Source organism: Aeromonas sp. S9(2024), assembly GCF_041403185.1.
GTDB classification, from domain to species: Bacteria; Pseudomonadota; Gammaproteobacteria; order Enterobacterales; family Aeromonadaceae; genus Aeromonas; species Aeromonas enteropelogenes.
In genome coordinates, this window is sequence record NZ_JBGLRE010000006.1 from 1 (window position 1) to 57,671 (window position 57,671).

Sequence of the window (57,671 nt, forward strand, 5' to 3'; positions counted from 1 at the left end):
CGAGTTTGAATTCAGCAGTAAATGAGCGACGTAGTCTTGTCATTGAACACCTCTGGTCATGGTGGCGACTGTACCACCTAAAACGGTGTCCGGGATGATTAGACCACTACACTGTTTCCTCAGCTGACCCTGCGCCAACGCCGTGTTGCCCGGCAGGAGCTCATGTCTCCACACCCCATTACCTCGCTCAATACCCAGTTACCAGCATGCAACGGTTGCCCTCATTGTCAGACCGAAGCCGCTCAGCTGGCGCCCTGGGGTTGGAGTCGGGGACTGCGCCGCTACCGTTGCAAACTGTGCCTGCGCACCAGCTCCGTGCTCACCAAGACCCCCCCTGGCCAGGTTGCGCAAAGCCCAGTGCTGGGAAGACTACGCGCAAGCCCTCATCGAAGGACTGACCGTTCGCCAGGCAGCAATACGTTGCGGGGTCAGCAAAAATACAGCCTTCCTCTGGCGCTACCGCTTCTTACGGGCGATGGCTGACCATCAAGCCACATGGGAAGAGGGCATCGTTGAGGTCGATGAGACCTTCTTCCTCGAGTCGTTCAAGGGGCAACGGGGGCTGCCGCGTCCGCCACGGCATCGTGGTGGTAAAGGACGAACCCGTGGCACCGGGTCGGATTACATCCCGGTGATGGTGGTGCAAGACCGGGCAGGCCATCATGCGGATTTTCAGATGGAGCAGATGAATGCCGAGACGGTGATAGCGCTCCTGAAGCCGCTGGTGTCACCGGAGGCCGTGCTGTGTAGCGATGGTGCGGGAGTGTATGCCAGTTTCAGCCAGGCACAGGGAGTGACACATCAAGTGGTGCACAATCGTCAGGGAGAGCGAGTGGTCGGTGCGTATCACATCCAGCACGTGAACGGATATCACCATCGGTTGAAAGCGTGGATGGATCGATTTCATGGTGTGGCGACCCACTACCTGAAGAACTATCTGGGTTGGTGCAGGATGCTGGAGCGTTACGGAAGGGGTGTGAATATCAAAGCGTGTTTGCATGAGGCGCTGGAGCGCCCCATGCAACACGTAATTGGGACATAGCCTTTTGTTAGTGTATAATCCTACGCTTGAAATTATAACCATAGATATATAAATAATGTGGTTGTCAGCTCCGTTATTATAAATATCCATTATTGGCCAAGGTGAAGAAATGCCTTTTATACTTAAAAATAGACATATTACATTATTGCTTGTTGTTTTTGCTGTTTTATTTTACCTTGTATTACCAGTTCAGATGTATACGCCATTGCATTCAGATGATTACTCCTATTTCTTTAATGGTGGGGATATAGCAAAAATATACAACCATTATATGTCATGGAGTGGACGCCTTTCGGCAGACATTACCAGCAGCACAATGCTTTATTATTTAAGCAAACCAGTATATTCAGCCCTTAATTCATTAGCACTTATAGCGCTGGTGTTTCTCATATCATATCTCCCTGCTAACCTAACCAATAGAAAAATAAATTTCAATGACATTGCAATTTGTGTTGTTGTATTTTTATCTTATTGGGTAGCGAATACAAATCTGGGGCAAACATCATTTTGGATTGTAGGATCCGCCAATTATCTCTGGACAAATCTCTACATTCTTATATATATAAACTTGCTCGTGTCATTAACAAAGAAAACCTCAGGATTTTATCTACACACCCTGTGCCTTTTTGTTACTGGTATTATTGCTGGGTGTACCAATGAAAATACTGGTATCTTTGCATGTTTATTTAGCATTTTTTTGTGGATCTTCTTTTTAGCTGAGAGACAAAAAAACCAGAATATAAAGTTTGCAGTCGGCTCTGCAGGGACATTACTTGGGTGGTTAGTGCTTATTCTTGCTCCTGGTAACTCAATACGCGCTCAACATATATCATTCATAAACTGGTATAGCCAAAGTATTTCATGGCGAGTTGACGAGCATGTTTTGACCAGGTTTTCTGCTATGATGGGGAGCTATTGGCAGATTTTTCTAATCACAATTTTTGTGTCAGTAGCTTTCAACTTAATAAAAAATCATGAGCAGAATAAAAATAATAACCTTGTAGCCAAGGCTGCTATTTTCTTCTTTTTCACATCAGTTCTGTCAGCGCTAATGTTAATAGGAGCGCCTGTAATTCCTGAAAGAAGTGGCAATGGTACTTTAGTGTTTTTACTTATAATGTTTGCTTTTGTGGCCAACATTTTCAATGTAAATAGCCTCAAAACATCTATATATATAAATTTATTGCCTCTGTTCTTCCTTCTTTCATACTTCATACCATCCTATCATCTTATTTATAGAGCTTACAGTGCAACTCATTATCAGGAGATTGTTAGAGGGGAAATTATAAAGTCATCTAAAATGGATGGTAATAAGAACATTTTAATTCCTGACTTTAATTTCTCAAGATTGATTAAGCTCAGCGATAGGTTCGACTCTTACCATAATGCGGATGCTATGGGTAGATATTGGGGTGTAGAACCTATAAACATATACCAAGTTCCATTTAATTATGGGGTTATCGTTGAAAATGATAACTCCATACGAACTATAGTATTAGACAAAGAATTATCTAAAGGGGTAACAGTTTCTAAAATATTCATATATGAAGCGCCTAAAAAACCTTTCTATAAAACAGAGACCCACCTACTTACCGAACTAAGTTTCAATCCGGAAACCCTACCTAAAAACCAAATGATATATATGCATTTGAGCGGTTCAAAAATCCTTGAGAAAGGAAATGACTTTGTAAAAACATATGGATTTATTAATGCAGATATTGGACGCGGCATTGGGTACCGAATTGGTGAAAAATATTATGTAGACCAAGTCCTGCTAGATGGAATTACCGCTAATGATATTGAAAATATTGACATTGGAATTGTGCAATGATATAATTAAAATCATTTAAATGAATTTAACCAATAAAGGAGCCTATTTTTAAAAATAGGCTCCTTTATTATTTATTGGCGGAATATAAAAACAGAACCCACGTTGGTCACAGAAGCTTTACTCTAATAATGTGTGTTATTGGATGTGTGAATCGCCCCGGCTTCTCTAGACACTTTTGAGCCTTTCGAAATATTGCTTTTTACACTCTATTGGCGATAGCCCATTGTTGAAACTGTGCCGACGCTTGGGGTTGTAAAACATTTCAATGTAATCGAACACATCCTGCCGGGCCTCCTCGCGATCCGCATAGGTTTTACGTCGGATCCGCTCGCGTTTTAGGAGCTGGAAGAAGCTCTCCGCCACCGCGTTATCGTGACAGTTGCCGCGTCTGCTCATGCTGGCCTTGAGCCGGTGCTCCCGCAAAAAATCCTGCCAGTCATAGCTGCTAAACTGGCTACCTTGGTCGGAATGAACCAACACTTCCTGCTCGGGTCGTCGTCGCTACACCGCCATCAGTAACGCGCTGATGGCCAACTCTCGGTCGATCCGTGGCCTCATTGACCAACCAATGACTTGTCGTGAGAACAAATCCTATACCGCGGCCAGATAGAGCCAGCCTTCATGGGTTCGGATATAAGTGATGTCCGTTACCCAGACCTTATTTGGCTCAGTCACATCGAACTGGCGCTCAAGATGATTCGGTGCAACTACTGCTGGCCAGCCACCATAATGACCGGGACGGCGACGATAACCGGTTTGTGAACGTAAACCCTCATGACGCATTAATCGCGCTGCTCGGTGTTTCCCGTAGGTCTCGCCCATCTCTCGCAGGTCATCCCGGATCTTGCGATAACCATAGACGCCCCCGCTTTCTAGCCAACATTGCTTGATCTGGCCCAGGAGGCGTTGGTCTTCCAGGGCTCGGGCAGATAAAGGCTGGTACTGCCAGGCGTAATAACCGCCCGGGTGGACATTCATCATTCGACACAGTCTGCGGATGGGATGTGTGGACGCATGCTCCCGGATGAAGGCGAACCTTACCCTGACAGCTTGGCAAAGTACGCGGCGGCCTAATGGGATGGTCTGCTCCATCCACCCCGCTATGCTGGAGCCAGCATCAAGGAGGCTGATCATGACCCAATCGCAGATTTACATTTACGGCATCGATTTAGGTAAAAACTGGTTTCACCTGGTGGCGATGGATCGCATGGAGCATGTATTGACCAGGCAAAAGCTCACTCGTGCACAACTGAAACAGTTCATCAGCACGACCCCACCTTGTCAGGTCGCCTTCGAAGCATGTCCTGGTTCGCAATAGTGTGTGTGGTCAACTAAATCCGGACACTTGGTTAGGCCGAACCTCGGCTTTTGCTGGCGGTATCCCGTCATTGTGTTGATGTGGACGCCGCCAGTTGTAGTAATCCATCAGGTAATAACTGATATCTCGTTTTGCCTCTCGCAAGCTCATATATCCCATAGCCGGAAGCCACTCTGACTTCAGGCTTCTGAACAACCGTTCCATCGGGGCGTTATCCCAGCAGTTTCCACGTCGACTCATACTCTGGGTCATGCGATAGCGCCACAGTCGTTGCCGAAATGCCCGGCTGCCATATTGGCTGCCCTGGTCGGAGTGAAACAGCACACCGCATGGGCAACCCCGCTGCTGATAGGCCATCTCCAGTGCTTTGATGGCCAGCTCTGCATCAGGCTTATCAGACATCGCCCAGCCCACGACCCGCCGGGTGTACAGGTCAAGAACCGCTGCCAGGTAATGCCAACGACCACCTGCCCAGACGTAGGTGATATCGCCACACCACACCTGATTGGGTTGCTGGACATCAAATTCGCGGGCCAGCAGATTGGGAATGTCCGGTCGTTCAGACTGTGCCACCTTATAGCGGTGTGCGCCCCGCTGTTTGGATGCCAGCCCGGCTTCCTTCATCAAGGTTCCGTATTCTGAATCGGCCAATCTGATACCCCAACTCTCGCATCATCGACATCAAGGCGCGGCTGCCCGCTGAGTTCCGGCTCGCTTTGAACAAACGGCGCAACTCACAGCGCTGCTGCATACGCTCACAGTTAATCGCCCGCCTGCGGGCCAGATAATCGTAAAAAACAGGAAGTGGGAACATCGAAAGCGCAACAGACCAAGGTGATGGGGGCTTGCTCCCTTAATCGGTCTATCAGCGCGTACGTGTGAACTCGTCCGCCATCAAGAGAGCAGTAGCCTTTTTTAGAATGTCCTTTTCACGTTCGAGCCGGTTGATGCGGGCTTCCAGCTCCTGAATTTTTTGCTGCTCCGGAGTCAGTGCTTTGCCGATTGGGGTTGTGCCACTGCGTTCGGATTGCAGTTGCTGAACCCAGCGGCGCAGTACGGTTTCACCGACATCCAGTGAACGGCTGGCTTCAGGGACAGAATATCCCTGGTCGAGCACCAGGGATGCGGCGTCGAGTTTGAATTCAGCAGTATATGAGCGACGTAGTCTTGTCATTGAACACCTCAGGTTATGGTGGCGACTGTACCACCTAAAATGGTGTCTGGGATGATTAGACCACTACACTGATCCAGGCGTAAAGACTGTGGCTGGAAACACCAAGCCGCTCAGCAACCTCTGCCACTGGATAATTGCGCTCAGTCACTTGCTTGACGACGGCCAGTTTGAATTCTTCCGTGTAACGTTGCTATTTGCTCATAACACCTCCTGAATGACCTCAGTTTGAGGCTCTTGGGGTGTCGAGGAAAGTAGGGGCGATTCACTCACCGGCGGCCCCGTGTCTCTGGACCTCTTGCGCCAGATGGGCGACAGCAGTGAAGCCTTCCCCCTCATCCAGGGTGACGGCGTGATGCGTGGCGCCTTCGTGATTGAGGGCATCAGCACCACCCGCACCGCGTTTTTCAGCGACGGCACCGCCCGCCAGATTGACTTCACCATCAAGATGAAACGGGTAGATGACAACGACAGCACGCTGGGCAACACCCTGCTCGGCCGCACCGCTGGCAACCTGTTCGGCCGCCTCGGTGCGGGCAAGCTCATCAACAGCGCCGGCAAGCTGCTCGGGGGGATCCTCTGATGGACTTCGCCTCGTTCGCCAGCCAGCTGGCCCAGAATATCGGCCTCACCAACCCCCTCGATGCCAGGGGCATCCCGTGCCGGCCTATCAGGTCACGGTCGATGGCAGCGACATCTCCGCCGCCATCCGCCCGCGCCTGATGAGCATGACCATCACCGATAACCGCGGCTTCACCGCCGACACCATCGAGATCACTCTCGATGACAGTGACGGTCAACTCGCCATGCCGCGCCGGGGCGCCAGCCTGCGGGCCTTCATTGGCTGGCAGGGTAGCGCCCTGGTCGATAAGGGCACCTATCACATCGATGAGGTGGAGCACAGCGACGCGCCGGATGTGCTCACCATCAGGGGCAAGTCGGCCTATCTGCGCGGTGGCATGAACAAGCTGCACGAGCGCAGTTGGCACCAGAGCATCGTGGAGCAGGTGTCGACCCCCTACTCGCTCACCCCTTGCGTGGGAGAGACTTTCAAGGGCCAGCAGATCGACCACATCGACCAGACCAACGAAAGCGATCTCGCCTTCCTCACCCGACTGGCGGACCAGTGCAATGCCATCGCCACCGTCAAGTCAGTCCGCCTGCAGTTCATCAAGGCGGGTCAGGGCTCCACCGCCAGCGGGTTACCGCTGCCCGCCATCACCATCACCCGCCAGGACGGCGACCAGCACCGCTTCTCGGTAGCCGACCGCGACGCCTACACTGGCGTCACCACCTACTGGCAAGACCACAATAAAGCCGAAAAGAAGAAAGTGGAGGTTAGGCGCAAGACGACCAAGCCGAAAGAGGAACCGGCCCTGCCGCCCGGGGTAGTCGTCAACAAGAAGGAGAACGAGCTGCTGGTCGGGAGCAACGAGAACGTGAAGGAGCTGCGCCACATCTACGCAACCCAAGCCAACGCCATGCAGGCCGCTCGGGCAGAATGGGAGAAACTACAGCGCGGTGTGGACGAGTTCGATATCACCCTCGCCAAGGGCCACCCCGAACTCTACCCGGAACAACCCACCACGGTCAGAGGGTTCAAGCCGCAGATCGATGAGGCCTACTGGCTGCTCACCCAGGTGGTGCACGGCCTGACCAACCAGGGCTACACCAACCGCCTGCAACTCGAAGCGAAGCTGGAAGAACTGCCGGAGTGACAGTCATCGCCGCTCAATAGCCGTGGACAACTTTGGGGCAGTGAAAATACTAAAACCAATAAAAACATACTGTTAAGATCGTAATGATGGCAGCCTAGGCTGCCATTTTTTATTTCCCTTGTAGAGGTTTCCGGCTCAGAGGGTGTTGCGCCTGGGGCCGAACGGCAGGCGCCAGCGCAGCAGGCTGTTGATAGTGGCCCGCCACTGGTTGGGGCGCCCCAGGATCTGCTTTTGCAAGCGGGTCTCCTCCTTGAGCATCGCCTCGTCGCTGCGCGCCCACGCCTGGCTGTAGAGCTGCTTGATCCCCGCGAGCGCATCGGGGGACTTGGTGATGAGCGTTCTGGCAAACTCCCGCGCCTCCCCCAGCGGATCCGGGCAGACCCGGCTGACCAGACCGAGGCCTTTCGCCTCCGGGGCTAGCAGCTCGCGGCCCGTCATGGCCAGCTCCATGGCGCTGTCCACTCCCATCAGGTTACGCATGGTGACGCTGCCGCTCATGTCGGGGATGATGCCCCACTTGATCTCCATCACCGAGAAGCGGCAATCCGGCGTGCTGAAGCGAAAATCGGCACCGAGCGCGATCTGCAGGCCGCCACCGAAACAGACCCCCTTAGTCACCGCGATGACAGGCACAGGTAACTGATGCCAGCCATAGGCCACCCGCTGGGCCAGGTTGGTGGCTTCGTCCGCCTCGCGCCTGAGGATCTCGAGGGCCGCCACCGGCTGCTTGAGCATGGACTTCACATCAAGCCCGGCACAAAATGCCCGCCCCTCACCATGGAGGATCACCGCCCGCAAGCCCTTGTGCCGCTGTAACTGGCCGAGCGTCTCGTCGATGGCACTGAACATGGCCCTGTCCAGCGCATTGAGTTTGTCTCCTCGCGTCAACATCACCTCGGCGATGCCGTCCCGGATCTCGCACTTGACCCTTGGTTTCTCCATTTCCCTCTGCCTCTCCTGAGTATCAACTGGTCATACCACAACGTTATCAGAGTGTTACCATCAGGTACAGGGAGCCCGCCATTTTCCTGCCCGGGAGTGCATGCGAGCGCCCAGTGCGACTAAAGTCGGCTGGCTGCCCCCCGGTCACTTTGTCAGACTGAGTCCATATCACTGGCCAGGGATCGCCATGACAACACTCTTCAACTTCGCCCGCCCACCGTTTGACAATCTGGCCGCCGACGCCCGCCAGCGGCTCGAGCAGAGCCTATCAATCTGTTACTTTCGCGCCGGCGAGACGGTACTCAGCGCAGGCGACACGCCCCCCGGTCTCTATCTCATCATCAAGGGTGCGGTGGAGGAGTCCGCCCCCCATCATCAATTTGGTGACTATGGTTGCGATGATCTGTTCGATGTGCGGGCCCAGTTTGATGGCCACTGCCGCCACACCTTCACCGCTCTGGAAGATACCCTCTGCCAGCTGATCCCTAGGCAGACCTTTCTGGCCCTGTGCGAGCAGGATCCCGCCTTTGCCAGCTACTTCACCGCCAACCTGGCAGAGCGTCAGCGCCAGCAGGAGCAGCGTGAGCAACTGGGCCAGAAGAACCTGGCGGAGTTTATCCTGACCCGGATCGCCCCCGAACACCTGCAGCCGCCTCTTGTCGTCGACAATCGCCTGTCGCTGCTGGCAGCTACCGAAGCCATGGTGGCCAAGAGCAGCGACTGCCTCATCTATCCCGCCCGGGACGGCAGCCTGAGCCTTGCCACCCGCAAGACCCTGTTGCATGCCCTGACCCTCAAAGGGCTGCCCCTGACGGCGCCGCTCTCCCTGCTGACGCCAGCCCCCCTGATCGGCCTGCCGCAGGAGAGCTATCTGTTCGATGCCCTGCTGCTGATGACCCGTCATCGCATCAAGCGGCTGGTGATCTGGCATCAGGGAGAGGTCGCCGGGATCCTGCAACTCACCCAGGTGCTGGGGCTCTTCTCCACCCACTCACACGTATTGACCCTGCGCATCGCCCGCGCCGATACACTCCCTGCGCTGGAGGCGGTAGCCCGTGAGCAGCTGCAACTGACCCGTTCCCTGTTTGCTCAGGGCATTCACACCGCCTTTTTGATGAGGCTCATCGCCACCGTCAACGAGCAGCTGATCGCCAAGGCGTTCGCCCTGGTGATCCCGCCCGAAGTGCAGGAGAAGGTGTGCCTGCTGATGCTGGGCTCGGAGGGGCGCGGCGAACAGATCCTCAAGACCGATCAGGACAATGCCCTGATCCTGCCTGCCGATCTGCACTGGCCCGGCCAGGAAGCAGATCTGGCCGCCTTCAGCGCCCTGCTGGAGCACCTCGGCTATCCTCTCTGCCCCGGCCAGGTGATGGTCAACAACCCGGAGTGGGTCAAAACGGGGGAGCAGTGGCAAAGCGCCATCACCCGCGCCTGCACCATGGCCAGTGAGGCAGAGCTGCTCTGGCTTGCCACCCTGGCCGATGCCCATCCCATTGCCGGGGATCGCACTCTGCTCTCCCCCATTGCCCGCACCTTGCGGGAGCAACTGAGAGACAGGCGGGATCTGCTGGCGGAGATGGTGAGGCCGGCGGTAGCCTTTCATGCTCCCCTCACCCTGTTTGGCCGGCTGGAGCGTTCGGCCGAGGGGTTGGATCTCAAGCGGGGCGGACTCTTCCCGCTGGTGCACGGGATCCGCATGCTGGCGCTGGAGGCCGGCATACTGGAAACCGCTACCCTGGCACGCATCGATGCCCTGGTGGCGGCCGAGCGCATCAGCGCCGAGTATGGCAGCAACCTGGCGGAGGCATTCCGGCTGTTTATCCGCCTGCGCTTGCGCAGCCAGCTCAAAAATGGCGACAGCCGGGTGCAGGCCAATGAGCTCAGCCACAGCGAGCGGGATCTGCTGCGCCATGCCCTGCATCAGGTGAAAAAATTCCAGCAGTGGCTCACCTTGCACTTTCGTCTGAGACAATGAGCATGCTGGACTGCCTGCGACGCTACTGGTATGGCCGCGCTTTTCGGGATGGGGAGTTTGCCCCGCTCTTTGCCGCGCCGCCGCAAGATGAGCTGGTTGCCCTCGATTTCGAGACCACCAGCCTGGATCCCGCCCGCGCCGAGATCGTTGCCATCGGCGCAGTACGGCTCCAGAGTAACCGGCTGCTGACCGGCGAGGCGCTTGCCATCAAGGTGCTTCCCCCCGCCAGCCTGACCGCCCAGTCCGTGACCATCCACGGCTTGCGCCACCAGGATCTGCAGCAGGGCATGCCGCTGGAAGCCGCGCTGCGCCAGCTGCTGGCCTTTATCGGGCCACGCGAACTGGTGGGTTATCACATCGCCTATGATCTGCGCATCCTCAACCTGGCCTGCCAGAAACAATGGGGCTTGACCCTGCCCCAACGGGGCATAGAGGTGAGCCGTCTCTATCACGACAGCCTCTATCGGCGTTACCCGGATGCAGTCATCGATCTGCACCTGGCCGCCATCTGCCATCATCTGGCCCTGCCTGCCCTGCCCGTCCACGATGCCCTTGCCGACGCCATCACCGCGGCTCTCATCTATCTACGCCTCACCCGGGGCGGGCCACTGGCTTATCCCAAAGTCTAATTGTCCACAAATAACATTTAATTCACATTTTGATTACATGGGCAGCCAAGCTGCTCGTCAGGGCAACCCCCTTTATCCACCGCTGACACTCATGTCATGGAGAACTGCAATGGAACAGCAAAGCTATCTGAGGATCCAGCAAGATCCCAACTTCCAGGAGCTGGTCGCCAAACGCCAGCGTTTTGCCTGGACCCTCTCGGCCTTGATGCTGGGGCTCTACCTGGCGTTTATCCTGCTTATCGCCTTTGACCCTGCCTGGCTCGGCACCCCGCTGAGCGAAGGCTCCAATATTACCCGCGGCATCCCGGTCGGGGTGGGGCTGATCCTCGCCTCCTTCCTGCTGACCGGCATCTATGTGTTCCGTGCCAACGGCGAGTTTGACGAGCTGAACCAGAAGATCCTCAAGGGAGTGCAATCATGAAAGGCAAGTCTTTGCTGCTGTTGGCCTCTCTGGCCTCTTCCCCCCTGCTGGCAGCCGATGCGCTGACCGGCGACGTCCAGCGCCAGCCCCTCAACATCCCGGCCATCGTGATGTTTGTGGCGTTCGTGGCGGCGACCCTGTTCATTACCTACTGGGCCTCCAAGCGCAACCGCTCGGCCTCCGACTACTATGCGGCAGGCGGGCGTATCACCGGCTTCCAGAACGGTCTGGCCATCGCCGGTGACTATATGTCCGCCGCCTCCTTCCTCGGCATCTCCGCCCTGGTTTATACCTCGGGCTATGACGGCCTCATTTACTCCATCGGCTTCCTGGTGGGCTGGCCCATCATCCTGTTCCTGATCGCGGAGCGGCTGCGCAACCTTGGCAAGTACACCTTTGCCGATGTGGCCTCCTACCGCCTCAAGCAGACCGAGGTGCGTACCCTCTCCGCCTGCGGCTCTCTGGTGGTGGTCTCCCTCTACCTGATCGCCCAGATGGTGGGTGCCGGCAAGCTCATCGAACTGTTGTTCGGCCTGCAATACCACATCGCCGTGGTGCTGGTCGGCATCCTGATGGTACTCTACGTGCTGTTTGGCGGCATGCTGGCCACCACCTGGGTACAGATCATCAAGGCAGTGATGCTGCTCTCCGGTGCCAGCTTCATGGCGCTGATGGTGATGAAGTCGGTCAACTTCGATTTCGGCACCCTGTTCTCCGAGGCGGTCAAGGTGCACGCCAATGGCGCCGCCATCATGAGCCCGGGTGGTCTGGTCTCCGACCCCGTCTCCGCCATCTCGCTCGGATTGGCATTGATGTTCGGTACCGCCGGTTTGCCCCATATCCTGATGCGTTTCTTCACCGTGAGCGACGCCAAGGAAGCGCGTAAATCCGTGTTCTACGCCACCGGCTTCATCGGCTACTTCTACATCCTGACCTTCATCATCGGCTTTGGTGCCATCCTGCTGGTCAGCACCAACCCGGCCTTCAAGGACGCCACCGGCGCCCTGCTCGGCGGCACCAACATGGCCGCAGTCCACCTGGCCGACGCCGTGGGTGGCAGCCTGTTCCTGGGCTTCATCTCTGCCGTCGCCTTTGCCACCATCCTGGCGGTTGTGGCAGGCCTGACTCTGGCGGGTGCCTCTGCGGTCTCCCATGACCTCTATGCCAGCGTGCTGAAGAAGGGCAAGGCCAACGAAGCCGACGAGCTGCGCGTCTCCAAGATGACGACCCTGGTGCTGGGCGTGGTCGCCATCGGTCTGGGGATCCTGTTCGAGAAGCAAAACATCGCCTTCATGGTGGGTCTGGCCTTCTCCATCGCGGCGAGCTGCAACTTCCCGGTGCTGTTCCTCTCCATGTTCTGGTCCCGTCTGACCACCCGTGGCGCCGTCTACGGTGGCTGGCTGGGTCTGGCGAGCGCAGTAACCCTGATGGTGCTGGGCCCGACCGTGTGGGTGAAGGTGTTGGGTCATGCCCAGGCCATCTTCCCCTACGAGTACCCGGCGCTCTTCTCCATGGGGCTGGCATTTGTCGGGATCTGGTTCTTCTCTGTTACCGACAAGTCCCAGGCTGCTGCCGACGAACACGCCAAGTTCCTGCCGCAGTTCGTCCGCTCCCAGACCGGGCTCGGCGCCTCCGGTGCGACCTCCCACTAACAGTCAAGGTCTTGAGACAAGCCGGCCCAGTGCCGGCTTTTTCTTTTCCTTTTGTCATTGCCGTTCATAAACTCGTTTCCCAACCCTCACTGCGCCTGGTCGGCAACCCAGGCTGGATTTTGCGTGCAAATATTATCAACCGTCATGCCGCTCATGACCTGATAGGCCGCATGGATCAGCGAATACTCAGGTTTCGCCGCATCGAGAGGCGCCTCCCAAAACATGACGCCACCCAGTTTCGTTGATAATGCAAGCTCGGTTTTCTTAATAATAAGGGGGAGCCCATTATAATAATTGGTTTTGTTTTCGGCTGGCTTGGCCACATCAGGTATAAATTCAAAGCTATTTCTGCATGCATTCACAACGCTGTAGCCCTGCGGAGAGACAAGCTCACCAAATTCATTCTGGTTCCAACTCGACGTATCTTCATTTTCCTGATCCGGATGTTGTAATGTGATGTAGCTCCAATCTTGCCAATTGTTTCGGCTATAGACGGGCAACCCCAACATCACTTTCTGCGGTGGTACTTTTCTTTTGTTCACCCAGTAATCAATACTGTCTATCGCATGTTGAAAGGTACTGTGATTTTCAAATTCCATGTCGTATGCCATGAGATTAATACTATCAAAATCTCTTAACGTTGAATCCAGATATGCGTCGGCATTCCCGCTATCTGTCATTTTATCTCTGGTACCAATGACTGCTGACGACAAATATTTATTCCGTTTATGTAGTTCATTGGCAAGTTCTCTGACAAATAAAGCGTATTCGTCTGCAAATTGCACCCTAGGGTATTCCCAGTCAATATCAATACCATCAACACCATACTCTTCAACCAGTGCCATTATGTCAGAGATAAATAACTTTCGTTTTTCAATATTGCGCGCTATCTCTTCAAACACCAGATCGAAACCGTCATCATCTCCTCTCCAACCGCCTATCGCGATATATATCCTGGCATTCGGATTGGATTCCTTTCTATAGGCAACCAGCTTATCCAGATCTTGTTTCTGGGCTGGCGTCAATGACTCCAACTCACCCGTAGCAGCATCTCGTGGATTAACAAAGGCGACCACATAATCAGTTATCTCCTTTCCTCTGGCCTGTATATTCTGCATAAATGTCTTTTCATAACGACCAATTGACAGGTACACAATATTACGCGGTGTTGTTATCACATCAGGCCCGGCAACAGCCTCTGGTAGTTCAATCGAACTCGGTTTTTCATCGACATACCTGATGTCGGTCTTGCAACCAGAAAGCAGGCCTATAACGATAATGAATAATAACCATATTGTTGACATATCACGCATCTCCCTATCTCCTTTGTTCTCTTCATCACTCCTAAAAATGCGCTATCGCCAAACCAGACACGACGGCACTATCGCTATCCAAACTCGCGTCATCATGATCCGACACAAAAGTAGTCTTCCTGAATATCAGGATCGCAGCTCTTGTTGCATCGTCCTTCCTGTCCATACAGACAGAAGATCATTAATATATCGATCAGGTTATTAGCCATGCAGTTCATATACTGTCACTGACATTCTGTATCATTAAATTTCAAGCAAGCATAATTTCAAAGCATGTTCAGTCAAAGGCTGCGTTCAAAAACATGTGATTCGAATAGCATTATTCAACATCTCATCCACCTGAAAACAATAATGGTTAGAGAGACGACAATTTCTGGCTGTTTTTTCACATATCCCTCCCCTCTTTTCTGGAGCACTCGGAGTCTGGCTATCTTTATTGATCGCGAGGAAACGGGCGTTAAAAACTGTCTCGCACATACAGAAGACAATGCACAAGCTGTCGCAAAAAAGTGCAAGCAGGCGTGCCATCAAGACACCTCACTTCAGTGCGCACAGCTGGAGGCCAGCTGCCGCTCAAGGCAGCTCAAGGCAGCTCAAGGCAGCTCAAGGCAGCTCATCAATGATGTGTGATTGCGGCGATTGGTGGAAACCGCGAGGTTGGGTGAAATAACAGAAACCCCGTCGGATGGTCAAAACGGTATGACTCTGAACGCTCATAAAACAATCCAGCCGAGAGAGCCTGTTTGACCTGGTCAACATGCACTTCACCCTGCATCGCGCGCCGGTGTTTCGCCGACCCAATCCAGCGCGCGCTCAACAAAGGCCAGCCCACCCGTACGGCACTATTCACCATGTGCAACGATCACCTGTTCCGGCTCCCAACTCAACACCTTGTCGCGCGCAGCACGGGTTGGAGCTCGATCGGTGAAAGACAGGCGCAACTCGCCCGGAGCGTGAGGTGATTTTTCTGTGATCCCGTCCAAATACGCCAAAGGGCGTTGCCACCAACTCCAGTGCTTGTGCAGGAAATCCTCGCTGAATGCCTCAATCAGATCGGCAAAAATTGCGGTACGCGACGGACGATGAAAGAACACCACTTCATCAAAGATGAACGACCCGCGAAACCACGCCTGATCAATATCCAGCCCCCAGTCATGGGGCGGAGTATCCTCCAAAGGGGCTTCAAAACACAAAACAGTGCACTTTTTGATTGTGCTAACCGGCCCCCAAAGCCGCGCCTCTGGAAAGGCTGCCTGCCATTCAGACAAGAACAGGTAGTGAATCTTGTTCGGGCTAACCAGATGGGTGACACAGCCAAGGGATTCAACTTCAGCACGCAGATCATCGGTCAGGGCGACAGGAGACCAGACCCACAAGGCATCCTCTTCCAACCGAACTATCACCATGCGGGTCGGATAAGGAAAGCTGAAGAAATCCACGATTGGCCCGTCGGCCATCCAAATCCGGTCACCAATGGGAGAAAGGCATGTCATGGTTGACTCCTGGGTTGTTATGTCAGTTACAAGTATGTACGGATAGTAGATACTGGCAGCTAATGGGCTCGCGAATTATCTGTCAACGTTATTAGCTGATACCTTGAAAGCCTTAACCCCAATGCCAGCACCAACTTTTTGACTGTGCCTCGCTCAACCAAATTTAGGAACAATAAGGGAGGGGGAAGTGTTCGCTTTATTATTCTTCAATGGCAAAGCAAACCTGCTCACCACGATGCTCAAGCGTGCGCCAAGCAGTCTTCTCAAAGTGTCGACTTTCTATCCGCCAATAATCCCCGCAAGTAATGAAGGTAGAAAGCCAGCATGATAAAGGATAGAAAACATTCTGCCAGCTTTTCATATCTTGTTGAAAATTGGCAAAACTGACTCAGTATCCACTATACAGCACTACCACATGACTACCACATGCGTCTGCGATAACGGTTTGTTCCTGTATTACTTATAATCTGTTGAGAAAAGACGACGTTATATTTAAGTGCATAGCATAGTCACAGCGTTGCAAGCTCGTCATATGATTGATTTACTGCGACGCCCAAGACACTGCCTCTTCAACGAGTGCCTCTGTTGAGATCCATGCCTTCCTTGGCTCGCAACTGGTGTAATGTAAAACATCTTAATCAGCAGGAAAGCGCCCTAACATTATCATTCAAGCATAATGAATGACGTACGTTTCATATAAAGAACCATTCTCACTCACTATTTCATATTAGGTTTTTTTTCATAAGTCAACTTAACAAGGTGAGATTTAAGTGCCTCATATAAATGTGCATTAGCAGAAAAAATCAATTTTCCACTATGTCCTTTTAATCCCAGCACAAGATAAGGTGGCTTTGATAACATAACAAATCCCGACGTCCCATCGTTTAGCGTGAATGTCCCTGCGTTATATCCAAACAAGCCAACACCATTTTCTCTAAGAACAGGCCTGAAACTAGCTGGCAAAGAGGCCTCATGTAAACCAGAGGTTAGTTCAACATCTTTAAGCATTGTCTTATTGGTATAAACAAGGCTTTTCAGTATCAGGGAGTCATCATTAAGAACGACTTTCGACGTAGTAATTTGTATGACACCAAGAGTGAAGAATACTAAACCTATAATAACGACAAAAGATGTCACACCAAGCGTCAGTTTCTTTGTGAAAAGATACTCAGCACCACAAGTAAGCACAATAGGAGCAACAAACAATATAGTTGCTGATAGTAATATAGTATGGATGGTAAAGGGGACCTCATAATTCATTCAGCACCTCCATAAACACCTTTATTACAATCACAGCATTAGCACAGCTATCTTGTGTATTACTACCTTGTGACAATTGTCAGCATTTGAGCGTATTGAGTCACCCGCCTGTATCTTACTGCCCTGAGCTAACCCTCCCCCGAAGAGTTGTCGACATCGTTATTGGTATTGTGGGAATGGTGGATTTCCGTCAGACGGCGCATCAGCGGCAATACTGTCAGCGCAATAACGGTACAAACCAGTGCTGCAATTCCCAGGTTGAAGAACAGGTTCGTGTAAATAGGCAGGGTTTCAAGCGGATTTGTAATGTTCTCCGGCACACTGGCAAAGTTGGCAACCACACCACCCAGATACTGAGAAATACCCAAAGCCACAAAGTAGACTCCCATCATAAAGCCACCCATGCGCTCGGGAACATAACGGGATATCATTGCCAGGCCCAGACCACTGACCAGCAGCTCGCCAAGCGAGTAAGCACCGTAGCCCCATATCATCACCCAGGAAGAGGTCTTGCCATTGACGGCAAACATGCCGGCAAAGCTGTAGATAAAAAATCCCAGCGCCACGACGGCAAACCCCAATGCGAATTTGGCAGCAATAGAAATATCCTTATTATTGCGTCCAGCAGTAGCATAGACCCAGGCCAGCAGCGGGCTTAGCAACATAATCCAGATTGGGTTCAAAGCCTGGAACTGGGCCGGTGACCAAGTCCACAGCGGTACACCGAGGGCCTGGAAGTTCCAATCGACGTTACGCAAGGCAAACAGCGCCAACGAGGTAGACATCTGCTGATAGAAAATAAAGAAGAATACAGTTTGCAGCGTCAGCACCAAGGCGGCAATCAAACCGGCCCGCTCACTGGTTTCACTGTTGCGGATAAGATAGAAGAAGACACAGAGTCCCGCAACGCCCGCTGTATATACGAAGGCGCGAGCCACATCTTCATATTCGAGGATAAAGGCCGACGCTACCACAGACAGCACAATCAGTAACAATATGATCAGCAGCTTGTTCATCTCAACGGGGCGGGTATCCGGCTCTGAGCCATAATTGACCAGCGTTTTACGCATCATGGCGTAATTACCCAACCCCACCAACAAGCCAACGAAGCAAACGGCGAAGGCTGCATGCCAGCCGAGCTCGTTGCCATAGTTGGCATTGACGTAGTCTTTAATCCAAGGAGTGAGCAACATAGAGAAGGTTGAACCGACGTTCACGGCCATATAGTAGATGGTAAAGGCGCTGTCTATCTTGGAGTCGTCCCCTTCATAGATCTTGCGTACCAGGTTACCGGCATTGGGTTTGAACAAGCCGTTACCGACAACGACAACCCCGAGGGCCAAGAACAGAAACCAAGTGTTTTCTGTCGGTACTGTCATCAACGCATAACCGAGTGACAAAATGCTGGCACCGAGCAACATGGTGCGCTTGGTACCGAGAATCCTATCCCCGACCCAACCGCCGATCGCCGGCGATACATATATCAATGCAGCACAGGCGCTCCACACCAGGTTGGCCCGACTGTCTCCAAAGCCAAGACGCTGTACCATGAAGTACACGATAAGCGCCTGCATACCGTAATAACCGAAACGTTCCCATAACTCGATAAGTGACACAGTCATAAATGAATGTGTCTTGCTTACCTTAAGAGGTTCTAATGTCATTTTGCTTACTTCCATCTTGATTTGAAATAATTTCAGACGAGTAGAGGACTGCTTGACACTGTTTGATTCATCGATATTTTGCCAACTATACTGGGGTATGTTTTGGTAGCTGTGACAAGCGTCAACCTTTTCAATCCCCAAGTCGTAACATCAGATAATGCATCGATAATTCATCATGAATCGTGTCGGGTAAAACGACCTGAAAACACAGAGAAAATAGGCTCCATTAAAGTCATATCAATCTAAAAAACAACGCCTTATACATACATGCACATACATGACGATATATAGGCTTGAGAATTAACCACCATCTTACTTATTTCAAGTCAGTCTAACGAATAACGCGACGCTCTTTATTTATCAGCAACACAGTAAATAAATTCCTGGTAAAACACGCTCATAGGTGATTGTATAGGTTCAAATGAACAAATACTCCCCTGCCCTGCCCTGCCCTGCCCTGCCCTGCCGATGGCAAGCATTTAGCCATCATTAGAAGAAAAATAGGAGTGCACCATATCAAATGGTAAATCACGCAATAAAGAGCGGCAGAACAACAGTAAATAACGCGGAAGATATATGGCCAACCCCTATCGTGTACTTCTGACAAATTCTGACGCCATAGTATTAGTCATCACAAGTTCAGTAGCACGCCTACCACAGGCAATGCTCAGCATAGGCATCATTACCATGCTGTTACAGCAAGGTAGCCTCTATTGGCTAGCCGGTGCGGTCGCAGGCACGTTTACATTAGCGAATGCCGTTATAAGCCCACAGGTGTCAAAATTAGTTGACCAATATGGTCAAAGCAAGGTGCTGCCAATCATTACCACCTTCAGTATGATCATGCTGTTGGTACTGGTATTTGCTGCTTATGTGAAAGCACCTGCACCATTTCTTTTCATTCTTGCAATGTTATCTGGTTCAATACCTAATATTACCGCTTTGGTACGAGCGAGGTAGGCAAAGCTTTATCGTGACAATTCATTACTACATACTGCTTACTCGCTCGATGCAGTTCTTAATGAATTGTCATATATTATTGGCCCTCCACTGGCGATCGGCTTGAGTACTAGCCTATTCGCCGAAGCAGGGCCATTGTCTGCGGTATTATTGCTGACTCTCGGTATGAGTGCATTTCTTCTGCAACGCCGGACTGAGCCAGAGGTCATGGACAGTGTCCATCACCAAGGCAGCTCCACCTTAAAAATACCCAGCCTACAGATTGTCTGTTTGATTTTCCTTGGCATGGGTATTATTGGGGGAGCACTTGATGTCGCAGTTATTGCTTTTGCCAATGAGCAAAACTGGCCTGCTTCTGCCAGTTTTATTTTGGCCATCTACGCACTCGGCTCCATGATTGTTGGGTTAGCATTCGGCTTGGTTAGAATTACCGCACCTTTAGAAAGACAGTTTCTGGTAGGCGTCATAATAACTGCAGCGACAATTATATTACCCGCCCTTTCTTCAAGCGTTTACACGATGATGGGGGCGATTTTTGTGGCAGGTATGTCTTTTGCCCCCACCATGATCATTGTAATGAATCTAAGTACCATTATTTTACCACCAGCAAAACTCACCGAAGGGCTGACCTGGATAACAACAGGTATTAGCCTTGGTATCGCGCTCGGTGGAGCAATAACGGGTCTTATCATCGATACCTATGGTGCACGAGCGGGTTTCGGAGTGGCCGTTGCAGCAGGACTAGCTATGGTTGTCATCGCGATACTCGGTCAACCCACTCTTCAAACAGCTTTGGCAATGAAAGGAAAATGAGTGGCATTATCAGCCCATAACTCTTGCAGCACTGAGGATGTTACCCATCTTCAGTAGTCAGCAGATGGGTCAAAAGCAACAATCCCGGAACGGCAACTATTGAGTATTCCATGCAACCGCACCACGCCACCAGTTGTAGTCATCCATCAGGTAATAGCAAAATCCCGCTTCGCTTCCCGCAGTGTGACACGGCGTTCGGATTGAAGCTGCTGAACCCAGCGGCGAAGTACGGTTTCACCGACATCCAGTGAACGGCTGGCTTCGGGAACTCAATATTCCTGGTCGAGCGCCAGAGATGCGGCTTCCAATTTGAATTCGGCAATAAATGAGCGACCGCAATCTTGTCATTGAACACCTCAGGTCAGGGTAACGACTGTACCACCTAAAACGGTGTCCAGGATGATTAGACCACTACTGTCAAAGGCGCACTTTCTGACGCAGAGATTGACATGCACATATCAGGTGGCATGATCGTGCGCCAAACATTGCACCCAGTATTTCGCCCAACCAACGTAGTGCCGGGGAGCCACCTTTCTAGCCCGCAGTATTCCTGGTGGCACCACGGCGGGCTGCAATCCAACAGTCGGGGGTTCGCTATCGACGGGTCTGCCAACTTCGGCGTGCTTTTGTCACTGGAATATGACTGCCTACGGGGATTTGGCATCATTGCCGAACAAATGGGCCACAATTCTGCAGAGATGTTGCAGAAGGTTTATGGAAAGTGGATTGAATCAGCTGGTCAGAATGGGGTTGATTCGATCTGGAGTGCAATGCAAAGAACGGACACTTGCCCCAATAGCGCCCCCGAATTTTCATTAAGTGCAATAATGCACTGATTACTAAGGAATTTCCAAACACACTATGCTTAGCAGCAATAACATCACCATGCAGTTTGGCGCCAAGCCGCTGTTTGAGAACATCAACGTCAAGTTTGGCGGCGGCAACCGCTATGGCCTTATCGGCGCCAACGGCTGTGGCAAGTCCACCTTTATGAAGATCCTCGGCGGCGATCTGGAGCCCAGCGGCGGTAATGTGAGCCTGGACGTCAACGAGCGTATCGGTAAGCTGCGTCAGGATCAGTTCGCTTACGAAGAGATGCGCGTACTGGACGTGGTCATGATGGGCCACACCGAGCTGTGGGCCGCCATCGCCGAGCGCGATGCCATCTACGCCAACCTGGAGGCCACCGACGAAGACTACATGAAGGCTGCCGAGCTGGAAGGGCTGGTCGCCGAATATGACGGCTACACCGCCGAAGCCCGCGCCGGCGAGCTGTTGCTGGGTGTCGGCATTCCGCTGGAGCAGCACAACGGCCCCATGAGCGCCGTGGCGCCGGGCTGGAAGCTGCGGGTGCTGCTGGCCCAGGCCCTCTTCTCCAACCCTGATATCCTGCTGCTGGACGAACCGACCAACAACCTGGACATCAACACCATTCGCTGGCTGGAGCAGGTACTGAACGAGCGCGAGAGCACCATGATCATCATCTCTCACGACCGTCACTTCCTGAACTCCGTCTGCACCCACATGGCGGATCTGGACTACGGCGAGCTGCGGGTCTACCCGGGCAACTACGACGACTACATGCTGGCCGCCACCCAGGCGCGCGAGCGTCTGCTGGCTGACAACGCCAAGAAGAAGGCCCAGATCGCCGATCTGCAGTCCTTCGTTTCCCGTTTCAGCGCCAACGCCTCCAAGTCCCGTCAGGCAACCTCCCGCCTCAAGCAAATCGACAAGATCAAGATTGAGGACGTCAAGGTCTCCAGCCGCCAGAACCCCTTTATCCGCTTCGAGCAGGACAAAAAGCTCTATCGCAATATTCTGGAAGTGGAAGGCGTCTCCAAGGGTTATGGCGAGGGTCCCCTGTTCAAGGGCCTCAACATGATGCTGGAAGTGGGCGAGAAGGTCGCCATCCTGGGTACCAACGGGATCGGTAAATCCACCCTGATCAAAACCCTGGTAGGCGATTTGGCACCGGACAGCGGCACCGTCAAATGGTCTGAAAACGCCCAGATCGGTTACTACGCCCAGGATCACGCCGAAGACTTCGACACCGATCTCAACGTGTTCGACTGGATGGCCCAGTGGAAACAGGAGAATGAAGACGAGCAAGCGGTGCGCTCCGTGCTCGGTCGTCTGCTGTTCTCCCAGGACGACATCAAGAAGCCGGTTAAGGTACTCTCCGGTGGTGAGCAGGGCCGCATGCTGTTCGGCAAGCTGATGATGCAGCGCCCCAACATCCTGATCATGGATGAGCCGACCAACCACCTGGACATGGAATCCATCGAATCGCTGAACATGGCGCTGGAGCTCTATCAAGGGACTCTCATTTTCGTCTCCCACGACCGTGAGTTCGTCTCCTCCCTGGCGACCCGCATCCTTGAGCTGACCGAGAACGGCATCCGCGACTTCGGCGGTACTTATGAGGATTACCTGCGCACTCAGGGCGTACAATAATCCCCTCCTCTGCTCGGCAGATAAAAGTCAAAACCGGCACTCGATGCCGGTTTTTTTATGCTGGCCTGTGGGCCGATTGCATCAATTGGCGAATGGCAGATAACAAAACGGCTCCATCAAGGAGCCGTTTGCAATATGGGGAGTACCTTGTCGATTACTCGACGGTCGCTTCCACGCTGGTGAAGTACTCGATCTTGGCTGATTTGCGCAGCTCTTCGATCAGGGACTTGTAATCGGCCTGTGCCCGACCCTGACCCAGCTGGCCTTGCAGCAGACTGACCATCTGGGACGGCGCCGCCGGGACATTCACCTTGTCCAGTGCGACGACCACGCGATCGCCGTTAGTCTCGGTAACCAGCGCCACGCTCGGCTTGCCATCTTTCGGATGGGGCAGCATGAACACCTGGGCAACCAGGTTCTGATCCAGCTGGCGATCGAAGCGGGCAATCCCCTTGTGGGTCTCGACCTTCAGATCAAGCGCCGCCAGATCAGCCTTGATGTCGTCGCCGGCTTTCAGTTTCTCCAGCAGGCTCTGTGCCTTGCCACGGGCCACTTCGCTCGCCTTGTCGTGCTTGATGGCGGCAATCACCTGATCTTTCACCTCGGCCAGCGGCTTGGCCGCTTTCGGCTGATAACCGGTGATATGCAGCACCAGCGCCTTGCCATCGGAGAGTTCGATCACGTCGGAGTTGGTGTTGTCATCGCGCAGCTGTTCGGAGAAGGCCACGGAGAGCACCTTGGGATCGTTCAGCGGAGCCGGGGCATTGACCTGGCTGAAATAGTCGGAAGACACCACCTTCATGCCCATGGCGTCGGCGGTCAGATCCAGCGAGTCCGGGTTCTCGAAGCTGCTGTCAGCCATCTTCTGCTGCTCGGCGAAGAACTGCTCCTTGGCCTTGTCGGTTTGCAGACGGGCAATGGTCTCTTCTTTCACATCGGCAAACGGCTTGGTCTGAGCCGGTTCAACCGCCAGCAGCTTGATGATGTGGAAACCGAACGGGCTCTTCACCACGCCGGAGAGATCGCCTGCCTTGGTCAGCGCAAAAGCAGCCTGTTCAAACGCCGGATCCATCACCCCTTTTTCAAACCAGTCCAGTTCGCCGCCCTTCTTGGCGGAGAAGGTGTCGGAGGAGTTGGCCTTGGCCAGCTCGGCAAAGTCTTCTCCACTCTTGGCCTTGGACAGGAGTTCGTCGGCCTGCTTCTCGGCAGCCTTCTCATCCTTGCCAAACGGGATCAGGATGTGGGCAACCTGGCGACGCTCGGGACGCTGGAACAGATCCTGGTGCTGATCGTAGTAATCCTGGGCATCCTGCTCGGACACGTTGATGTTTTTGCCGAGGTTGGCTGCATCCAGCAGCAGATAGTCCACCTTGACCTGCTCGTCGTTCATGAAACGGGCGCTATTGGTCTTGTAGAACTGCTCCAGCTCGTTGTCGGAGACCTGGACATCGCCCATGTAGTTGGCGGCAGCCAGACGCACCAGACGCAGATCACGGGTCTGGTTGTAGAGCTTGTCGATCTGCTCGGCTTCCCCCTTGAGGATAAATTCGGTCCCGACCAAGGCACCCATCAACTGTTGGCGAACCATGTCCTGGCGCAGGGACTCGCTGAACATCTCCGGGGTCATACCGGCACGGCGGATGAGCTGCAGGTAGCGGTCGTTGTTAAACTTGCCCTCTTCGGCAAACTCGGGCATGGCGACGATAGCCTGCTTGATCTGCTCGTCACTGACCCGCAGACCCAGTTCATGGGCTTTGCTGTCCAGCAGCGCCTGATCGATCAGACGGTCCAGCACGCCGCGGCGGAACTGTTTCATGTACTCGGGGTTGGCGGCCAGCTGGCTGAAGGCTTCTCCCATCTGGGATTCCATGCGGGCGCGCTCGTTGCGGTAGGCATTTTCCAGTGCGGCAGCACTGATATCCGTGCCATTGACGGTAGCGGGGGCGGTACGGGCCGGGCCGTTCAGGTAGCTGCCTACACCAGCCAAGGCAAAGGAGAGAATGATCAGGCCCAAGATAACCTTGGCTACCTTGCCCTGCGCCCCTTCGCGTAGTTTATCCAACATCATGTTTGTACTTATGCTCCCGAACTCGATGGGCGTAAATAATAAAAAGGCGCACCGATTGCGATGCGCCTTGGTCAATCAGTATGAGAGAAGACTCTCTAACTTGTCTGGTCTGCGACCAAGGACGGTAGCCGACGTATATCAGCGTCCGGCTTAGTTAACAGCGTCTTTCAGTGCCTTACCGGCTTTGAAGGCAGGAACTTTACCAGCAGCGATTTCGATGGTCGCGCCAGTTTGCGGGTTACGGCCGGAACGGGCAGCACGCTCGCGAACAGCAAAAGTACCGAAGCCAACCAGGGCAACCTGGTCACCCTCTTTCAGGGCTTCACCAACAGCATCAATGAAGGCATCCAACGCACGGCCAGCAGCAGCTTTGGAGATATCGGCACCGTCTGCAATCTTGTCAATCAGTTGAGATTTATTCACTCTTATTTTCCCCTATTATCGAACACCGCTGCGGCACTGATTTCCCTGGCCACAACAAGTGGAGGTTTTATAGCAAGCCTCCTGACCAGTTGCAAGTGACAATCTGGCGCAAACCCGCGCCACATAACGCATTGCGACTCATCACGAGTACCCGATCGGTGGTCAAGGCTACTTCCGTTGCCGGACGCATGCAAGCCTTAACCGCTGCCTGAATGCGCCAAATTTGCGGCGCATCAACATTTACAGGGTAGAAACCCGTTCAAACCCTTGCGGATTGTCCTGCAATGCCAGTTCCAACACCTCGTCAATCCAGCGAACCGGATAAATTTCAAGGTCTTGTTTGACGTTTGCCGGGATCTCCTCGAGGTCCCGTTCGTTCTCTTTGGGGATCAGCACGCGCTTGATGCCACCACGATGGGCCGCCAGCAGCTTCTCCTTGAGACCACCGATAGGCAGTACCTCACCCCGCAGGGTGATCTCCCCAGTCATGGCCACATCAGCACGAACCGGATTGCCGGTCAAGCTGGAGACCAGGGCAGTACACATGGCGATACCTGCGCTCGGGCCATCTTTCGGGGTCGCCCCTTCCGGCACGTGCACGTGAATGTCGCGCTTCTCGTAGAAGTCTGCATTGATGCGAAGCTTCTCGGCGCGAGCCCGCACCACCGTCATGGCCGCCTGGATGGACTCCTGCATCACGTCCCCAAGAGATCCCGTGTAGGTGAGCTTGCCCTTGCCCGGCATATTGGTGGTTTCAATGGTGAGCAGATCGCCCCCCACTTCAGTCCACGCCAAGCCACAGACTTGACCAATCTGGTTCTGATCGGTCGCCTTGCCGTAGTCAAAGCGCTGAACCCCGAGGAACTCCTTGAGGTTCTCCTGGTTGACCAGAACATGTTTGATGCTCTTGTCCAGCAGGATGCGTTTGACCGCCTTGCGACAGATCTTGGAGATTTCTCGCTCCAGGCTGCGTACCCCCGCCTCACGGGTGTAATAACGTATAACGCCAATCAGGGCGGAATCCTCGATGGTGATCTCGGACTCTTTCAGGCCGTTGCGCTGGATCTGCTTGGCCACCAGGTGCTGTTTGGCGATGTTGAGCTTCTCGTCTTCGGTGTAACCGGACAGACGGATCACCTCCATCCGGTCCAGCAGCGGACCCGGGATGTTCATGGAATTGGAGGTGGCCACAAACATCACGTCCGACAGGTCATAATCCACTTCCAGATAGTGATCGTTGAAGCTGTTGTTCTGCTCCGGATCCAGCACTTCCAGCAGCGCAGAGGCGGGATCGCCGCGCATATCCGAGCTCATCTTGTCGATCTCGTCGAGCAGGAACAGCGGGTTCTTCACGCCAACTTTTGCCATCTTCTGGATGAGCTTGCCGGGCATGGAACCGATGTAGGTACGGCGGTGACCGCGGATCTCCGCCTCGTCACGCACTCCCCCTAAGGCCATACGCACGTATTTGCGACCGGTCGCCTTGGCGATGGACTGCCCCAGGGAGGTCTTACCGACACCGGGAGGGCCAACCAGACAGAGGATCGGGCCCTTGAGCTTGTTCACCCGCGCTTGTACTGCCAGATACTCGAGGATCCGATCCTTGACCTTCTCAAGGCCATAGTGATCGGCATCCAGCACCTCCTGCGCCTTGCCAAGATCTTTTTTGACCTTGGAGCGCGCCTTCCAGGGCACCTGCACCATCCAGTCGACGTAGCTGCGCACGACGGTGGCTTCGGCAGACATGGGGGACATCATCTTCAGCTTGGCAAGCTCGGCCTGAGCCTTCTCGCGAGCGTCGGCGGGCATGCCGGCCTCTTCAATCTTGCGATTGAGGGCTTCGAATTCATCCGGGCTGTCTTCCAGCTCACCCAGCTCTTTCTGGATGGCCTTCATCTGCTCGTTGAGGTAGTACTCGCGCTGGCTCTTCTCCATCTGCTTCTTGACGCGGGTACGGATGCGTTTCTCGACCTGCAAGAGGTCAATCTCCGACTCCATCATCGCCATCAGGAATTCGATACGCTCGGAGACGGAGACAATTTCCAGCACCTTCTGTTTGTCTTCGAGCTTGAGCGGCATGTGGGCGGCCATGGTATCGGCCAGGCGCGCCGCATCGTCGATCGCCGAAATCGAGGTGAGCACCTCGGGCGGGATCTTCTTGTTGAGCTTGATATAACCTTCAAACTGACCGATGGCCGAGCGAACCAGGACTTCCTGATCCTTGTCGTCAATGGCCTTGGAGGGAATGTACTGGGCCTCGCAGACAAAGAAATCCTTGTCGTCGATCATCCGCTCCAGGCGAGCACGCTGGCCCCCCTCTACCAGCACCTTGACGGTGCCGTCCGGCAGTTTGAGCATCTGCAGAATATTGGCCACTGTCCCGACGGAGAAGATCTCCTCCACCGTCGGCTCATCGGTTGACGCATCCTTCTGGGCCACCAGCAGGACTTTCTTGTCCTGCTCCATGGCCGCTTCCAGACAGCGAATGGATTTTTCCCGCCCCACAAAGAGTGGAATGACCATGTGGGGGTAAACCACCACGTCACGAAGAGGCAGGACGGGAATCTCGATGCGTTCTGAACGCTCTAGGTTCATATATGTCCTCTCGGCTTGTTATACCGTTGGCAAAGCGCTTGGCTGAGTATATGGGGGCGCTTAGATGAGATTCAATCGCCGAAACCGTAAAAAGCATGAAAGGGGCAAAAAGCCCCTTTCATTTGATTAAAAATCAGACAGTTATTCTGATGCGGCTGCCTGGGTCTCGGGATTTTCGTAAATCATCAGGGGCGCGGAGTCCCCCTTGATCACGGTCTCGTCGATGACCACCTTGCTGACCCCTTCCAGAGAAGGCAGGTCATACATGGTATCGAGCAGCACGGCTTCCACGATGGAACGCAGACCACGGGCACCGGTTTTGCGCTCCATCGCCTTGCGGGCAATGGCGTGGAGTGCATCTTCACGGAACTCGAGCTCGACCCCTTCCAGATCGAACAGGGCTGCGTACTGCTTGGTCAGCGCGTTCTTCGGCTCTTGCAGGATCTGGATGAGGGCAGCCTCGTCCAGTTCGGTCAGGGTCGCGACCACCGGCAGACGACCAATGAACTCGGGGATCAGACCATATTTGATCAGATCTTCCGGCTCCACCTTGGCAAAGGTCTCGCTCAGGGTAGCCTTGGCATCCTTGGATTTCACCTCGGCACCAAAACCGATCCCGGTTCCCTTGACGGAGCGCTGTTCGATCACCTTGTCCAGACCGGCAAAGGCACCGCCGCAGATAAAGAGGATCTTGGAGGTATCGACCTGCAAGAACTCCTGCTGCGGATGCTTGCGGCCACCCTGGGGCGGCACGGAAGCGATGGTCCCTTCGATCAGCTTGAGCAGGGCCTGCTGTACCCCTTCCCCGGACACGTCGCGGGTAATGGAGGGGTTGTCTGACTTGCGGGAGATCTTGTCGATCTCGTCGATGTAGACGATGCCACGCTGGGCTTTTTCCACATCGTAGTCGCACTTTTGCAGCAGCTTCTGGATGATGTTCTCCACGTCCTCACCCACGTAACCAGCTTCGGTCAAGGTGGTGGCATCGGCCATGGTGAAGGGGACATCCAGCAGACGAGCCAGGGTTTCAGCCAGCAGGGTCTTGCCGCTACCGGTCGGGCCGATCAGCAGGATGTTGGACTTGCCAAGCTCTACACCACTGTTCTCGCCGCTGTTGCGCAGACGCTTGTAGTGGTTGTAGACGGCAACGGCCAACACCTTCTTGGCGTACTCCTGCCCGATCACATAGTCATCGAGATGAGCACGGATCTGATGAGGGGTCGGCAGCTCGTTACCATCGCGCTTGGGAGAGATCTCGCGGATCTCCTCGCGGATGATGTCGTTGCACAACTCGACACACTCATCACATATATAGACGGAAGGGCCAGCGATCAGCTTGCGCACTTCATGCTGGCTTTTGCCGCAAAAAGAGCAGTAGAGCAGCTTATCACCCTCACCCTTGCGTTTCTCTGTCATTCAGCAACCTCGTTTTATCAATAGAGGACGGCCTGTTGAGTTTACAACATACCGGAATTCCCTGCTCAGCCGCGCTGGCTCAGGACACCGTCAACCAGACCGTAGGCCACCGCCTGCTCGGCAGACATGAAGTTGTCACGATCGGTGTCACGTTCGATGGTAGCCATGTCCTGACCGGTATGGAAGGCCAGTCGTTCGTTCAGGGTATTCTTGATCTTCAGGATCTCCTGGGCATGGATCTGAATGTCAGACGCCTGGCCCTGGAAGCCGCCGAGCGGTTGGTGGATCATCACGCGGGCGTTGGGCAGACAGAAGCGTTTGCCCTTGGCACCACCGGCCAGCAGGAAGGCCCCCATGGAGCAGGCCTGGCCCATGCAGACGGTGCTGACGTCCGGTTTGATGAACTGCATGGTGTCATAGATGGACATGCCGGCAGTCACCGAGCCACCCGGAGAGTTGATGTAGATGTAGATATCCTTGTCCGGATTTTCGGACTCAAGGAACAACAGCTGCGCCACCACCAGATTGGCCATCTGATCTTCAACCTGACCGGTCAGGAAGATCACCCGCTCTTTCAACAGACGGGAGTAAATATCGTAGGAACGTTCACCCTTGGCGGTCTGTTCGACCACGATGGGCACCAGCGCACTGCTGGGAGAATCGGTCACATCGTTATAGTTCTTGTACATAAGGCATTGTCCCTAAAATAAAATGGCCCGAGTGGAGATCACACGAGCCATTATACTTAACAGTCTTGACCTTAAGTCAAATGTTCTTAGGCAGCGGCACCAGACTTGTTGATCACTTCGTCAAAGGCAACTTCTTTCTCGGTCACTTGCGCTTTGGACAGGATCAGGTCGATGGCTTGATCTTCGATAGCCAGGTTACGAACGCCGTTCAGCATCTGCTCGTTCTTCTGGTAGTACTCGATCACTTCCTTCGGATCTTCGTAGGCGGTCGCCATGGATTCGATGATGCTGTTGACGCGAGCGTCGTCAGCCTTGATCTCGTTGGTGCGGATCACGTCACCCAGCAGCAGACCTACGCGTACACGACGCTCGGCCTGAGCCTGGAACAGCTCAGCCGGCAGTTCCGGCGCGTTGCCGCCCTGGAAACCACCGAAACGCTGCAGAGCTTGCTGACGCAGGGTGTCGATTTCCTGGGCAACGGCAGCTTTCGGCAGATCGATTTGGTTGGCTTCAACCAGACCGTTCAGTACCTGCTCTTTCACGCTGTTTTTCAGCGCCTGAGCCAGTTCGCGCTCCATGTTCTTGCGCACTTCGGCTTTCAGCTCTTCAACGTTGCCGCTTTCGATGCCGAAACGCTTCACGAACTCTTCGGTCAGCTCGGGTAGGATCTGCTCTTCAACCTTGTGCAGCTTGGACGCGAACTTGGCGGCCTTGCCTTTCAGGTTTTCGGCGTGGTAATCAGCCGGGAAGGTCACGTCGATGGTGAACTCGTCGCCCGCTTTCTTGCCCATGATGGCGTCTTCGAAGCCAGGGATCATGCGACCGGCGCCCAGTACCAGGTTGAAGCCTTCGGCCTTGCCGCCGTCGAACTCTTCACCGTCGATGGAGCCTACGAAGTCCATGGTGACACGCATGCCGTTGGCGGCAGCGGCATCAACTTCGGACCAGGTGGCGTGCTGCTTGCGCAGGGTATCGATCATGTTGGCCAGATCTTCATCCTTCACGGAGGCAACCGGCTTCTCTACCTTGATGGACTCGAGGCCTGCAACTTCAAACTCCGGGTACACTTCGAAAGTGGCGGTGAACTCGAAATCCTGACCTTCTTTGATCTCTTTCGGATCCATGGTCGGGGCACCGGCCGGGCTCAGTTTGTTCTCGATGATGGCCTTGATGAAGTTGCTCTGCATCATTTCATCGGCAACGCGGGCGTTAGCCATGGCGCCGAACATCTTCTTGATGATGGCAACCGGAGCCTTGCCAGGACGGAAACCGTCGATGCGACGGGTTTTGGCCAGGCCATTCAATTCTTTGCGCACGGCGGCGTCAACGGTAGCGGCCGGTACGGTGATGGTAAGACGGCGTTCCAGACCCTGGGTTGTCTCTACAGAAACTTGCATTCTTCTACCTCGTTCAACTCAGCACTGTGTGCTGACCCTTTATTACCCCTGGGCAAAGCCCGGAGTCTTCCTGTTTATAAAGACAACGATATGTCTTTGTGATGAGAAAATATGACGCGGCATTATAGCGGCGCACTTTGGTCGAGTCGAGCCACACATCCCCCGGATTGGGCTGAGTGCAAGCACAATTCGTGCAAAACTGTCCTTTATATGGGGAGAACCTGGCCCGACTTCAACCGGCAAGGAGCAATAATTTTGCGTTTGCTCACCTTTTTTCATTCGAATGCCGATTTGTTGCTCATTTTCCAGGAAATAGAAAACCGCCAACCGATGATTGTCACGGTCACGACCCGAATTGTCCGGTCAAATAAGGGTGAAACCAATCAATGATTGCGTCCCCTGCCCTCCCTCGCTATGGTGGCTGCCAAATCGATGTATCTGGAGTTACCACATGGCCTTTTTCCGCTTCTTGTTCAATCTGCTCTGGTTTGTACTGGGGGGCATCTTTATGGGACTGGCCTGGTGGCTGGCCGGATTGCTCTGTTTCGTGTCCCTCATCGGTATCCCCTGGGGACGTGCCTGTTTCGTCATCGGCACTTTTACCTTCTTCCCGTTTGGCAAGCAGGCGGTCAACCGCAAGACCATGACGGGGCTAAGTGACATCGGTACCGGGACCATGGGCCTGATTGGCAACATCCTTTGGTTCGTGCTGATCGGCGTCTGGTTGGCCATCGGCCACATCGCCTCGGCGCTAGCCTGTTTCGTCACCATCATCGGCATCCCGTTCGGGATCCAGCACCTCAAGCTGGCCCTGATCAGCTTGGCCCCCATCGGCCAGATGATAGTGACCAACCAAGAGGCCGAATCGGGCCGTTATATCCGCTGAAGCTGGTAAAAAGCAGGAGCAGGCGATGCCTGCCAGCGAAAAAAAGGGCAGACTAGGGTCTGCCCTTTTTCATTGTCCGTTGCCGAGGCTCATCATGTTACCCAGCCATTTTTTCGCCAATCTCGCCCGCATGAAGCTCATCTACCGCTGGCCATTGATGCGCAATATCCAGTCCGAAAACATCGCCGAGCACAGCCTGCAGGTGGCCATGGTGGCCCACGCCCTGGGTCTCATCAAAAATCGCCTGTTTGGCGGCCAGGTGAATGTGGATCGCGCCGCCGTGATGGCGCTTTATCACGATAGCAGCGAGGTGCTGACCGGCGATCTGCCCACCCCGGTCAAATATTTCAATCCCGAGATCGCCCGCGAATACAAGAAGATAGAACTGGCCGCCGAACAGCGCCTACTCGCCATGCTGCCCCCGGAACTGGTGGAGGATTTTCGCCCCCTGCTGGACTCGGGTGCCCAGGACGGCGAACTGGCCAGACTGGTGAAAGATGCCGACACCCTCTGCGCCTATACCAAGTGTCTGGAGGAGATCAACGCTGGCAACCGGGAGTTCGAGCCGGCCAGAAAACGCCTCGAGGCCATGCTGGAGGCGCGGATGAGCGAGGAGATGCGTTACTTTATCGACACCTTCGTGGCCAGCTTCTCTCTGCCGCTCGATGAACTGAACGCCCACTGAGCATCAGGCATCCCGATAGACAAAGGGCCCGCCGGTTTGCACCGGCGGGCCCTTCTCTTTTCACTTTCGTTCACACAGGCTGGGGATCAGTGGCCCAGCTCGCGGGACGGCACCAGTCCGCTCGCCCGCCAGGCGGGATAGAGGGTCGCTACCAGGCTCATCAGGATGGCGGCACTGGTCACGATCACCAGATCCTGCATATGCAGCTCGGTGGGCAGGAAGTCGATGAAGTAGATGTCGGGGTTGAGGAAGCGATGACCGATCACGCTCTCGATGACCCTCATGATTTGGGTCAGCTTGCTGGAGAGCAGGCCGCCAAGCAGTGCCCCCAGCAAGGCCCCCGCCACCCCATTGACCATGCCCTGAATCACGAAGGTGAGCCGGATCTGACCGGGACTGGCCCCCATGGTCTTCAGGATGGCGATTTCGCTGCGCTTCTCGTTCACCGCCATCACCAGGGTGGAGACGATATTGAAGCAGGCCACCGCCACTACCATCAACATCACCACATACATGACGGTGCGCACCATCTGGATGTCCTGATAGAGGTAACCCTGGCTGTTCATCCAGCTGCGAATGTAGACGTGGTAGGGGAACTGCTGGGCGGCAGCCACCGTGATGGACTGCGCCTTGAGCACGTCGCTCACCCGCAGGCTGAACCCCTCCACGCCGCTACCCATGCCGGTGATGGCCTGGGCATCTTCCAGATGCATGAAACCGAGCAGGCCATCGAGCTGGCCGCCGATTTCGAGCAGTCCCACCACCGTCAGGGCTTCCCTTCTGGGATTCTTGATGCCCGCATCATCCCCGCCCTGGGGCAACAGCAGGGCGACCGAGTCACCAATGTTCACCCCCAGCTTGTCGGCGATGGTCTTGCCGAGAATGACCCCTCGCTCGCCGGGCTGCAGATCGCGAAGGCCTCGTCCCGTCATGTATTTGCCCGCATCCGACAGGTTGGCCTCAAGCTCCGGCAGCACGGCGCGCAGTTGCACCCCCTTGAGGGCTGTGCCGTGCTCCAGCAGGCCGTTAAGGCGGATCACCGGTGCCGCAGCCTCGACGCCTGGCTGGGCCAGCAAATAATCACGCAGGCGGGGCCAGTCCGGCAACGGCCGCTCGACGGCATCCAGCTCCCCTTGCGGCACCACGGAAAGCACCCGGTTCTTGAGCTCGCGCTCGAAACCGTTCATGGCCGAGAGCCCCAGGATCAGCGCCATCACCCCGAGGGCGATACCGATGAGAGACGAGGCCGAAATAAAGGCGATAAACCCGTTGCGACGACGGGAGCGACTGTAGCGCAGGCCCAGAAAGAGGGGCAGCGGTTTGAACATCAGGCAACCTCCGCCATCACGCCGCTCACCAGGGTCACCCGGCGATGGAGTTTGGCCGCCAGGCTCAAATCGTGGGTCACCACCACAAACGCGGTGCCAAGCTCGCGGTTGAGTTCACAGAGCAACTCATAAACGGCGGTGGCACTGGCGTGATCCAGGTTGCCGGTGGGCTCGTCCGCCAGCACCAGGCTCGGCTCGTTGACCAGGGCGCGGGCGATGGCCACTCGTTGGCGCTCGCCGCCGGAGAGCTCGGAGGGGCGATGGTGCAGACGGTGGGAGAGCCCCACCCGACCCAGCATGCGAGTCGCTTTTTCGGTGGCCACCGCCACCGACTCGCCGGCGATGAGCAGCGGCATGGCGGCATTTTCCAGCGCACTGAATTCGGAGAGCAGGTGGTGGAACTGATAGACGAACCCCAGCTCGCGGTTGCGAAATCTCGCCTGGGTACGGCTGTCCCAGCGGTGGATATCCTCCCCCTTGAACAGCACGGCACCGCTGGAGGGATTGTCGAGTGCTCCCATCAGATGCAGCAAGGTGGTCTTGCCCGACCCCGAGCTGCCCACCACCGCCAGCATCTCGCCGGGGGCAACACAGAGATCAATCCCCTTGAGGACCTGGGTCTCCAGTTCGCCCTCTTTATAGACATGGTTGAGGGCCTGGCAACGCAGCAGAGGCTCACAGGACAGGGCTTCATTCATAAACGGGGCTCCACTTACACCAGTGACCACACCGGCAATCACAACAGAAGATGAATCATTCATAACGCAGCGCCTCGGCCGGCTTCACTCTGGCCGCACGGGCTGCAGGATAGAGGGTGGCGCTGAAACTGAGCAGTACAGCCCCAAGCAAAATAGTGATGACCTGGGCAGGCTCCACGATCACCGGCAGGCCACTGCCGCCCGCCGCCATATAGAGGTTGAGCCCGAGGGCATTGAGCAGCGGATTGAGCCCCAGGGTCAGGGCCAATCCAGCCAGCGCGCCAAACAGGGAGCCGATCACCCCGCTGGAGGCGCCAAGCACCATGAAGATCTTGACTATCCCTGTCTCGCTCATGCCCATGGTGCGCAAAATGGCCACCTCCCCTTCCTTGTCGGTGACCACCATCACCAGGGCGGAGAGGATGTTGAAGGTGGCGACCGCGATGATGAGCACCAGCATCAGCCCCATCATCCGTTTTTCCATGGCCACCGCCTGGAACAGCTCGCCTCGCTCACGGCGCCAATCCTGCCACTGCAGACCGTCGGGCAGCGGAGTCTTGATCACCTGATCGGCGGCGAAAGGATCATCGAGCCAGAGGCGAATGCCACCGACCGTTTCTGTCGGCAGCCGCAGCAGGCGCTGGGCATCCCCCAGGGCGATCAACGCAATCTGGTTATCCACATCGGCACCGACCCCGAAGATGCCGGAGACGGTAAAGAGGCGCTGGGCCGGTACCCGGCCAAACGGGGTGAAGCGGGTCCCTTCTGTCAGGATCAGGCGAACCTGGTCCCCGATGGAGACATTGAGGCGACGAGCCACCCCCTGCCCCAGCACGATCCGGTATTGACCAGCCTGCAGGGTATCGAGGCGCCCTCCCAGCATCTGGCTATGGAGGATATCCCCCTTGGGCCAGCGGGCGGGATCGATCCCCTGCACGCTCACCCCGGTCAACTGGCCGGGGCTTTGCAGCATCCCCTCGCTGTCGAGCATGGGGGCCGTGGCCACCACATGGGGCAGCTTGGCGAGATCCGGTAGGCCCTGGGGTGCTGCATCGATGCGGCCGGCCTGATTGGTCACCACCACGTGAGGGATCACCCCGAGGATACGCCCCTTGAGCTGGCCTTCGAAACCGTTCATCACCGAAATGACTACCATCAGAGCCGCGACTCCGATGGCGATGCCAAAGGTGGAAAACAGGGAGATAAATGAGACGAAGCGGTTGTTGCGCTTCGAGCCTGCATAACGCAGGCCGATGGCCAGCGAAAGGGGCTGAAAAAGTCCGGTCTTCAAGGATATGTACGTTGCCAACAAAATAAGATACCGGATAATAAAGGGAAACCGTCTATGACAACAAGGGATAGCCTCCATGCAGGAACAGTTCTTCAGCGTCACTCATGCCACGCCGGTCAATGTGATCCCCATGCCGGCCGACTTTCAGCTGCCTTCACTGGAGGAGCTGGACGCTGAGCTGCCGGAGCCCTTTCGGATCGCCTCGGCCATTACCTCCATCGATCTGGTGACCACCCGCATGCTGCGCAACCAGAATGATTCGATGCACGACCTCCTCGAGATCGTCAATCAGCAATCCCGCAAGATCGACATGATCATGAGCTATGTGCTCTCCTTGCAGGATCATCCCGAGCAGCGCTTCCACACTCTGCGTTTCGGTGCCGGTCAGCTTACCTATCTGCATCCCTATCACGGCCATGGCGATGTCCCTCAGCCGCACCAGATAGTGCGCCTCAAGATCTTCCTGCGCGACGAGGCGGCCGCCATCTACTGCTATGGCCAGGTCAAGCAGGTCGAGGGGGGCGAGCACGGCAACCATGTGGTGCTCGACTATGTGCGGATCCGTGAAGATGACCGTGAACTGCTGGTACGCGCCAGCCTGCATGTGCAATCAAAACAACTCAAGCTGCGCGCTCAGGAGCGTCAGCGTTAACCACAACGAACGTCAGCGCTAACAACCGCCAACGTTAAAAGAATCGAATGATGCCAATGACTCTCCCCGCCTTGCCCGCCAAAGCGGGCCAAAAAATCACGCTTGGCCAGCTGGTCGGCAGCAGCCTCTCGCTGTTCGCCGCCCGCATCACGGGGGCGGCAGACCGTCCCGTCCTGCTGGTCACCGCCGATACCCCGAGCGCCCTGCGCCTCGAACAGGAACTGCAATACCTGCTGGCAGATGAGGGATGTCCCGTGCTGCTGTTTCCCGACTGGGAAACCCTGCCCTACGACACCTTCTCTCCCCATCAGGACATCATCTCCCAGCGCCTCGAGACCCTCTACAAGCTGCCGCAGATGAGCAAGGGGGTGCTGATCGTGCCCATCTCGACCCTGATGCTGCGCTGCGCCCCCCGCGCCTATCTCGACAAGTACAGCCTGATGGTGACAAGCGGCCAGCGCCTCAACCTGCAGCAGCTGCGCGGACGTCTTGCCGAGGCGGGCTACGTGGCGGTGGATCAGGTGCTGGAACACGGCGAGTTTGCCGCCCGCGGCTCCTTGCTCGATCTCTTCCCCATGGGCAGCAACACCCCCTATCGCATCGACTTTTTCGATGACGAGGTGGACTCCATCCGCCCGTTTGATCCCGAGACCCAACGCTCCAGCGAGCCGGTCAAATCGGTCAGCCTGTTGCCGGCCCGGGAGTTCCCCACCGACGAGAGCGCCATCGAGCTCTTTCGCGGCCACTATCGCGAACAGTTCGAGATCTCCCGCGCCGAGGGCTCCGTCTATCAGGAGGTGAGCAAGGGACGCTGGCCGGCCGGCATCGAATACTATCTGCCGCTCTTTTTCCAGGAAACCGCCAGCCTGTTCGATTACCTGCCACAGAGCACCTTGCTGCTCACCGTGGGGGATATTTACCCCGCCGCCCAGCGCTTCTGGAACGACATCGGCCAGCGTTATGAGGAGCGGCGCTGGGACAGCACCCGCCCCCTGTTGCCCCCCCAGCAGATCTATCTGCCGGTGGAGCAGCTGTTCGCCGAGCTGGGTCAATATGGCGCGGTGCGGCTGCAGGAGGCCGCTACTGGCGGGGATGCCGGCCAGCGGGATCTGCCCATCGCCCCCCTGCCCGACCTGCAACTCGATCACAGCAAGGAGCAGCCCCTGCTGGCGCTCAGCCAGTTCCTGCAAGGGTTTGCCGGGCGCACCCTGTTTGCGGTGGAGTCCGAGGGGCGACGCGAGGTGCTGGGGGACTTGCTGGCCCGCATCGCGCTGCAGCCCAAGGAGTTCGACTCGCTCGATGCCTTCATCACCAGCAAGGCCCGCCACGGCCTGCTGGTGGCACCGCTCGAGCGCGGCTTCTTGCTGCGAGAGCCGGGGCAAGAGGAGCTGGCCCTTATCACCGAGAGCGAGCTGCTGGGCGGCAAGATCCGCAGCAAACGGCAACGGGAGAAGAGCAAGAACTTAAGCTCCGATGCGGTGATCCGAAACCTGGGCGAGCTGACCCAGGGCCAACCGGTGGTGCATCTTGATCACGGTGTCGGCCGTTATCTGGGGCTCGAGACCATCGATGCCGGCGGTCTGCCCACCGAGTTTTTGACCCTGGAGTACGCCGGCGGCGACAAGCTGTTCGTGCCGGTCACCAGCCTGCACCTTATCAGCCGTTATACCGGATCGGATAACCCGCCCAGCCATAAATTGGGTGGCGAGGCCTGGAGCAAGGCGCGGCGCAAGGCAGCCGAAAAAGTGCGTGACGTCGCCGCCGAACTACTCGACGTCTATGCCCATCGCGCCGCTCGCGCCGGTTTTGCCTTCAAGCACGACAAGGAAGCCTACCGCCAGTTTGCTGCCGGTTTCCCGTTCGAGGAGACCGAGGATCAGCTCAATGCCATCAATGCGGTGCTTGGCGACATGTGCCAGGCCAAGAGCATGGACAGGCTGGTGTGCGGCGACGTGGGCTTTGGTAAAACCGAAGTCGCGATGCGCGCCGCCTTTGTCGCCGTGCACGGCGGCAAGCAGGTGGCGGTGCTGGTGCCCACCACCCTGCTCGCCCAGCAGCACTACGACAACTTCCGCGACCGCTTCGCCAACTGGCCGGTGCGGGTGGAGGTGCTGAGCCGTTTCCGCTCCGCCAAGGAGCAGAGCGCGGTGATGAAGGAGCTGGCCGAGGGCAAGGTCGACATCATCATCGGCACCCACAAGCTGCTGGGCTCCGATCTCACCTTCAAGGATCTGGGGCTGCTCATCGTCGACGAGGAGCACAGATTCGGGGTACGCCAGAAGGAGAAGATCAAGGCGCTGCGCGCCGACGTCGATATCCTCACCCTCACCGCGACCCCCATTCCGCGCACCCTCAACATGGCGATGTCGGGCATGCGGGATCTCTCCATCATCGCCACCCCACCCGCCAAGCGCCTCGCTATCAAGACCTTCGTGCGCCAGCACGAGCCGGCGGTGGTGCGTGAGGCGGTGCTGCGGGAGTTAAAACGCGGCGGCCAAGTCTACTACCTGCACAATGACGTGGAGAGCATCGAGAAGTGCGCGGCGGATCTCGCCGAGCTGGTGCCGGAGGCGCGCATCGGCATCGCCCACGGCCAGATGCGCGAGCGCGAACTCGAGCGGATCATGTCGGATTTCTACCACCAGCGCTTCAACCTGCTGGTCTGTACCACCATCATCGAGACCGGCATCGACGTGCCGAGCGCCAACACCATCATCATGGACAGAGCCGACCATCTGGGGCTTGCCCAGTTGCACCAGCTGCGCGGCCGGGTCGGTCGCTCCCACCACCAGGCTTATGCCTATCTGCTCACCCCTCATCCCAAGCTGATGACCAAGGATGCGGCCAAGCGGCTCGAAGCCATCGCATCGCTGGAAGATCTCGGCGCCGGCTTTGCCCTGGCCACCCACGATCTGGAGATCCGCGGCGCCGGCGAGCTCTTGGGGGACGATCAGAGCGGCCAGATCGAATCGGTGGGCTTTACCCTCTATATGGAGATGTTGGAGCAGGCGGTCGAGGCACTGAAAAATGGCAAGGAGCCGTCGCTCGAGCAACTGATGAGCCAGCACACCGAGGTGGAGTTGCGCCTGCCTGCGCTGTTGCCGGACGACTACATCCCGGACGTCAACATGCGTCTCTCCATGTACAAGCGCATCGCCAGCGCGGCGGACGAGCAGGAGCTGCGGGAGTTGAAGGTGGAGCTCATCGACCGCTTTGGCCTCTTGCCGGAGGCGACCAAAACCCTGATGGAACTGGCGGCCTTCCGCCAGCGCGCCACCGCCCTTGGCATTCGCCGGGTGGAGATGAGCGAGCGCGGCGGCTATCTGGACTTCACCCAGGAGACCCGCGTCAACCCGGCCTATCTGGTGAAGCTTCTCTCCGAGCAACCACGCATCTACAAGATGGATGGACCGACCCGGCTGCGCTTCCAGGTGCCGACCCAGGATCGCGCCATGCGACTCAAACTGGTGGATGGCTTGCTGGCCGATCTCGCCAGCCACAGCCAGTAACCTGGCCACTTGGCCAATAAAAACGGGAGCCCTTGCGGCTCCCGTTTTTATTATCTGCGGTTGGCTGCGCTTTGCCTCGCATCAGCCCTGATTGGCAGGATCCTCGTGGGCGGAAAACTCTCGCATGAAGGCCTCGGCCCGCTCAACCATCTTGGTGGAACCGACGAAGTAAGGGGTGCGCTGGTGCAGCTCGGTAGGCTTGATGTCCATGATCCGGCCAAAACCGTCGGAGGCCTTGCCACCGGCCTGCTCCACCAGAAACGCCATGGGGTTGCACTCATAGAGCAGGCGCAGCTTGCCGTTCGGGGAGTTGGTGCCGGACGGATAGATGTAGATGCCGCCCTTGAGCAGGTTGCGATGAAAATCGGAGACCAGGGAGCCGATGTAGCGGGAGGTGTAGGGTCTGTGGGTCGCCTCGTCCCGCTCCTGACAATATTTGAGGTACTTCTTCACCCCGTCCGGGAACTTGATGTAGTTGCCCTCGTTGATGGAGTAGATCTTGCCCTCTTGCGGGATGCGGATGTTCTCATGGGAGAGGCAGAAGCAACCGATGGAAGGATCATAGGTAAAGCCGTTGACGCCAAAGCCGGTGGTGTAGACCAGCATGGTGGAGGAGCCGTAGACCACGTAACCGGCAGCGACTTGACGGTTGCCCGGCTGCAGGAAATCTTCCAGGGTCACCGGGCCGCCCTGCGGGCTGACGCGACGGTAGATGGAGAAGATGGTCCCGACCGAGACGTTGACATCGATGTTGGAAGAGCCGTCGAGCGGGTCGATCAGCACCACATATTTGGAGTTCCTGGAGAGCGGAGAATCGAAGGCGACGAAGTCCTCTTCTTCTTCCGACGCCATGCCGCACACCTCGCCACGGGCTTCGAGGGCCGCCTTGAAGCGCTCGTTGGCATACACGTCCAGCTTCTGCTGTACCTCGCCCTGCACGTTCTCGGAACCCACGGAGCCGATGATATCCGCCAGCCCAGCCTTGTTGATCTCCCGGTTCACCACCTTGGCCGCCAGGCGGATGGAGCTGAGCAATGACGTCAGCTCGCCGGTTGCGGTTGGGTAATCCGCCTGCTTTTTGACGATGAACTCGCCCATGGTGATCATGTTTCGCATTGTTGGTCCTTTAAGGTCGTTCCCGTTGGCGTTGAAAACGTTTGCAAAGATCGAAAAAAAAGAAGCCGATCCTCGGCCGTGTTGTTTTGTAACCTAATGTAACGTCTGTTTTTTGTTTTTGCAGCGAATTAAGCGGGCTATTAAAACGCCAGCACTTGACAGAAAGTGGTGTCGAGAGTGCGAAAAAGCCAGGTCAACTGACCAATTTCGGCCTCTTAATTCGTGATAGAAAACCGTCAGTATGCGTGCCACAGGCGCGATAAAACAGGGCTCTTTTGACTCACTCCCATCATGGCACCTCGTATCGGCCTGCCTCTTGAGATCCCGTCTTCAATCCCGCACACTGGCTGCGCTTTGGAAGCAAAAAAACATAAGGATATTCAATGAAAAGGACTCTCATTGCCGGCATGGTTGCCGGTCTGTTCACCCTGGCGGCCCAGCCTGTGCTGGCTGCACACGTCCCGGCCGGCACCAAACTGCTGCCCGATGCCCAGCAGATCTACGTGACCAATATCGGCACCGAACCCACCACCATCGACCCCCAACTAGTGGAAGAGAGTGCGGGCAGTGCCATCGTCAACGATCTGTTCGAGGGGCTCTACACCCTGGATGGCGACGGTAAACCCCAGCCTGCGGGTGCACTAGGCTACGAGCTCGACAGCACGGGGACTGTCTACACCTTCAAGCTAAGGCCCGAGGCCAAGTGGTCAAACGGTGAGACCGTCACTGCGGCCGACTATGTCTATGGCTGGCAACGGGCGGCGGATCCCAAGACCGCCTCCAACTACGCCTGGTTTATCGAGCTGACCGGTGTCACCAACGCCAGCGAGGTGATCCAGGGCAAGAAGACGCCAGACGCCCTGGGGATCAAGGCCCTCGATCCCCATACCCTGCAAATTACCCTGAAAAATCCGGTCCCCTTCTTCCTGAAGACCCTCTCCCACTACACCACCTTCCCGGCCCCCAGGGCCACCATCGACAAATATGGCAAGGAGTGGGTCAAACCGGGCAATATCGTCTCCAATGGCGCCTTCGTGCTCAAGGAGTGGACCCCCAACGAGCGCCTGACCGCCGAGCGCAATCCTTACTACTGGGACAACCAGCACACCGTCCTGAACAAGGTGATCTATCTGGAGATCGTCTCGGAGACCGCCGCTTACAACCGCTATCGCACCGGCGAGCTGCACTACACCACCTACCCGCTGGAGCAGTACAAGCACATCAAGAGCCAAAGCCCAGAGGAGCTGGTCAACGTCCCGATCCTCGCGACCTATTACTATGTGTTCAATACCCAGCGCAAACCGTTTGATAACCCCAAAGTACGCAAGGCGCTGTCCCTTGCCATCGATCGGGAGACTATCACCGACAAGATCCTGGGTCAGGGCCAGCTGCCGGCTTTTAGCCTGACGCCCCCCATCGTCGATGGCTTCGAGCTGAAAAAACCGGCCAGCGAGCTGATGAGCAAGGAAGAGCGGATCAAGCAGGCCAAGACACTGCTGACCGAAGCGGGTTATGGACCGGACAAACCGCTGGAGGTGGATATCCTCTACAACACCAACGAGGGCCACAAAAAGATTGCCCTGGCCATCTCCTCCATGTGGAAACACAACCTGGGGGTCACGGCCAAGCTCAATAACATGGAGTGGAAGACCATGGTGTCGGTGCTCAATGAGGGGGATTTCGGGGTCAGCCGCTATTCGTGGAACGGGGATTACAACGATGCCTCAACCTTCCTCGACATCATGACGTCCAGCAGCAGTGCCAACAGCGGCAAGTGGGTCAACAAGGAGTATGACGCCCTGCTGGCCAAGGCGCACGATTCCCAGGATGGCGCAGAGCGTAACCGTCTCTATCAGCAGGCAGAAGCCCTGATCGAGGCAGAGGTCCCCTTGGCGCCCGTCTACTTCTACGTCAAATCCCGGCTGCTCAAGCCGTTCGTCAAGGGCTACCCCTACCAGAACCCGCAAGATATCGTCTACAGCAAGGATATCTACCTGGTAGCCCAGTAATCTCTCTTCTGACAAAAACGCCTGCAGCTGTGCAGGCGTTCCTTTTTTAGTCTGTGTTTGCCCTGACGATCAATCTTCCTGACAGGCCGCCATAGCCAGCGGAGCACGTCGCCTCAACACCACGGGTTTGAGCAACAATTGCGCCAGCAAGACACCGAGCAGGGTGAGACCACCGCCGATCAGGTGATAACTGGTCAGGTGTTCCCCCAGCAGAGTGATGGCAAGCCCCGCGGTCATCACGGGCAACAGGTTCATGAAGATGGCGGTACGACTGGCCCCCAGCAGGGAGATCCCCTGCATCCAGAGCCAGGGCGAGAGTGCCGAAGTGGGAATTCCGGCGTAGAGAATGAGCCACAAGGCCTGACTATCCGGCCACTGGCCATCCACCAGCAGATAGAAAGGCGTCAGGAGCGCCACGCTGCAGAGCACCTGGCCGTAAAGCATGGACCAGTTGTCGAGCCCCAGATCCCATTTTTTGAGCAGCACGCTGTAAAGGGCATAAGTGCCCGCCGAGAGCAGCATATAGAGGGAGCCGATATGGATGCCCTGGGTAAACAGCCGGGCAGGATCCCCGTGTCCCAGCAGAATTGCCAAGCCCAGGAGGGAGAGCACTCCCCCCAGCACGGCGCCCCAGGTTGGACACTCGCGCAGCAGCCAGATGCTGAGCAATACGGTGAGCAAGGGGGTCAGTCCCATCATCAGGCCGATCTCGGTGGCCCCCAGGGTCTGCGCCGCGTAGTAGCCGAAGGTCTGGTTGAGCACCATGCCGAGCAGGGCCAACGTCGCCAGTTGCAACCAACCGGCGCGCAGGCGGTCCCGGACACGCCACACCCGGCGAGCCAGAAAAGGCGTCAAAATGCAGGCGGCCACCACCCAGCGGGACCAGGCAAGCGCAGCCGGCGAGAGCACGCCAACCGCCAGTTTGCTGACAATGCCATTGCCAGCCCAGATGGCAATGCAGGAGAACGGAAACACAAAGGCAAGGGGCATTACAATATCCAGAAATGACGGGATGGAGATGATAAGTCGGGTGTGGAGTATAGGGTGCGACAGGGGATAAGCAAGGCCCGAAAACGAACATGCCCGCAGGAGTGCGGGCATGGGATCACAGAAACCTATTCAGAAGCGGGTCACGCCGCATCCATGTGAAGTCTGGAGATGAGCTCGTTGACTTCAGTCACCGTCTGGCGATGGGGGATGTCAGCCTGGCTCGGCATCAACAACAACCCCGACTGGAAATCAAACCGCCCCCGACCATGGATGTAAATCCGACCTTTAAAGAAGGTTTTGACGTGCTTTGCCACCATCAGTGGCAGGTACTTCTTGAACACTCTCATCGTTTGCAACCTCTTGCAGTTGTATCCGTATGACAGCAGCTTCTGCGAAATAATTCCGTTAACTAACTATAAAAATCCGGAAAAATCGCTTCTCTCTTCCCTAAAAATTCATTCGTTAATTATTTGTTAACTTTTAGCGTATTGTATGCGGCCCTTCGAGCCAGAGCAAGTTTCCTTTGCCCTCGCGCCATTCGATACAGGCAATGCCCGAGGTGGCAAACATGGGCGCCCCCGCAGCCGGAGAGAGACTCTGCACCAGATACCCCACCAGCGGCAGGTGGCTGACCAGCAAGATCTGCTCATGCTGTTCGGCCAGCGCGGTCAGGTAGCTGGCGACGAAAGCGGGATCCCCGTAGGGGGTGATATCGCCACTCTCTTCCACCACCTTGGCGTCTGGTAATTCACTGCATATGGTCTGCCAAGTTTGACGAGCACGCAGGTAGTTGCTGTGGATCACCCGATCGAACGGACCGGCCAGCTGAGGCGACAACCAACGAGCCATCTGAAGTGACTCTTCGATCCCCTGCTCGGTCAATGGACGCTGTTCATCTGTTTTCGCATTCATGCCAGCCTGGCCATGACGCATGATATAGATCTTCATTACTACCTCGCCCAACGGGCCTGTTTTAATAGCCGGAGGATCTTACCCCGCCGTGCCGGGGGAAACAATTGCGCGACCTCTCAGAAAAGGGTTTGCCTGACGGGATAGCGAGGTCGATAATCATGTTTAAATTCAAATAAATCCTACAAGAGTCGACCCCAATGAGCCCATATGCCAGTCCCAACGACCACCGGCAATACCACTATCTGGAGCTGGAAAACCGGCTCAGGGTCTTGTTGATTTGCGATCCCGAAACCGACAAATCGGCAGCATCGCTGGCGGTCAACACCGGTCATTTTGACGATCCGGTGGACCGGCAGGGGATGGCTCACTTCCTCGAACACATGCTGTTTCTTGGTACCTGCACCTACCCAAGACCCGGTGAGTACCAGCAGTTCATGAGCCGTCACGGCGGCAGCAACAACGCCTGGACCGGCACCGAATTCACCAACTTCTTCTTCGAGATCGACAACGGTTTCTTTGAAGCGGGGCTGGATCGCTTCTCCCAGTTTTTCATCTGCCCCACCTTCGATCCCGAGTGGGTGGACAAGGAGCGCAACGCGGTCGACTCCGAATACCGGCTCAAGCTGCAAGACGATATCAGGCGCAGCTATCAGGTGCACAAGGAGACAGTCAACCAGGCGCACCCCTTCTCCAAATTCTCGGTGGGCAACCTGGATACCCTGGCCGACCTGCCCGGCCGGGACCTGCGCTCCGACCTTATCCAGTTCTACGAAAGCCATTACAGTGCAGATCGCATGGCCCTGGTCATGACGTCGCCCGAATCCATCGAGACCCAGCTGGCCTGGTGCCGTCGCTATTTCGCTCCCATTTTGAATCGCAATCTGGGAACGCCGACCCTGGAAGCCCCCCTCTACCGACTCGACGATCTGGGGATCCGCATCCGCATCAAGCCAGTCAAGGAGACGCGCAAACTGGCGCTCACCTTCCCCCTGCCCAATGTGGACGAGTTCTACGACAAAAAGCCCCTCACCTTCCTGAGCCACCTCATCGGTTATGAGGGGGATGGCAGCCTGCTCTCCCTGCTCAAGGGCAAGGGCTGGGTCAATCAGCTATCCGCCGGCGGTGGCATCAGTGGCGCCAACTTCAAGGATTTCGGGGTCAACTTCGGCCTGACACCTCTCGGGCTGGCCCATGTGGACGAGATAGTCGCCGCCCTGTTTGGCTACCTCAAGCTGATCGCCCGGGAGGGGCTGGAGGCCTGGCGTTACGACGAGAAGCGCACTGTGCTCGAATCGGCGTTTCGCTTTCAGGAGCGAGGCCGGGCGCTCGATACCGTCTCCGGGCTGGTGTTGAACCTGTTCAGCTATGCCCCGGAGGATCTGCTCTACGGCGATTACATGATGCGCGAGTATGACGAGGGGCTGATCCGCCGTCTGCTGGCCAAGCTCACCCCCCACAATCTGCGCATCACCATCACGGCGCCGGAGCAGTCCACCGATCGGCTGGCCCGCTGGTACCAGACCCCTTACAGCGTCACCACCATTACGGAATCAGAAAAAGTGCACTGGCAGCAGAGCGAGCCGGATCCGGCCCTCGCCCTGCCCAAACCGAACCCCTTTATCACAGAGCGGCTCGATCCCCGCACGCCTGAGCTTGCCGCCGACATGCCGGCCTGCCTCATCGATCGGCCGGGTTTTCGCCTCTGGCACCTGCATGAGCACCAGTTCAGCGTGCCCAAGGGCAACATCTATATCTCCATCGACAGCGAACATGCGGTGAAAAACCCGCGCAACATCGCCATGGCGCGCCTCGCGGTAGAGCTGCTCACGGATCACCTCAACGCACTCACCTACCCCGCAGAACTGGCGGGGCTCGGTTATCAGATTTATGCCCATCAGGGGGGCTTTACCATCAACCTGAGCGGCTTTGCCGACAAGCAGCCCCTGTTGCTCGACATGATCCTCGGCAATCGCACCCTGGGGTACCCAGATCCGCGCCGCTTTGCCGAGATAAAAGAGCAGCTCATCCGCAACTGGGAGAACCAGTCCAAGGCGCGCCCCATCTCCCAGCTATTCAACCAGCTCACCAGCTTGCTGCAGCCCAACAACCCGCCGTTCGAGCAGCTGCTGCGCCATCTGCGCACGGTAGAGCTCACCGAGATGCCGGATTTCGTGGCCCGGCTGTTTGGCGAAGTCCATGTGGAGACCCTGGTACACGGTGACTGGACCGCGGCCGAAGCCTTGGCGCTGGCGGCCCTGCTGGAGCGCCACCTGGCGCCCCACAGCCAGCCCGGCAGCGAGACCCGCCGCCCGCTTATCTCCATCCAGGACAGGGGCACCCTCATTCGCGAACAGGGGTGCGAACACGAAGATTCGGCGCTGCTGGTTTACTACCAGTCCCGCACCACCCGGGCGCAGGATCTCGCCTGCTTTACTCTGGCCAACCACATCATGTCCTCCACCTTCTTCCACGAGCTGCGCACCCGCCAGCAACTGGGCTATGTGGTAGGCGCCGGCAACCTGCCCCTCAACCGTCATCCCGGCCTCATCTTCTATATCCAGTCGCCGGTGGCGGGGCCGCAGATCCTGCTCGATGCGGTGGAGGAGTTTATCGATCTCTTCCCGCTCGCCATGCTCGAACTCACCGAGCAGCAGTGGCAAGACAGCAAGGCGGGGCTGCAGGCCCAACTCAGCGAGCGAGATGCCAATCTGCGCAGTCGCGGCCAGCGGCTCTGGGTCAGCATCGGCAACAAGGATCTCGGCTTTGATCAGCGGGAGCGGGTCTGTCAGGAGGTGGGAAGATTAAGCCGCGCCGATCTGGTGCGCTTTATCACCCAGTTGCGCTCTCGTACCTCGGATCGACTGATCCTCTGCAGCTATGGCCAGGGGCACGAACATGACGAGCGCATCACGGGCCAGTTCATCGACGACCCCAAGGCATTTCGCCTCAACGCCGCCACCTTCGAGGCCTGAGCAGGTCGCCTCCCCCACCTGCAGACAAGATCGCGGGCAATAAAAAGCCGACCCATCAGGGTCGGCTGGAAAAACCATAACAATTGCGACCAAAGCCGCCAAAAGTGAACATGAGCGTGAAAATCAGACACTGAGTTGATGGTCGGCAAGCGGGATCAACCTCGGCTCGCCTTGCAATGCCAACAGTGATTGAGAAACAGCCTCATATTAGGCACTCACCCTCATGCTCACGTTGATCTACGTCAAAGGAGGTATCAAAGAGTCCAACTCAGTCTCCCTTGTTGGCGCACATCCCCTCTTTTTTACCCTCAATCGCGACGGATCAACCGGTAAGCCACCTCATCGAAGTAAGAAAGCTGGCCACTGAGCACCCGCGGGTGATCCAGCTCGGCGGCCCGCCCCAGCACCTCCACCCTGAAGTCCCGCTCAAAGAGGGAGCGCACTTCCAGCTCCCCCACCGAGAAGGGTGGCTGCACCTGCTGCTCGGGTTGATACTCCAGGGTCACCAGCAGGATCTGGCCCCCTGCCTCCACCAGTCGGCTCATCAGGGCCGCATATTGGCGACGCATGGCCGTCGGCAGGGCGATCAGCGCCGCCCTGTCATAGACCAGCCGATAACGGCGACCGAGCTCCGGAGCGGCGAAAAAATCCCCCTGATAGATGCGCAGGTTATCGTGCTGATGGCACTGATAGGGCCCCACCTCACTCACCGTTTCGGCGAGCCCGTTTTCGCTGAAAAACTGGCTGATGGCGAGCTCCGAGAGCTCGAAACCATCGACCGGGTGCCCCTGCCCCTTGAGCCAGAGCATGTCGCGGGACTTGCCGCACAAAGGAACCAGCACGGGCTCATCCAGTTGCTGGGCCGACCACCAGGATTGCAGCCAGCGGTTGAAATCTGCCTGATGAAAGCCAATCCGGTTCTCTTCCCAACGTTGATGCCAAAACGCAGCTTCCATCGTCATTACCCTTGTTACTTAAAGATGCTTCAATATCACAACTTAACCGGCGCGGTGCAAGCCCGGGCACGGTTGCCCGCCCCCTTTTTGCCTGATAACCGGCCGCCAAACAAAAAGAGGCAACAAGGCCTCTTTTTCAACGTTTTCATGATGTTTGGCGGCGCCGGAATGCAAACCCGGGAGAAGATGACAAGCACAGCGCCTGGGGCGATATTCCCGTCGGCGCAGCGCTTATCCTCTCGCCTTTTCCCGTTAGAGCTCGACCTCATCCAGCACGGTACAGATGTGGGCAAAATCCGGCCTGGTCTCGGGCTGCTCTGCCAGACAGGCAGCCTTGAGGCGATGCAAGGAGGCGAGCTTCGCCTCATCGGCTTCACAACGTGCGAGCAGCTCTTCAAGCAGGCAGCCAAAGGCCCGCACCTCGAGCCGCTCCAGCCCGAAGGCCCGCGTCTGATCGGCACGCTCATAAAAAGAGGCCGCGCCAAAATCGGAGAGCAACACCCGCACCTCCTCACATGGCCTTGTGGCATAAAGCATATTGTGGCCATAGAGGTCCCCGTGCATGATGCCGATGCCGTGCAGATGGCGCGCCACCGAGGCGATCCCCCGCACCAGTGCCATCACCTCGGGCAAGGTAAAACGCAAGTCGGCGGCATAGATATCGCGAGTACAGGATTCCAGGCTCGGCGGCCCCGCCAGATTGGCAAACGCGGGATCTATCAGCCCCATTACCAGCGCCGGAATGCCGGAGGGGTGATCCGCCACCCGCCCCACCACCTCGACCAGGTTGGGATGATTGCCAGCCGCCAGGGATGCCGTCATCTCGCAGCGCGGCAAACCATCGCTGGTCACGGCCCCCTTGAAGAGCTTGACCGCCACCGCCTGACGCTCGCCCCCGTTCCAGCTCGCACCATGGATGACGCCGGAGGCCCCCTGCCCCAATGGTTCACCCAGCGCCAGCTCATGCCAGCGGATATCTGCCACCTGCGCACTCGCCGCCATGCGCGACTCCAGCGCATCGCTAAAGGGGTTACCGGAATAGGCGAGCCAGGTGAGGCGCGGCAGCGACAGCAGCCATTCGGGAAACGCCTCGAGCTGGTTGGCTGCGATACGCAGCAACTCCAGACGACGGCAGTTGGCAAGGGTCTCGGGTAGCGCAGTAAGGCGATTACCCGCCAGCATCAGCTTTTGCAGACCGTCGCACTGACCCAGCTCATCGGGCAGGCTTTCAATTGCGTTATCGGTCAGGATCAACCAGCGCAAACCCGCGGGCAGCGATTTGGCCGACACGCGTGCAATCCGGTTGGCCTTGAACCCCACCATAGTGAGCGCCGGGCAGCGTCCCAGCACCTCAGGCAGCTCGGTGAAATTGTTCTCGGAGCAGAAGATGATGCGCAGCTTGCTGAACCCGGCCAGCTCGTCCGGAAGTGTACTTAGCTGGTTGCCGGTGAGATCCAGCACCTCCAGCGTCTCTTTAAGTTTCAGGATCTCGGGTGGGAACTCCACGAGATTTTCCGAGAGCTTCAGATGACGAGCGCCGCTCAAGGCTCCTGAGCGCAGCTGTTCCAGAGTATGCATAACCGTTTCTCAATCCTGGTGATCTGTCTGACGGCTCAAACCGGCCATCAGATCGCGCCGGACCTTCGTCCAGCGGTTTTAAAGGGGGGCATTATAAAGAATTCGGGGCGCAGATCGCCCTTTTTGTTGCTTTGGCGAGGCATGGCGCTCAGCGTCCCCCCAGCGGATTGACGAAGCCACGTAGGGTGCAATAAGCGCAGCGCATTGCACCATTTTCAAAGAGGATTTTGGCATTGTAAGATGCTCGAAATTAGTGGTGCAATTCACGCTGTTCATTGCACCCTACGGACTTTCATAACCTCTCTTTAGAGGTATTATTAGTCATGCTTCACTGCATCTGCTATTTTCTCAGCAATTTCCCTCACCGTAAGCGTTGCTGAATTTAGAGCTACTTTATCAACTAGAGAAGGACTTAAACGCATAATCTCATTTTTAGTAATATTGTGCCAAATAGGTAAGATGACCTTACTCCCTTCCATTTCCTTCACCACAAGTCCATTCAACTCGTATTGAGTCCAGTTCTTTTCAAAAAAGGCTTTCGAAAGAATAATCAAACCATATTTAGACTCTGCCAAACCTTTATCAATTGAACGACGTAAACTGTCACCTATTCGCAATGTATATTCGTCATACCATACTGACACGCCAAGTTCTATCAACTCATCTGCGAGTGGTTTTACAAAGTCAGCCTTATCTTCTGATGCGTGTGAAATGAATAACTCAGTCCCAGTCTGTTGCTCCTTTTTTTGAGATGGGAAATTGATACTCACATTATTTAACTGTGACAAAATATTCTCCTGCTTCTTCATTTCTTCATTGATTGCACGATTTAAAGCTAATCGCTCCTTTTTCTTAGCTTGGCCACCTAACTTACTATGCTGACGCTCATTGACTTTACGAATTCGCTGATCTTTTTTAGCTTTTACCTGTCGTCGGGCCTTTATAACCTGTTTTTCCTTACTTCTAAGTTTCTGCCTGAGCTTGTTAATATTATCAACAGATGGATCTGCATTCTTTAACTCATTGACTATCCAGTTAAATTCAATTTCCTTACTTAACAGATCTTTCTGAAACATATCTAACTCAGCATCTAAAGTGCCTGTTCCTTTAAATTTTGGATGTTTCATAAACTCCCTAATAACAAACTTTTATGTCATGTACGTTTGAGGTGATAGGTATTTCACGAGATAAATACTAATCATGCTATAAATTCTGAAGCACATGTTATTATGTTCCATCTCGAACAACCTTTTCGGCTCCAGCAATCTTCACCTCGTAGCCTCTCTGTGAAAGGTTTTCGAATACAAGGGTTAAATTAACCTTACTGAAAAAAGGAAGGTTCTCTTTGACACTTAAATTAGTATCACCCAAGATCAAAAATACAACCTCATAGTCTGAACTTTTCAATCCATCGATAGGAATGAGTTCATGTGCAGAATGGGAAATACGACGCAACACTTTCCGTGCTTCTTTCCTAAATGCCCTATCACCGAGCATAACCTCTGCCGATACGCTACCTTGTGCGAATAAGTGGCTTAGGCCAGCTGAACCACCTTTTCGGTGCTTAACATGAATTAGTTTTTTGTCTTTTGTCAAAAGGTCACATAGTTCGATAGGGGACGTAGTCTTCGAACATTTAACAAGTTTCTTATCCAATAAATAGCAATCTAAGCTAACAGCTACGCGCTCGTTGTAATCACCCTCCGCCTCGATTTTTTTCTTCTCCCCTTCATCCCAAACTTCAATACAGGGGAATGGGATATCACTGAGTTCTATCAAAGCTAACGTGGCATCGATACCATTCATGAAAGATTTATCGATCTCATACCAATTACCACCGAAAATTACTTTTTTTGAATTTATACCATCTAACTCGAAGTACAGGCACTCGTAGAGTGAGTGAGCAAATTCGTTGTCATGTATATCAGTGATGTAAAGTCGGTCTCGACGAATGGATTCAACAGATATGGAGTCAGGAACAATATTATCAAGATACTTACCAGTGTCAATTGTTGGCGAAAGATCGCGTTTAGACCGAGTGAAACTGAAACCAAGCACGGAATCCCACTCAATGATCTCCGGTAATGTAACAACAATAGACTCATCTCGCCCCTTCACAGCTGCAAGTAATAAATCGTCTAAAGCTGAAATCGACGCTGTGTCTTTTACACGCCTAATGTTATCCACCCAACTGAACGATTTTTTATAAAGGTCTAGATTATAGTAACCAAGAAGGTCTGCAGCGATTTCAGGTATATCTTCCACCAGCATTTCTATACCAAAAGAATAAATCGCATCACCACCAGAAATGTTCTTGTACCCGATACCAACTCTAGGTGAACCTGTGACAGCACGGAGTACATCCCGAAATATATCAATTCCAAAAACGCTGGCGTCAGAATCTCGGGTAGCTTGGGATTTCTTTTGGATAGGTTGATCTTCAAGTGTATGAAGCTCAACACTGCGTAAGCTCTGATGATTAAGTGTATTTAATGCCGTTTTTAGACCAAAATCCTGTTCAAAATACCCAGTATTAAGAAGAAACCGACCATACCCAAAGGTGAATGCAAGCACCTTACTATTTACGCGAATAAGAAGAACTGCAGAGCTAGATTTATTCGACAACTGGTCTATTGCCCTACCGACAATTGCATCTGCCAGCGGTGCCCAGTATGGGCGTTTCTCTTGCGTAATTTTTATATATAAAATACCTTCAAAACCGTGTTGATCCGAAACTTCTAACGGAATGACTCGAGCATCTGTACTCAGGAACTCTCTGAAATCAGTATCACCATATTCGGCTTTCGCCAGCAGGGTGTTTAGGTACCTATATGGTTTAGGGTCTGGCATATTTCCCTCTATGACAAATAAAATTTTGTTCGGTAGCTCCCACCTAGTGATACTTCCCATCAATACCAAACTCTGCCCCAGGAGGGTGATATTTCCCATCTACTCCGAGAAAATACCCAGGAGGATGATACTTGCCGTCAACGCCCAACACGCTCCCTGACGGATGGTACTGGCCATCAACGCCAAGAAAGTGTCCCTGCGGATGATATTGTCCGTCCATACCAAGCACTGAGCCTTGTGGATGGTACTTTCCATCTACACCAAGCACCGATCCCTTCTTGTGGTACTTACCATCAACACCAAGAATTTTTTGCTTTCGTGACATATCTAATCTCCATTCACTATGAACTCGGCTGTGTCACCTAGCGTAATTAGATGGAATGGCTCCCCCCTTATCATTGCCCCTAGATAACAACTTCATCTCTTCTACTTTTTGCCGCTACTATATGCTTTTCTGCTCTGATACATATGTGATTCAAAGAGAGGGATTGCCAATCGGCAATCTCAACGAGATTAACGAGCGAGACAGATAAGAAAAAGAGAATGATGTTAGTTTCCTGAGCAAGATCAACAAATAAATACCAATGCTGGTCACATATCAACGGTGCCGAATCGTAGATAAAGAAAAGACGCCCTCAGGCGTCTTTCTTATTGCAGGTTGTTGGAGCCAATCGGTTAGGAGATTTCCCTTCCCCCGCCTACCCCCACAACCTGATCAGATCGGGGTAATGGAGGTGATATGGGCATCCCCGTCCAGTGATTTGAAGATCTGCACCACGGCTTCGCCATGGATCGGCTGGGCGAGCGGCACAGTGCTCTTGCACTTGAAGCGGTAGTTGGTGCCAGCCACCACCTGGGTGGAGACTTCAAAGGGTACGTACTGCACCCCGACAAATCCTTTCAGCGCCTGGTCAAATACCGCCTGATCCTCGGCGGTCAGCTTGTGATATGCGGTCCATCCACCCACCAACACTGCTTGTTCTGACATATCAAACTCTCCGTGCTCTATGGTCCCGACTCGTTTGGCTGTTCGGGCTGCGCCCCGTTGATTCAAGTGGTTTCCGGTCTCCACCGGGGCAGCAGCCGGTTGGCACGCTGATTCCCCTTTGCCGAATCGCGGCCCTGTTGAGGCCCGCATTGTCTGATAAGGCTTGCTAGCGATTTATCACTTAGAGGCCGGTCGCAATGGGCATGAAAGAGCCTAGTGCCGATGCCAGAAATCGCCTCCTGTTAGATGTGACAGGAGCGAGCCCGGCCAAAGCTGCTAGCGGCAGAAAATTGCAGCGCAAACGATTAAAAAAAGAAAAGACGCCGCAAGGGCGTCTTTTTTTCATTTTTATGCTTGAAGGGCGCAAGGGCGTGAGCCGCTTATTCCCATTCGATGGTTGCAGGCGGCTTGCCGGAGACGTCGTACACCACGCGGGAGATACCGTTGATCTCGTTGATGATGCGATTCGACACGTGGCCGAGGAAGTCGTACGGCAGGTGGGCCCAGTGGGCGGTCATAAAGTCGATGGTTTCGACGGCGCGCAGCGCAATGACCCAGTCATATTTGCGACCATCGCCCATCACGCCAACGGAGCGCACCGGCAGGAAGACGGCGAATGCCTGGCTGACCTGGTTGTAGAGATCGGCCTTGCGCAGCTCTTCGATAAAGATGGCATCAGCCTTGCGCAGCAGATCGCAGTACTCTTTCTTCACTTCGCCAAGCACGCGCACACCCAGACCCGGGCCCGGGAACGGGTGACGGTAGAGCATGTCGTAAGGCAGACCCAGCTCGAGGCCAACGCGGCGCACTTCGTCTTTGAACAGTTCGCGCAGCGGCTCGACCAGACCCATCTTCATCTCTTCCGGCAGGCCGCCGACGTTGTGGTGGGACTTGATAACGTGGGCCTTGCCGGTCTTGCTGGCGGCAGATTCGATCACATCCGGGTAGATGGTGCCTTGCGCCAGCCACTTGGCGTTTTTCAGCTTCTTGGCTTCATCGTCAAACACCTCGACGAAGACACGGCCGATGATCTTGCGCTTGGCTTCCGGCTCGTCTTCACCGGCCAGGGCGGAGAGGAAGCGCTCTTCGGCATCCACCTTGATGATGTTGAGACCAAAGTGATCGCCAAACATCTCCATCACCTGCTCGCCTTCGTTCAGGCGCAGCAGGCCGTTGTCAACGAAGACGCAGGTCAGGCGATCGCCGATGGCGCGGTGGACCAGCATGGCCACCACGGAAGAGTCGACACCGCCGGAGAGGCCCAGGATCACTTCGTCGTCACCTACCTGCTCGCGGATGCGGGCAACGGCATCGTCGATAATGGTGGCCGGGGTCCACAGGCACTCGCAGCCGCAGATGTCTTTGACGAAGTGTTCCAGCATGCGAGCACCCTGACGGGTGTGGGTCACTTCCGGGTGGAACTGGACGCCGTAGAAACGCTTGGTTTCGTTGGCCATGGCGGCGTGGGGGCAGGTCGCGGTCTGGGCGATGGTGACGAAATCCGCCGGGATCTCGCTGACCTTGTCGCCGTGGCTCATCCAGACATCCAGCAGGGCGTTGCCGTTGTCGGCGATGGCATCTTCAATGTTGCGCAGCAGGGCGCTGGTCTTGCCGGCGTTGCCCAGCACTTCCACCTTGGCATAACCGAATTCACGCAGGTTGGAGGATTGCACCTTGCCACCCAGTTGCTCGGCCATGGTCTGCATGCCGTAGCAGATACCGAATACCGGCACGCCGGCATTGAACACGTACTCGGGGGCGCGCGGGCTGCCCGCTTCGGTCACGGACTCGGGACCGCCGGAGAGGATGATGCCGTTCGGATTGAATTCGCGGATCTGCTCTTCGGTCACATCCCAGGCCCACAGTTCGCAGTAGACACCGATCTCGCGCACGCGGCGGGCGATCAGCTGGGTGTACTGGGAACCGAAATCCAGGATAAGGATACGGTGAGCGTGAATATTTTTAGTCATTTTATTCCTGCATCATGCTGGTGTGGGGATAAAAAACGGTGACAAAACGGGGCCGCAGCCCCGTCTTTCATCAGCCCATCCGGTAGTTGGGGGCTTCTTTGGTAATGGTCACGTCGTGGACGTGGGACTCTTTCATCCCGGCGCCGGAGATGCGCACGAATTCGGCCTTGGTGCGCATGTCGTCGATGGTGGCGCTGCCGGTCAGGCCCATGGAGGAGCGCAGACCGCCCATCTGCTGGTGAATGATCTCTTTGAGGCGGCCCTTGTAAGGTACGCGCCCTTCGATCCCTTCCGGCACCAGCTTGTCGGCGGCGTTGTCGGTCTGGAAGTAGCGATCGCTGGAGCCCTTGGACATGGCGCCCAAAGAGCCCATGCCACGGTAGGATTTGAAGGAGCGGCCCTGATAGAGCTCAATTTCACCCGGCGCTTCTTCGGTACCGGCGAACATGGAGCCCACCATGACGCAGCTGGCGCCGGCGGCGATGGCCTTGGCGATGTCGCCGGAGAAGCGGATGCCGCCATCGGCAATCACGGGTACGCCAGAGCCTTCCAGCGCGTCAACGGCGTCGGAGATGGCAGTGATCTGGGGCACACCCACACCGGTCACGATACGGGTAGTACAGATGGAGCCCGGGCCGATACCGACCTTGACGGCGTTGACGCCGGCGGCGACAAGCGCCTTGGCGCCAGCGGCAGTTGCCACGTTGCCACCGATGATCTGCAGGTCGGGATAGGCTTCACGGGTCGCCTTGATGCGCTCAAGCACACCTTGCGAGTGACCGTGGGAGGAGTCGATCAGCAGGACATCGACACCGGCTTCCACCAGGGCGGCGACGCGCTCTTCGTTGCCGGCACCGGCACCGACGGCGGCACCGACCCGCAGGCGACCCTTGTCGTCTTTACAGGCATTGGGCTTGCGCTCGGCTTTCTGGAAGTCTTTGACGGTGATCATGCCCTTGAGTTTGAAATCAGCGTTGACCACCAGCACCTTTTCGATACGGTGCTTTTGCATCAGGGCAACCACCTCTTCGCGAGGG

The 57,671-nt window shown here is 55.7% G+C and carries 42 protein-coding genes and 6 pseudogenes (1 of these 48 running past the window's edge); 18 read left to right on the plus strand and 30 right to left on the minus strand.

Going from position 1 to position 57,671, the window contains the following annotated elements:
- Positions 1-162 precede the first annotated feature (162 nt).
- Positions 163-1,042, plus strand: a pseudogene (locus ACB028_RS11260) (IS1595 family transposase).
- A gap of 109 nt (positions 1,043-1,151) precedes the next feature.
- Positions 1,152-2,873: a DUF6056 family protein gene (locus tag ACB028_RS11265; RefSeq protein WP_371144309.1), complete on the plus strand. Its 1,722-nt coding sequence runs from the start codon at positions 1,152-1,154 to the stop codon at positions 2,871-2,873.
- Positions 2,874-3,038: 165 nt separating this feature from the next.
- On the opposite strand, the pseudogene ACB028_RS11270 reads toward ACB028_RS11265, so the two are convergent.
- Positions 3,039-3,944, minus strand: a pseudogene (locus ACB028_RS11270) (IS3 family transposase); the annotation flags it as partial.
- A gap of 61 nt (positions 3,945-4,005) precedes the next feature.
- Between ACB028_RS11270 and ACB028_RS11275 the strand changes: the two are divergent.
- A complete protein-coding gene (locus ACB028_RS11275) occupies positions 4,006-4,191 on the plus strand; it encodes a hypothetical protein (protein ID WP_371144310.1) in 186 nt (61 codons plus the stop codon).
- A 9-nt stretch (positions 4,192-4,200) separates the two neighbouring features.
- Here ACB028_RS11275 and ACB028_RS11280 read toward each other — a convergent pair.
- Both ACB028_RS11280 and ACB028_RS11285 read right to left on the minus strand, forming a co-directional pair.
- Positions 4,201-5,365 (minus strand): annotated as a pseudogene (locus ACB028_RS11280) (IS3 family transposase).
- 64 nt (positions 5,366-5,429) lie between these two features.
- Positions 5,430-5,555 (minus strand): annotated as a pseudogene (locus ACB028_RS11285) (transposase); the annotation flags it as partial.
- A gap of 87 nt (positions 5,556-5,642) precedes the next feature.
- Between ACB028_RS11285 and ACB028_RS11290 the strand changes: the two are divergent.
- Together ACB028_RS11290 and ACB028_RS11295 are read left to right on the plus strand one after the other, a co-directional pair.
- Positions 5,643-5,945 (plus strand): annotated as a pseudogene (locus tag ACB028_RS11290) (phage tail protein); the annotation flags it as partial.
- A 76-nt stretch (positions 5,946-6,021) separates the two neighbouring features.
- Positions 6,022-7,080, plus strand: coding sequence for a phage late control D family protein (locus tag ACB028_RS11295; protein ID WP_371144311.1), 1,059 nt, complete (start codon positions 6,022-6,024; stop codon positions 7,078-7,080).
- A 135-nt stretch (positions 7,081-7,215) separates the two neighbouring features.
- Here ACB028_RS11295 and ACB028_RS11300 read toward each other — a convergent pair whose 3' ends face one another.
- Positions 7,216-8,022 (minus strand): crotonase/enoyl-CoA hydratase family protein, encoded by an 807-nt coding sequence (locus ACB028_RS11300; RefSeq protein ID WP_371144312.1) that lies wholly within the window; start codon positions 8,020-8,022, stop codon positions 7,216-7,218.
- A gap of 187 nt (positions 8,023-8,209) precedes the next feature.
- On the opposite strand from ACB028_RS11300, the gene ACB028_RS11305 reads away from it, so the two are divergent.
- The 4 genes from ACB028_RS11305 to ACB028_RS11320 all read left to right on the plus strand — a co-directional run bounded on the left by ACB028_RS11305 (position 8,210) and on the right by ACB028_RS11320 (position 12,699).
- On the plus strand, positions 8,210-9,997 hold the full coding sequence (locus tag ACB028_RS11305) for a putative nucleotidyltransferase substrate binding domain-containing protein (RefSeq protein WP_371144313.1): 1,788 nt from the start codon (positions 8,210-8,212) through the stop codon (positions 9,995-9,997).
- Positions 9,998-9,999: 2 nt separating this feature from the next.
- Complete coding sequence (locus ACB028_RS11310) at positions 10,000-10,626, plus strand: 3'-5' exonuclease (protein ID WP_371144417.1); 627 nt, start codon at positions 10,000-10,002, stop codon at positions 10,624-10,626.
- Between the two features lie 109 nt (positions 10,627-10,735).
- Complete coding sequence (locus tag ACB028_RS11315; protein WP_371144314.1) at positions 10,736-11,047, plus strand: DUF485 domain-containing protein; 312 nt, start codon at positions 10,736-10,738, stop codon at positions 11,045-11,047.
- The gene (locus tag ACB028_RS11320) at positions 11,044-12,699 is read left to right on the plus strand and encodes a cation acetate symporter (protein WP_042069558.1); all 1,656 of its coding nucleotides are present in this window, start codon (positions 11,044-11,046) and stop codon (positions 12,697-12,699) included. Before ACB028_RS11315 ends, ACB028_RS11320 begins: the two co-directional genes overlap by 4 nt.
- 86 nt (positions 12,700-12,785) lie before the next feature.
- Here ACB028_RS11320 and ACB028_RS11325 read toward each other — a convergent pair whose 3' ends face one another.
- The 4 genes from ACB028_RS11325 to ACB028_RS11340 all read right to left on the minus strand — a co-directional run bounded on the left by ACB028_RS11325 (position 12,786) and on the right by ACB028_RS11340 (position 18,429).
- Positions 12,786-14,012, minus strand: a complete 1,227-nt coding sequence (locus ACB028_RS11325) for a glycoside hydrolase family 18 protein (RefSeq protein WP_371144315.1) — start codon at positions 14,010-14,012, stop codon at positions 12,786-12,788.
- Positions 14,013-14,854: 842 nt separating this feature from the next.
- Positions 14,855-15,505 (minus strand): DUF4336 domain-containing protein, encoded by a 651-nt coding sequence (locus ACB028_RS11330; RefSeq protein ID WP_371144316.1) that lies wholly within the window; start codon positions 15,503-15,505, stop codon positions 14,855-14,857.
- Positions 15,506-16,222: 717 nt separating this feature from the next.
- The gene (locus ACB028_RS11335; protein WP_371144317.1) at positions 16,223-16,765 is read right to left on the minus strand and encodes a hypothetical protein; all 543 of its coding nucleotides are present in this window, start codon (positions 16,763-16,765) and stop codon (positions 16,223-16,225) included.
- Between the two features lie 128 nt (positions 16,766-16,893).
- The gene (locus ACB028_RS11340; protein ID WP_371144318.1) at positions 16,894-18,429 is read right to left on the minus strand and encodes a peptide MFS transporter; all 1,536 of its coding nucleotides are present in this window, start codon (positions 18,427-18,429) and stop codon (positions 16,894-16,896) included.
- A gap of 576 nt (positions 18,430-19,005) precedes the next feature.
- On the opposite strand from ACB028_RS11340, the gene ACB028_RS11345 reads away from it, so the two are divergent.
- Both ACB028_RS11345 and ACB028_RS11350 read left to right on the plus strand, forming a co-directional pair.
- The gene (locus tag ACB028_RS11345; protein ID WP_371144319.1) at positions 19,006-19,389 is read left to right on the plus strand and encodes a hypothetical protein; all 384 of its coding nucleotides are present in this window, start codon (positions 19,006-19,008) and stop codon (positions 19,387-19,389) included.
- Between the two features lie 135 nt (positions 19,390-19,524).
- A complete protein-coding gene (locus ACB028_RS11350) occupies positions 19,525-20,202 on the plus strand; it encodes an MFS transporter (protein WP_371144320.1) in 678 nt (225 codons plus the stop codon).
- A 182-nt stretch (positions 20,203-20,384) separates the two neighbouring features.
- On the opposite strand, the pseudogene ACB028_RS11355 reads toward ACB028_RS11350, so the two are convergent.
- Positions 20,385-20,550: pseudogene (locus tag ACB028_RS11355) on the minus strand (transposase); the annotation flags it as partial.
- 513 nt (positions 20,551-21,063) lie between these two features.
- Between ACB028_RS11355 and ACB028_RS11360 the strand changes: the two are divergent.
- Positions 21,064-22,656: an ABC-F family ATPase gene (locus ACB028_RS11360; RefSeq protein ID WP_042029158.1), complete on the plus strand. Its 1,593-nt coding sequence runs from the start codon at positions 21,064-21,066 to the stop codon at positions 22,654-22,656.
- Between the two features lie 154 nt (positions 22,657-22,810).
- On the opposite strand, the gene ppiD is transcribed toward ACB028_RS11360, so the two are convergent.
- The 6 genes from ppiD to tig all read right to left on the minus strand — a co-directional run bounded on the left by ppiD (position 22,811) and on the right by tig (position 31,244).
- Positions 22,811-24,724 (minus strand): peptidylprolyl isomerase, encoded by a 1,914-nt coding sequence (gene ppiD / locus ACB028_RS11365; protein WP_371144321.1) that lies wholly within the window; start codon positions 24,722-24,724, stop codon positions 22,811-22,813.
- A gap of 150 nt (positions 24,725-24,874) precedes the next feature.
- Positions 24,875-25,147, minus strand: coding sequence for a nucleoid-associated protein HU-beta (hupB, locus tag ACB028_RS11370; RefSeq protein WP_005315375.1), 273 nt, complete (start codon positions 25,145-25,147; stop codon positions 24,875-24,877).
- 240 nt (positions 25,148-25,387) lie between these two features.
- Entirely contained in the window at positions 25,388-27,742 is a 2,355-nt protein-coding gene (gene lon, locus ACB028_RS11375) for an endopeptidase La (protein ID WP_042029160.1), read from the minus strand.
- Positions 27,743-27,883: 141 nt separating this feature from the next.
- Positions 27,884-29,158 (minus strand): ATP-dependent protease ATP-binding subunit ClpX, encoded by a 1,275-nt coding sequence (gene clpX / locus ACB028_RS11380; protein ID WP_026457097.1) that lies wholly within the window; start codon positions 29,156-29,158, stop codon positions 27,884-27,886.
- 65 nt (positions 29,159-29,223) lie between these two features.
- A complete protein-coding gene (gene clpP / locus ACB028_RS11385; RefSeq protein WP_225632161.1) occupies positions 29,224-29,847 on the minus strand; it encodes an ATP-dependent Clp endopeptidase proteolytic subunit ClpP in 624 nt (207 codons plus the stop codon).
- Between the two features lie 86 nt (positions 29,848-29,933).
- Positions 29,934-31,244 (minus strand): trigger factor, encoded by a 1,311-nt coding sequence (tig, locus tag ACB028_RS11390; protein WP_026457098.1) that lies wholly within the window; start codon positions 31,242-31,244, stop codon positions 29,934-29,936.
- Between the two features lie 451 nt (positions 31,245-31,695).
- Here tig and ACB028_RS11395 point away from each other — a divergent pair, with 451 nt between their 5' ends.
- Both ACB028_RS11395 and yfbR read left to right on the plus strand, forming a co-directional pair.
- On the plus strand, positions 31,696-32,130 hold the full coding sequence (locus ACB028_RS11395) for a YccF domain-containing protein (protein WP_026457099.1): 435 nt from the start codon (positions 31,696-31,698) through the stop codon (positions 32,128-32,130).
- Positions 32,131-32,224: 94 nt separating this feature from the next.
- Complete coding sequence (yfbR, locus tag ACB028_RS11400) at positions 32,225-32,815, plus strand: 5'-deoxynucleotidase (RefSeq protein WP_225632159.1); 591 nt, start codon at positions 32,225-32,227, stop codon at positions 32,813-32,815.
- A gap of 86 nt (positions 32,816-32,901) precedes the next feature.
- Here yfbR and lolE read toward each other — a convergent pair whose 3' ends face one another.
- From lolE to ACB028_RS11415, 3 genes are read right to left on the minus strand one after another with little or no spacing between them, the layout of a single operon-like run.
- Complete coding sequence (gene lolE, locus ACB028_RS11405; protein WP_225632157.1) at positions 32,902-34,143, minus strand: lipoprotein-releasing ABC transporter permease subunit LolE; 1,242 nt, start codon at positions 34,141-34,143, stop codon at positions 32,902-32,904.
- Positions 34,143-34,841 (minus strand): lipoprotein-releasing ABC transporter ATP-binding protein LolD, encoded by a 699-nt coding sequence (gene lolD, locus ACB028_RS11410; RefSeq protein ID WP_042029164.1) that lies wholly within the window; start codon positions 34,839-34,841, stop codon positions 34,143-34,145. The genes lolE and lolD overlap by 1 nt, the downstream gene beginning before the upstream one ends.
- A gap of 55 nt (positions 34,842-34,896) precedes the next feature.
- On the minus strand, positions 34,897-36,132 hold the full coding sequence (locus tag ACB028_RS11415) for a lipoprotein-releasing ABC transporter permease subunit (RefSeq protein WP_371144322.1): 1,236 nt from the start codon (positions 36,130-36,132) through the stop codon (positions 34,897-34,899).
- Positions 36,133-36,208: 76 nt separating this feature from the next.
- Here ACB028_RS11415 and ACB028_RS11420 point away from each other — a divergent pair, with 76 nt between their 5' ends.
- Both ACB028_RS11420 and mfd read left to right on the plus strand, forming a co-directional pair.
- The gene (locus ACB028_RS11420) at positions 36,209-36,784 is read left to right on the plus strand and encodes a PilZ domain-containing protein (protein ID WP_371144323.1); all 576 of its coding nucleotides are present in this window, start codon (positions 36,209-36,211) and stop codon (positions 36,782-36,784) included.
- A gap of 47 nt (positions 36,785-36,831) precedes the next feature.
- The gene (gene mfd / locus ACB028_RS11425; RefSeq protein ID WP_371144324.1) at positions 36,832-40,293 is read left to right on the plus strand and encodes a transcription-repair coupling factor; all 3,462 of its coding nucleotides are present in this window, start codon (positions 36,832-36,834) and stop codon (positions 40,291-40,293) included.
- 81 nt (positions 40,294-40,374) lie between these two features.
- Here mfd and fbp read toward each other — a convergent pair whose 3' ends face one another.
- A complete protein-coding gene (fbp, locus tag ACB028_RS11430; RefSeq protein ID WP_061477330.1) occupies positions 40,375-41,409 on the minus strand; it encodes a class 1 fructose-bisphosphatase in 1,035 nt (344 codons plus the stop codon).
- A gap of 383 nt (positions 41,410-41,792) precedes the next feature.
- Here fbp and ACB028_RS11435 point away from each other — a divergent pair, with 383 nt between their 5' ends.
- Positions 41,793-43,418 (plus strand): peptide ABC transporter substrate-binding protein, encoded by a 1,626-nt coding sequence (locus ACB028_RS11435; RefSeq protein WP_371144325.1) that lies wholly within the window; start codon positions 41,793-41,795, stop codon positions 43,416-43,418.
- A gap of 69 nt (positions 43,419-43,487) precedes the next feature.
- On the opposite strand, the gene ACB028_RS11440 is transcribed toward ACB028_RS11435, so the two are convergent.
- From ACB028_RS11440 to sixA, 3 genes are all read right to left on the minus strand, one after another.
- Positions 43,488-44,408, minus strand: coding sequence for a DMT family transporter (locus ACB028_RS11440; RefSeq protein WP_371144326.1), 921 nt, complete (start codon positions 44,406-44,408; stop codon positions 43,488-43,490).
- 140 nt (positions 44,409-44,548) lie between these two features.
- Positions 44,549-44,755 carry a DUF1107 domain-containing protein gene (locus tag ACB028_RS11445; protein ID WP_026457339.1) on the minus strand — a complete coding sequence of 69 codons (207 nt, stop codon included), beginning with the start codon at positions 44,753-44,755 and terminating at the stop codon, positions 44,549-44,551.
- Positions 44,756-44,888: 133 nt separating this feature from the next.
- Positions 44,889-45,356 carry a phosphohistidine phosphatase SixA gene (gene sixA, locus ACB028_RS11450; RefSeq protein ID WP_042069574.1) on the minus strand — a complete coding sequence of 156 codons (468 nt, stop codon included), beginning with the start codon at positions 45,354-45,356 and terminating at the stop codon, positions 44,889-44,891.
- Between the two features lie 161 nt (positions 45,357-45,517).
- Between sixA and ACB028_RS11455 the strand changes: the two genes are divergently transcribed.
- Positions 45,518-48,292, plus strand: a complete 2,775-nt coding sequence (locus tag ACB028_RS11455; protein WP_371144327.1) for an insulinase family protein — start codon at positions 45,518-45,520, stop codon at positions 48,290-48,292.
- A 308-nt stretch (positions 48,293-48,600) separates the two neighbouring features.
- On the opposite strand, the gene ACB028_RS11460 is transcribed toward ACB028_RS11455, so the two are convergent.
- The 8 genes from ACB028_RS11460 to guaB form a co-directional block, all read right to left on the minus strand.
- On the minus strand, positions 48,601-49,248 hold the full coding sequence (locus tag ACB028_RS11460; protein WP_371144328.1) for a thiopurine S-methyltransferase: 648 nt from the start codon (positions 49,246-49,248) through the stop codon (positions 48,601-48,603).
- A 252-nt stretch (positions 49,249-49,500) separates the two neighbouring features.
- Entirely contained in the window at positions 49,501-50,826 is a 1,326-nt protein-coding gene (locus ACB028_RS11465; protein ID WP_371144329.1) for a leucine-rich repeat-containing protein kinase family protein, read from the minus strand.
- Between the two features lie 317 nt (positions 50,827-51,143).
- Positions 51,144-51,953: a toll/interleukin-1 receptor domain-containing protein gene (locus ACB028_RS11470; protein WP_371144330.1), complete on the minus strand. Its 810-nt coding sequence runs from the start codon at positions 51,951-51,953 to the stop codon at positions 51,144-51,146.
- 100 nt (positions 51,954-52,053) lie between these two features.
- The gene (locus tag ACB028_RS11475; RefSeq protein ID WP_371144331.1) at positions 52,054-53,676 is read right to left on the minus strand and encodes a TIGR04141 family sporadically distributed protein; all 1,623 of its coding nucleotides are present in this window, start codon (positions 53,674-53,676) and stop codon (positions 52,054-52,056) included.
- Positions 53,677-53,719: 43 nt separating this feature from the next.
- Entirely contained in the window at positions 53,720-54,001 is a 282-nt protein-coding gene (locus ACB028_RS11480) for a hypothetical protein (RefSeq protein WP_371144332.1), read from the minus strand.
- 390 nt (positions 54,002-54,391) lie between these two features.
- Positions 54,392-54,664: a hypothetical protein gene (locus ACB028_RS11485; RefSeq protein WP_101531265.1), complete on the minus strand. Its 273-nt coding sequence runs from the start codon at positions 54,662-54,664 to the stop codon at positions 54,392-54,394.
- A gap of 380 nt (positions 54,665-55,044) precedes the next feature.
- Positions 55,045-56,634, minus strand: a complete 1,590-nt coding sequence (gene guaA / locus ACB028_RS11490; protein WP_225632142.1) for a glutamine-hydrolyzing GMP synthase — start codon at positions 56,632-56,634, stop codon at positions 55,045-55,047.
- A gap of 70 nt (positions 56,635-56,704) precedes the next feature.
- On the minus strand, positions 56,705-57,671 hold the 3' portion of the coding sequence (gene guaB, locus ACB028_RS11495) for an IMP dehydrogenase (protein ID WP_371144333.1). It continues 497 nt past the right edge of the window; the window shows 967 of its 1,464 coding nt (coding positions 498-1,464); its start codon lies off the right edge, out of view; the stop codon is at positions 56,705-56,707.

Excerpts from the sequence above, each read along its gene's own strand:
- ACB028_RS11455 (WP_371144327.1), top strand. The coding sequence starts at position 45,518 with ATGAGCCCATATGCCAGTCCCAACGACCACCGGCAATACCACTATCTG.
- ACB028_RS11445 (WP_026457339.1), bottom strand. The coding sequence starts at position 44,755 with ATGAGAGTGTTCAAGAAGTACCTGCCACTGATGGTGGCAAAGCACGTC.
- ACB028_RS11310 (WP_371144417.1), top strand. The coding sequence starts at position 10,000 with ATGCTGGACTGCCTGCGACGCTACTGGTATGGCCGCGCTTTTCGGGAT.
- mfd (WP_371144324.1), top strand. The coding sequence starts at position 36,832 with ATGATGCCAATGACTCTCCCCGCCTTGCCCGCCAAAGCGGGCCAAAAA.
- ACB028_RS11485 (WP_101531265.1), bottom strand. The coding sequence starts at position 54,664 with ATGTCAGAACAAGCAGTGTTGGTGGGTGGATGGACCGCATATCACAAG.
- lolE (WP_225632157.1), bottom strand. The coding sequence starts at position 34,143 with ATGTTCAAACCGCTGCCCCTCTTTCTGGGCCTGCGCTACAGTCGCTCC.
- lolD (WP_042029164.1), bottom strand. The coding sequence starts at position 34,841 with ATGAATGAAGCCCTGTCCTGTGAGCCTCTGCTGCGTTGCCAGGCCCTC.
- clpX (WP_026457097.1), bottom strand. The coding sequence starts at position 29,158 with ATGACAGAGAAACGCAAGGGTGAGGGTGATAAGCTGCTCTACTGCTCT.
- sixA (WP_042069574.1), bottom strand. The coding sequence starts at position 45,356 with ATGAAGATCTATATCATGCGTCATGGCCAGGCTGGCATGAATGCGAAA.
- ACB028_RS11475 (WP_371144331.1), bottom strand. The coding sequence starts at position 53,676 with ATGCCAGACCCTAAACCATATAGGTACCTAAACACCCTGCTGGCGAAA.
- ACB028_RS11305 (WP_371144313.1), top strand. The coding sequence starts at position 8,210 with ATGACAACACTCTTCAACTTCGCCCGCCCACCGTTTGACAATCTGGCC.
- ACB028_RS11470 (WP_371144330.1), bottom strand. The coding sequence starts at position 51,953 with ATGAAACATCCAAAATTTAAAGGAACAGGCACTTTAGATGCTGAGTTA.
- ACB028_RS11275 (WP_371144310.1), top strand. The coding sequence starts at position 4,006 with ATGACCCAATCGCAGATTTACATTTACGGCATCGATTTAGGTAAAAAC.
- ACB028_RS11330 (WP_371144316.1), bottom strand. The coding sequence starts at position 15,505 with ATGACATGCCTTTCTCCCATTGGTGACCGGATTTGGATGGCCGACGGG.
- ACB028_RS11315 (WP_371144314.1), top strand. The coding sequence starts at position 10,736 with ATGGAACAGCAAAGCTATCTGAGGATCCAGCAAGATCCCAACTTCCAG.
- ACB028_RS11480 (WP_371144332.1), bottom strand. The coding sequence starts at position 54,001 with ATGTCACGAAAGCAAAAAATTCTTGGTGTTGATGGTAAGTACCACAAG.
- ACB028_RS11440 (WP_371144326.1), bottom strand. The coding sequence starts at position 44,408 with ATGCCCCTTGCCTTTGTGTTTCCGTTCTCCTGCATTGCCATCTGGGCT.
- ACB028_RS11360 (WP_042029158.1), top strand. The coding sequence starts at position 21,064 with ATGCTTAGCAGCAATAACATCACCATGCAGTTTGGCGCCAAGCCGCTG.
- ACB028_RS11340 (WP_371144318.1), bottom strand. The coding sequence starts at position 18,429 with ATGACATTAGAACCTCTTAAGGTAAGCAAGACACATTCATTTATGACT.
- ACB028_RS11265 (WP_371144309.1), top strand. The coding sequence starts at position 1,152 with ATGCCTTTTATACTTAAAAATAGACATATTACATTATTGCTTGTTGTT.
- ppiD (WP_371144321.1), bottom strand. The coding sequence starts at position 24,724 with ATGATGTTGGATAAACTACGCGAAGGGGCGCAGGGCAAGGTAGCCAAG.
- yfbR (WP_225632159.1), top strand. The coding sequence starts at position 32,225 with ATGTTACCCAGCCATTTTTTCGCCAATCTCGCCCGCATGAAGCTCATC.
- ACB028_RS11465 (WP_371144329.1), bottom strand. The coding sequence starts at position 50,826 with ATGCATACTCTGGAACAGCTGCGCTCAGGAGCCTTGAGCGGCGCTCGT.
- lon (WP_042029160.1), bottom strand. The coding sequence starts at position 27,742 with ATGAACCTAGAGCGTTCAGAACGCATCGAGATTCCCGTCCTGCCTCTT.
- fbp (WP_061477330.1), bottom strand. The coding sequence starts at position 41,409 with ATGCGAAACATGATCACCATGGGCGAGTTCATCGTCAAAAAGCAGGCG.
- ACB028_RS11300 (WP_371144312.1), bottom strand. The coding sequence starts at position 8,022 with ATGGAGAAACCAAGGGTCAAGTGCGAGATCCGGGACGGCATCGCCGAG.
- guaA (WP_225632142.1), bottom strand. The coding sequence starts at position 56,634 with ATGACTAAAAATATTCACGCTCACCGTATCCTTATCCTGGATTTCGGT.
- ACB028_RS11345 (WP_371144319.1), top strand. The coding sequence starts at position 19,006 with ATGGCCAACCCCTATCGTGTACTTCTGACAAATTCTGACGCCATAGTA.
- ACB028_RS11420 (WP_371144323.1), top strand. The coding sequence starts at position 36,209 with ATGCAGGAACAGTTCTTCAGCGTCACTCATGCCACGCCGGTCAATGTG.
- ACB028_RS11320 (WP_042069558.1), top strand. The coding sequence starts at position 11,044 with ATGAAAGGCAAGTCTTTGCTGCTGTTGGCCTCTCTGGCCTCTTCCCCC.
- ACB028_RS11325 (WP_371144315.1), bottom strand. The coding sequence starts at position 14,012 with ATGCGTGATATGTCAACAATATGGTTATTATTCATTATCGTTATAGGC.
- ACB028_RS11335 (WP_371144317.1), bottom strand. The coding sequence starts at position 16,765 with ATGAATTATGAGGTCCCCTTTACCATCCATACTATATTACTATCAGCA.
- ACB028_RS11460 (WP_371144328.1), bottom strand. The coding sequence starts at position 49,248 with ATGGAAGCTGCGTTTTGGCATCAACGTTGGGAAGAGAACCGGATTGGC.
- tig (WP_026457098.1), bottom strand. The coding sequence starts at position 31,244 with ATGCAAGTTTCTGTAGAGACAACCCAGGGTCTGGAACGCCGTCTTACC.
- ACB028_RS11395 (WP_026457099.1), top strand. The coding sequence starts at position 31,696 with ATGGCCTTTTTCCGCTTCTTGTTCAATCTGCTCTGGTTTGTACTGGGG.
- ACB028_RS11435 (WP_371144325.1), top strand. The coding sequence starts at position 41,793 with ATGAAAAGGACTCTCATTGCCGGCATGGTTGCCGGTCTGTTCACCCTG.
- clpP (WP_225632161.1), bottom strand. The coding sequence starts at position 29,847 with ATGTACAAGAACTATAACGATGTGACCGATTCTCCCAGCAGTGCGCTG.